At 43.6% G+C, this 57,671-nt stretch carries 54 protein-coding genes and 1 pseudogene (1 of these 55 running past the window's edge); 30 read left to right on the forward strand and 25 right to left on the reverse strand.

The genetic code is table 11. From position 1 onward, the window contains the following. Positions 1 to 81 precede the first annotated feature (81 nt). Together DFP77_RS20015 and DFP77_RS05130 are read left to right on the forward strand one after the other, a co-directional pair. Positions 82 to 558, forward strand: coding sequence for a YebG family protein (locus DFP77_RS20015; RefSeq protein WP_258861072.1), 477 nt, complete (start codon positions 82 to 84; stop codon positions 556 to 558). Positions 559 to 724: 166 nt separating this feature from the next. Continuing rightward, entirely contained in the window at positions 725 to 1,696 is a 972-nt protein-coding gene (locus DFP77_RS05130; RefSeq protein ID WP_114411208.1) for an aspartyl/asparaginyl beta-hydroxylase domain-containing protein, read from the forward strand. A gap of 89 nt (positions 1,697 to 1,785) precedes the next feature. Here DFP77_RS05130 and DFP77_RS05135 read toward each other — a convergent pair whose 3' ends face one another. Continuing rightward, the gene (locus DFP77_RS05135) at positions 1,786 to 2,043 is read right to left on the reverse strand and encodes a TIGR03643 family protein (RefSeq protein ID WP_374058254.1); all 258 of its coding nucleotides are present in this window, start codon (positions 2,041 to 2,043) and stop codon (positions 1,786 to 1,788) included. A 345-nt stretch (positions 2,044 to 2,388) separates the two neighbouring features. On the opposite strand from DFP77_RS05135, the gene DFP77_RS05140 reads away from it, so the two are divergent. Together DFP77_RS05140 and DFP77_RS05145 are read left to right on the forward strand one after the other, a co-directional pair. Further along, on the forward strand, positions 2,389 to 4,224 hold the full coding sequence (locus DFP77_RS05140; RefSeq protein ID WP_114411210.1) for an ABC transporter ATP-binding protein: 1,836 nt from the start codon (positions 2,389 to 2,391) through the stop codon (positions 4,222 to 4,224). Between the two features lie 107 nt (positions 4,225 to 4,331). Then, entirely contained in the window at positions 4,332 to 5,687 is a 1,356-nt protein-coding gene (locus DFP77_RS05145; protein ID WP_258861073.1) for a multicopper oxidase family protein, read from the forward strand. 67 nt (positions 5,688 to 5,754) lie between these two features. Here the strand turns inward: DFP77_RS05145 and DFP77_RS05150 are convergent, their stop codons facing one another. The 3 genes from DFP77_RS05150 to DFP77_RS05160 all read right to left on the reverse strand — a co-directional run bounded on the left by DFP77_RS05150 (position 5,755) and on the right by DFP77_RS05160 (position 8,383). Beyond that, on the reverse strand, positions 5,755 to 6,579 hold the full coding sequence (locus tag DFP77_RS05150) for a DUF2076 domain-containing protein (RefSeq protein ID WP_114411211.1): 825 nt from the start codon (positions 6,577 to 6,579) through the stop codon (positions 5,755 to 5,757). A 270-nt stretch (positions 6,580 to 6,849) separates the two neighbouring features. Continuing rightward, positions 6,850 to 7,191, reverse strand: a complete 342-nt coding sequence (locus DFP77_RS05155) for a DUF6172 family protein (protein WP_114411212.1) — start codon at positions 7,189 to 7,191, stop codon at positions 6,850 to 6,852. A gap of 118 nt (positions 7,192 to 7,309) precedes the next feature. Continuing rightward, positions 7,310 to 8,383, reverse strand: a complete 1,074-nt coding sequence (locus tag DFP77_RS05160; RefSeq protein ID WP_114411213.1) for a zinc-binding metallopeptidase family protein — start codon at positions 8,381 to 8,383, stop codon at positions 7,310 to 7,312. Positions 8,384 to 8,553: 170 nt separating this feature from the next. On the opposite strand from DFP77_RS05160, the gene DFP77_RS05165 reads away from it, so the two are divergent. The 6 genes from DFP77_RS05165 (at position 8,554) to DFP77_RS05190 (ending at position 14,528) form a co-directional block, all read left to right on the forward strand. After that, positions 8,554 to 9,570 (forward strand): LacI family DNA-binding transcriptional regulator, encoded by a 1,017-nt coding sequence (locus DFP77_RS05165; protein ID WP_114411214.1) that lies wholly within the window; start codon positions 8,554 to 8,556, stop codon positions 9,568 to 9,570. Positions 9,571 to 9,728: 158 nt separating this feature from the next. Next, positions 9,729 to 10,727, forward strand: coding sequence for a TRAP transporter substrate-binding protein (locus tag DFP77_RS05170; RefSeq protein ID WP_114411215.1), 999 nt, complete (start codon positions 9,729 to 9,731; stop codon positions 10,725 to 10,727). 55 nt (positions 10,728 to 10,782) lie between these two features. Next, complete coding sequence (locus DFP77_RS05175) at positions 10,783 to 11,280, forward strand: TRAP transporter small permease (protein ID WP_114411216.1); 498 nt, start codon at positions 10,783 to 10,785, stop codon at positions 11,278 to 11,280. Next, entirely contained in the window at positions 11,265 to 12,524 is a 1,260-nt protein-coding gene (locus tag DFP77_RS05180) for a TRAP transporter large permease (RefSeq protein ID WP_114411217.1), read from the forward strand. The genes DFP77_RS05175 and DFP77_RS05180 overlap by 16 nt, the downstream gene beginning before the upstream one ends. 24 nt (positions 12,525 to 12,548) lie before the next feature. Then, complete coding sequence (locus DFP77_RS05185; protein ID WP_114411218.1) at positions 12,549 to 13,502, forward strand: sugar kinase; 954 nt, start codon at positions 12,549 to 12,551, stop codon at positions 13,500 to 13,502. A 48-nt stretch (positions 13,503 to 13,550) separates the two neighbouring features. Continuing rightward, complete coding sequence (locus tag DFP77_RS05190) at positions 13,551 to 14,528, forward strand: 2-hydroxyacid dehydrogenase (RefSeq protein WP_114411219.1); 978 nt, start codon at positions 13,551 to 13,553, stop codon at positions 14,526 to 14,528. An 8-nt stretch (positions 14,529 to 14,536) separates the two neighbouring features. On the opposite strand, the gene lepB is transcribed toward DFP77_RS05190, so the two are convergent. The 3 genes from lepB to DFP77_RS05205 all read right to left on the reverse strand — a co-directional run bounded on the left by lepB (position 14,537) and on the right by DFP77_RS05205 (position 16,651). Further along, on the reverse strand, positions 14,537 to 15,370 hold the full coding sequence (gene lepB / locus DFP77_RS05195) for a signal peptidase I (protein WP_114411220.1): 834 nt from the start codon (positions 15,368 to 15,370) through the stop codon (positions 14,537 to 14,539). A 53-nt stretch (positions 15,371 to 15,423) separates the two neighbouring features. Beyond that, positions 15,424 to 15,666 (reverse strand): hypothetical protein, encoded by a 243-nt coding sequence (locus DFP77_RS05200; protein WP_114411221.1) that lies wholly within the window; start codon positions 15,664 to 15,666, stop codon positions 15,424 to 15,426. 85 nt (positions 15,667 to 15,751) lie between these two features. Next, on the reverse strand, positions 15,752 to 16,651 hold the full coding sequence (locus DFP77_RS05205) for a LysR family transcriptional regulator (protein WP_114411222.1): 900 nt from the start codon (positions 16,649 to 16,651) through the stop codon (positions 15,752 to 15,754). A 114-nt stretch (positions 16,652 to 16,765) separates the two neighbouring features. Between DFP77_RS05205 and DFP77_RS05210 the strand changes: the two genes are divergently transcribed. Next, on the forward strand, positions 16,766 to 17,914 hold the full coding sequence (locus DFP77_RS05210) for an alpha-hydroxy acid oxidase (RefSeq protein ID WP_114411223.1): 1,149 nt from the start codon (positions 16,766 to 16,768) through the stop codon (positions 17,912 to 17,914). Between the two features lie 153 nt (positions 17,915 to 18,067). Here DFP77_RS05210 and DFP77_RS05215 read toward each other — a convergent pair whose 3' ends face one another. Then, positions 18,068 to 19,144 carry an aldo/keto reductase gene (locus DFP77_RS05215; RefSeq protein ID WP_114411224.1) on the reverse strand — a complete coding sequence of 359 codons (1,077 nt, stop codon included), beginning with the start codon at positions 19,142 to 19,144 and terminating at the stop codon, positions 18,068 to 18,070. A gap of 106 nt (positions 19,145 to 19,250) precedes the next feature. Between DFP77_RS05215 and DFP77_RS05220 the strand changes: the two genes are divergently transcribed. The 4 genes and pseudogenes from DFP77_RS05220 to DFP77_RS05235 all read left to right on the forward strand — a co-directional run bounded on the left by DFP77_RS05220 (position 19,251) and on the right by DFP77_RS05235 (position 21,283). Next, entirely contained in the window at positions 19,251 to 19,847 is a 597-nt protein-coding gene (locus DFP77_RS05220; protein ID WP_114411360.1) for a TetR/AcrR family transcriptional regulator, read from the forward strand. 60 nt (positions 19,848 to 19,907) lie between these two features. Beyond that, positions 19,908 to 20,263: pseudogene (locus DFP77_RS05225) on the forward strand (alpha-hydroxy acid oxidase). A gap of 398 nt (positions 20,264 to 20,661) precedes the next feature. Continuing rightward, entirely contained in the window at positions 20,662 to 21,015 is a 354-nt protein-coding gene (locus tag DFP77_RS05230) for a type II toxin-antitoxin system RelE/ParE family toxin (protein WP_114411225.1), read from the forward strand. Continuing rightward, on the forward strand, positions 21,008 to 21,283 hold the full coding sequence (locus DFP77_RS05235; protein ID WP_114411226.1) for a helix-turn-helix domain-containing protein: 276 nt from the start codon (positions 21,008 to 21,010) through the stop codon (positions 21,281 to 21,283). Before DFP77_RS05230 ends, DFP77_RS05235 begins: the two co-directional genes overlap by 8 nt. 107 nt (positions 21,284 to 21,390) lie before the next feature. Here DFP77_RS05235 and DFP77_RS05240 read toward each other — a convergent pair whose 3' ends face one another. From DFP77_RS05240 to DFP77_RS05265, 6 genes are all read right to left on the reverse strand, one after another. Then, positions 21,391 to 23,097, reverse strand: coding sequence for an L-rhamnose mutarotase (locus tag DFP77_RS05240; protein WP_114411227.1), 1,707 nt, complete (start codon positions 23,095 to 23,097; stop codon positions 21,391 to 21,393). Next, a complete protein-coding gene (locus DFP77_RS05245) occupies positions 23,094 to 24,101 on the reverse strand; it encodes an ABC transporter permease (protein ID WP_114411228.1) in 1,008 nt (335 codons plus the stop codon). The genes DFP77_RS05240 and DFP77_RS05245 overlap by 4 nt, the downstream gene beginning before the upstream one ends. Positions 24,102 to 24,109: 8 nt before the next feature. Further along, positions 24,110 to 25,108 (reverse strand): ABC transporter permease, encoded by a 999-nt coding sequence (locus tag DFP77_RS05250; protein ID WP_114411229.1) that lies wholly within the window; start codon positions 25,106 to 25,108, stop codon positions 24,110 to 24,112. After that, complete coding sequence (locus DFP77_RS05255) at positions 25,102 to 26,601, reverse strand: sugar ABC transporter ATP-binding protein (protein ID WP_114411230.1); 1,500 nt, start codon at positions 26,599 to 26,601, stop codon at positions 25,102 to 25,104. Before DFP77_RS05255 ends, DFP77_RS05250 begins: the two co-directional genes overlap by 7 nt. A 238-nt stretch (positions 26,602 to 26,839) precedes the next feature. Next, a complete protein-coding gene (gene rhaS / locus DFP77_RS05260; RefSeq protein WP_114411231.1) occupies positions 26,840 to 27,835 on the reverse strand; it encodes a rhamnose ABC transporter substrate-binding protein in 996 nt (331 codons plus the stop codon). Between the two features lie 62 nt (positions 27,836 to 27,897). Beyond that, a complete protein-coding gene (locus DFP77_RS05265) occupies positions 27,898 to 28,680 on the reverse strand; it encodes a DeoR/GlpR family DNA-binding transcription regulator (protein ID WP_114411232.1) in 783 nt (260 codons plus the stop codon). A 239-nt stretch (positions 28,681 to 28,919) separates the two neighbouring features. On the opposite strand from DFP77_RS05265, the gene DFP77_RS05270 reads away from it, so the two are divergent. From DFP77_RS05270 to DFP77_RS05295, 6 genes are all read left to right on the forward strand, one after another. After that, the gene (locus tag DFP77_RS05270; protein WP_114411233.1) at positions 28,920 to 31,010 is read left to right on the forward strand and encodes a bifunctional rhamnulose-1-phosphate aldolase/short-chain dehydrogenase; all 2,091 of its coding nucleotides are present in this window, start codon (positions 28,920 to 28,922) and stop codon (positions 31,008 to 31,010) included. A 94-nt stretch (positions 31,011 to 31,104) separates the two neighbouring features. After that, positions 31,105 to 32,397, forward strand: a complete 1,293-nt coding sequence (gene rhaI / locus DFP77_RS05275) for an L-rhamnose catabolism isomerase (RefSeq protein ID WP_114411234.1) — start codon at positions 31,105 to 31,107, stop codon at positions 32,395 to 32,397. Positions 32,398 to 32,613: 216 nt separating this feature from the next. Then, on the forward strand, positions 32,614 to 33,732 hold the full coding sequence (bglB, locus tag DFP77_RS05280; RefSeq protein WP_114411235.1) for a beta-galactosidase BglB: 1,119 nt from the start codon (positions 32,614 to 32,616) through the stop codon (positions 33,730 to 33,732). A 66-nt stretch (positions 33,733 to 33,798) separates the two neighbouring features. Continuing rightward, on the forward strand, positions 33,799 to 34,785 hold the full coding sequence (locus DFP77_RS05285) for a TRAP transporter substrate-binding protein (protein ID WP_114411236.1): 987 nt from the start codon (positions 33,799 to 33,801) through the stop codon (positions 34,783 to 34,785). Further along, positions 34,785 to 35,303: a TRAP transporter small permease gene (locus tag DFP77_RS05290; protein WP_114411237.1), complete on the forward strand. Its 519-nt coding sequence runs from the start codon at positions 34,785 to 34,787 to the stop codon at positions 35,301 to 35,303. Before DFP77_RS05285 ends, DFP77_RS05290 begins: the two co-directional genes overlap by 1 nt. 2 nt (positions 35,304 to 35,305) lie before the next feature. Further along, positions 35,306 to 36,604 (forward strand): TRAP transporter large permease, encoded by a 1,299-nt coding sequence (locus DFP77_RS05295; protein WP_114411238.1) that lies wholly within the window; start codon positions 35,306 to 35,308, stop codon positions 36,602 to 36,604. A gap of 116 nt (positions 36,605 to 36,720) precedes the next feature. Here DFP77_RS05295 and DFP77_RS05300 read toward each other — a convergent pair whose 3' ends face one another. After that, positions 36,721 to 37,356: an RpiB/LacA/LacB family sugar-phosphate isomerase gene (locus tag DFP77_RS05300; protein ID WP_114411239.1), complete on the reverse strand. Its 636-nt coding sequence runs from the start codon at positions 37,354 to 37,356 to the stop codon at positions 36,721 to 36,723. 274 nt (positions 37,357 to 37,630) lie between these two features. Here DFP77_RS05300 and kduD point away from each other — a divergent pair, with 274 nt between their 5' ends. Both kduD and kdgR read left to right on the forward strand, forming a co-directional pair. Further along, positions 37,631 to 38,380 carry a 2-dehydro-3-deoxy-D-gluconate 5-dehydrogenase KduD gene (kduD, locus tag DFP77_RS05305; protein WP_114411240.1) on the forward strand — a complete coding sequence of 250 codons (750 nt, stop codon included), beginning with the start codon at positions 37,631 to 37,633 and terminating at the stop codon, positions 38,378 to 38,380. Between the two features lie 88 nt (positions 38,381 to 38,468). Beyond that, a complete protein-coding gene (gene kdgR, locus DFP77_RS05310; protein WP_114411241.1) occupies positions 38,469 to 39,251 on the forward strand; it encodes a DNA-binding transcriptional regulator KdgR in 783 nt (260 codons plus the stop codon). Between the two features lie 75 nt (positions 39,252 to 39,326). Here the strand turns inward: kdgR and DFP77_RS05315 are convergent, their stop codons facing one another. Continuing rightward, positions 39,327 to 40,304, reverse strand: coding sequence for a hypothetical protein (locus tag DFP77_RS05315; RefSeq protein ID WP_114411242.1), 978 nt, complete (start codon positions 40,302 to 40,304; stop codon positions 39,327 to 39,329). Between the two features lie 147 nt (positions 40,305 to 40,451). On the opposite strand from DFP77_RS05315, the gene DFP77_RS05320 reads away from it, so the two are divergent. After that, a complete protein-coding gene (locus DFP77_RS05320) occupies positions 40,452 to 40,916 on the forward strand; it encodes an Lrp/AsnC family transcriptional regulator (protein WP_114411243.1) in 465 nt (154 codons plus the stop codon). A gap of 1 nt (position 40,917) precedes the next feature. Here the strand turns inward: DFP77_RS05320 and DFP77_RS05325 are convergent, their stop codons facing one another. Both DFP77_RS05325 and DFP77_RS05330 read right to left on the reverse strand, forming a co-directional pair. Continuing rightward, positions 40,918 to 41,922 carry an asparaginase gene (locus tag DFP77_RS05325; protein ID WP_114411244.1) on the reverse strand — a complete coding sequence of 335 codons (1,005 nt, stop codon included), beginning with the start codon at positions 41,920 to 41,922 and terminating at the stop codon, positions 40,918 to 40,920. Positions 41,923 to 42,010: 88 nt separating this feature from the next. Continuing rightward, the gene (locus DFP77_RS05330) at positions 42,011 to 42,331 is read right to left on the reverse strand and encodes an antibiotic biosynthesis monooxygenase (RefSeq protein WP_114411245.1); all 321 of its coding nucleotides are present in this window, start codon (positions 42,329 to 42,331) and stop codon (positions 42,011 to 42,013) included. Between the two features lie 157 nt (positions 42,332 to 42,488). Between DFP77_RS05330 and DFP77_RS05335 the strand changes: the two genes are divergently transcribed. Beyond that, entirely contained in the window at positions 42,489 to 43,610 is a 1,122-nt protein-coding gene (locus tag DFP77_RS05335) for a DNA alkylation repair protein (protein WP_114411246.1), read from the forward strand. Here the strand turns inward: DFP77_RS05335 and DFP77_RS05340 are convergent. Then, the gene (locus DFP77_RS05340) at positions 43,607 to 44,962 is read right to left on the reverse strand and encodes a GGDEF domain-containing protein (RefSeq protein WP_114411247.1); all 1,356 of its coding nucleotides are present in this window, start codon (positions 44,960 to 44,962) and stop codon (positions 43,607 to 43,609) included. The genes DFP77_RS05335 and DFP77_RS05340 overlap by 4 nt on opposite strands. Before the next feature lie 9 nt (positions 44,963 to 44,971). Then, a complete protein-coding gene (locus DFP77_RS05345) occupies positions 44,972 to 46,165 on the reverse strand; it encodes a sugar transporter (RefSeq protein WP_114411248.1) in 1,194 nt (397 codons plus the stop codon). Between the two features lie 255 nt (positions 46,166 to 46,420). Between DFP77_RS05345 and DFP77_RS05350 the strand changes: the two genes are divergently transcribed. Both DFP77_RS05350 and DFP77_RS05355 read left to right on the forward strand, forming a co-directional pair. Then, positions 46,421 to 47,644 (forward strand): GGDEF domain-containing protein, encoded by a 1,224-nt coding sequence (locus DFP77_RS05350; RefSeq protein WP_114411249.1) that lies wholly within the window; start codon positions 46,421 to 46,423, stop codon positions 47,642 to 47,644. Between the two features lie 97 nt (positions 47,645 to 47,741). Continuing rightward, a complete protein-coding gene (locus tag DFP77_RS05355; protein WP_114411250.1) occupies positions 47,742 to 48,788 on the forward strand; it encodes a Fe(3+) ABC transporter substrate-binding protein in 1,047 nt (348 codons plus the stop codon). Positions 48,789 to 48,837: 49 nt separating this feature from the next. Here DFP77_RS05355 and ilvY read toward each other — a convergent pair whose 3' ends face one another. Beyond that, a complete protein-coding gene (gene ilvY / locus DFP77_RS05360) occupies positions 48,838 to 49,731 on the reverse strand; it encodes an HTH-type transcriptional activator IlvY (RefSeq protein ID WP_114411251.1) in 894 nt (297 codons plus the stop codon). Positions 49,732 to 49,952: 221 nt separating this feature from the next. On the opposite strand from ilvY, the gene ilvC reads away from it, so the two are divergent. From ilvC to DFP77_RS05375, 3 genes are all read left to right on the forward strand, one after another. Then, on the forward strand, positions 49,953 to 51,425 hold the full coding sequence (gene ilvC, locus DFP77_RS05365; protein WP_114411252.1) for a ketol-acid reductoisomerase: 1,473 nt from the start codon (positions 49,953 to 49,955) through the stop codon (positions 51,423 to 51,425). A 139-nt stretch (positions 51,426 to 51,564) separates the two neighbouring features. Then, positions 51,565 to 53,007 carry a molybdate ABC transporter ATP-binding protein ModF gene (gene modF, locus DFP77_RS05370; RefSeq protein WP_114411253.1) on the forward strand — a complete coding sequence of 481 codons (1,443 nt, stop codon included), beginning with the start codon at positions 51,565 to 51,567 and terminating at the stop codon, positions 53,005 to 53,007. A 163-nt stretch (positions 53,008 to 53,170) separates the two neighbouring features. Further along, positions 53,171 to 55,954: a KAP family P-loop NTPase fold protein gene (locus tag DFP77_RS05375; protein ID WP_114411254.1), complete on the forward strand. Its 2,784-nt coding sequence runs from the start codon at positions 53,171 to 53,173 to the stop codon at positions 55,952 to 55,954. A 19-nt stretch (positions 55,955 to 55,973) separates the two neighbouring features. Here the strand turns inward: DFP77_RS05375 and DFP77_RS05380 are convergent, their stop codons facing one another. The 4 genes in view from DFP77_RS05380 to DFP77_RS05395 are tightly spaced (at most 52 nt apart) and all read right to left on the reverse strand, a layout consistent with a single transcriptional unit that may run on beyond the window. Continuing rightward, positions 55,974 to 56,285, reverse strand: coding sequence for a type II toxin-antitoxin system RelE family toxin (locus tag DFP77_RS05380; RefSeq protein WP_441328190.1), 312 nt, complete (start codon positions 56,283 to 56,285; stop codon positions 55,974 to 55,976). Further along, complete coding sequence (locus tag DFP77_RS05385) at positions 56,248 to 56,496, reverse strand: type II toxin-antitoxin system Phd/YefM family antitoxin (RefSeq protein ID WP_114411255.1); 249 nt, start codon at positions 56,494 to 56,496, stop codon at positions 56,248 to 56,250. The genes DFP77_RS05380 and DFP77_RS05385 overlap by 38 nt, the downstream gene beginning before the upstream one ends. Positions 56,497 to 56,548: 52 nt before the next feature. Then, a complete protein-coding gene (locus DFP77_RS05390; RefSeq protein ID WP_114411256.1) occupies positions 56,549 to 57,067 on the reverse strand; it encodes a hypothetical protein in 519 nt (172 codons plus the stop codon). A 39-nt stretch (positions 57,068 to 57,106) separates the two neighbouring features. Beyond that, positions 57,107 to 57,671, reverse strand: partial view of an AAA family ATPase gene (locus DFP77_RS05395; protein ID WP_114411257.1) — the 3' portion only. It continues 620 nt past the right edge of the window; 565 of the gene's 1,185 nt are visible here — the last part of the coding sequence; its start codon lies off the right edge, out of view; the stop codon is at positions 57,107 to 57,109.

Raw genomic sequence — 57,671 nt, forward strand, 5'->3', positions numbered from 1 at the left:
CAATTTTTAGGGTAATCAATACCCGCTTTGAGTGAAGAAGATTTTTTGTTCATCACTATATATTGACATTGGTTGCTCTAAATGGATAGCCCTTACATTTATACAGTATTATTTTTCATGAGGTGGATCATGCCTGTAATTATCAAATATGTTGTAGAACGCGATGGAATCGAAAAAATGACGTTTACTTCAAAAGCCGAAGCCGATGCATACGACAAACTTCTAGATACCGCTGAAGCGCTTTATGAAGTATTAGATCAAAGCAATTTAGCTGGAGATCATAATCAAAAAGAAGCCTTATCTATGTACCTAGCAGAGAACAAAGACTCTTTATTAGATATATTAGGCAATAAAAAGAAAACTCCCCCGAAAAACAAAAAATCACCAACCAAAGAATCTAATGAGAAAACACAGCTCTCGGCAGCGACCTCTGCAAAAAAGACTCTTGAAGATCTTGTTATAGAAACCGATGAAGAGATGATTTATAGCGAAGACGATAGCTCGCTAACATTTGATCTTGATGAAAACAGCGATTTTCCCGAAAGTAATGCGGCATAAAGCTTCATAAAATTCACCTTTTACACCATAAACGCTCAAATAAATGCATCAATACGAAATTAAGGAGCAGATAAATGCATACCTCATTTGAGGTATTCACATTTCATGACGATTGGTAAATAATTAGCAATTAAAAAGACCAATCGTCAAGAAATAGGAAATAAAAATGCAGGCTGCCGCAATCATACTCGTCATTGCTACTTTTAGTATGTGCTCCATGTACTACATTTATACGTATAGAGGAAACACTCGATACAGCAGTTGGTCTGAGTATTTCCGTAAAGGTTGGCCGATTTTTGCGCCACTAAACTGCCTACTCTATTTGTTCTCCTGCAAAAAAGTCCGTCAACCAATTATTGACACCCTTCAATATAAAGAATTAGACGAACTCAGAAAAAACTGGGAAGTGATCAGAGATGAAGCACTTGCTCTACAGCATGGCGGTGAATTAGAAAATATCAATAAACCCGGCTCTGATGCTTCTTATGATTTAGGGTTTAGAACATTTCATAAATATGGCTGGAGAAAATATTATTTGAAATGGTATGGGTACACCCATACATCAGCCCAGCAACAGTGCCCAAAGACAACCGAAATTCTCAGCAAAATTAAAAACATTAATGGTGCCATGTTCGCTTATATGCCAGGAAACTCAGAACTTACTCGTCATCTAGACCCTGTCGCATGCTCTTTACGCTACCACTTGGGATTAGAAACCCCTAACTCGAAAGACTGCTTTATTAATGTCGACGGTGAAGAATACGCTTGGCAAGATGGCAAAGACCTTCTGTTTGATGAAACATACCTACACTTTGTGAAGAACAACACAGATGAGAGTCGCCTGATTTTAATGTGTGACTTCAATCGACCCGTCAATATTTTCGGTAAAGCTATCAACTTCTGCTACAAAATATTAATGAGAGCATCTGTCGTTCCCAACACAGATGAGGATAAAGGTGGTTTGGCGAATAGGATCTTCAAAAATGTCACACCATTACTACAGCAAAGTAAAGAATTGAAACAGACAAATAGAAAAGCCTATAAACGCCTAAAATATACGGTCAATAGCTTACTGCTTTTAGTGCTAATAGGCGTTTTAGTTGGCTTTATTCAATTCATCTCTTGGTTGGTTTTATAGATGAGAATGAAGTGAAATAGGCTCCCCCCTTCTTACACCAAATCACATATAGCTATAACGGTTGGGAGCGACAAGCCTTCCAGTCGTTATTAGCGACCTTTGTTAGCATGCATTTTATACTGTGTTTTACAGTAGCCGCGAGAAATTTCAGGGTTGCGGAACGCCAAATGCTTACTCGTACGCCCAGAAACCCTAGCACGCCAGTTTCTAAAGGCTTTAGATTTAAGATTACTTCGCATTAATAAAATCACACCAGGTTCAGAAAGCCCATAAAGCAATTGAATAGCTTCAAATGGTGTACGATCTTCCCAAGCCATTTCGATAATTCGTGACGTATCTGGATTCAAAATTATTCCTTAAGTAGCAACCATGACGAGAGTTATACGAAAGGATGAATTCAACGGATCAACTATTTTTAGTAAAATGAGCTTCCCTTAACAGTAATCGAAGAACACCATAGCAGCGCCATACCGAACGTGTTTCACTTCCTGCCTTATCAAAGGTAGGCTTCGCCAATTTATTACTCATTACGCATATTTCACGTTCAACAACTAAACAGCCAAATCAAACTCCTACACGAGAAATCATCTTATCAAGCACTAAGGATCGTTTTTTAAATAGATAAAACATCGGCAGAATCACTTATACTATTCGTTCCTCTGCATGTATTTCCTAACGTTTTAAGGCCTTTAATGAAACCTACGGCTTCACCCAAAAATACTGTCGATAAAAACATGCTTGGCGTCTTTCGTTATAGTCGCCGCGCCATTGATTTGGTGTGGAAAACTTCCCCAACGTTAACTATAGGTTTGGCGTTGGCAACTTTAGTTGCCGGCGTCACGCCAGCCGCCATGGCATATGTGGGACAGTTGATCGTGGATGCGGTTGTTGCCGCCATGGAAAGCTATAAACAAGACCAAGTCCTGCATTATCAAACGGCTCTCAGTTACGTGTTATTGGAAGGCATTTTGGTTTTGGTCATTGCTGCCGCGCAACGCGCATTAACTGCTCAGCAGGCCATTTTACAAGGTTTATTAGGTCAAAAAGTCAACCTGCTAATATTAGAAAAAGCCCAAAGCTTAACCCTCTCGCATTTTGAAGATTCTGAATTTTACGACAAATTAGTTCGCGCTCGCCGCGAAGCATCTAGCCGCCCGCTTGCTCTGGTGAATAAAACCTTTGCACTACTGCAAAATGCCATCACGTTATCCAGCTTTGCAGTCTTGCTGTGGCATTTTTCACCGTGGGCTCTGGCGTTATTAATTTGCGGCGCTTTACCTTCCTTTATCGCCGAGGCTAAATTTTCAGGAGATGCTTTTTTGATGTTTCGCTGGCGCTCCCCCGAAGTGCGCCAGCAAAACTATTTAGAAACCTTGCTGGCTCGAGAAGACAACATCAAAGAAGTTCGTCTGTACCAGCTGGGCGACCGTTTTTTGCAACGCTACACAGAAATATTCATCAAACTATTCAAAGAAAGTAAGCGACTGATTTTACGTCGCGAAAGCTGGGGCTTCGCCCTTGGCGTGATAAGTACTTTGGTATTTTATGGCGCCTATGGTTGGATCGTCAGCGACACCATTATTGGTGCGATTACTTTGGGGCAAATGACCATGTATTTGCTGTTATTCAAACAAGGCCAAAGTTCGGTTTCTGCTTCACTCACTTCTATTAGTGGCATGTACGAAGATAATTTATACCTATCCAACCTATACGAATATTTAGAACAAGAAACGCCGCTTTCTACATCTGGACTCTTGGTTGGACCAACACCCAATGATGGCATTCGTTTCGAAAACGTCTCTTTCCAATATCCAGGCAGCGAACGTCCCGCGCTTGTCAACATCAACTTACACATTCGCCCCGGCCACAGTCTCGCGATTGTTGGTGAAAACGGTTCTGGCAAAACCACGCTCATCAAACTGCTGACTCGTCTTTATAACCCAACACAAGGGCGCATTTTGCTAGACGGCTTGGATTTGCTGGAATGGGAAGAAAGCGCACTACTAAAACGCGTTGGCGTGATATTCCAAGACTTTGTGCGCTATCAATTTATTGTGGGTGAAAACATCGGCGCTGGCGATAACGACAGATTTAACGATCAAACCGGTTGGAAAAAAGCCGCTGAGCTTGGCAAGGCCACCGACTTTATTGATGAGTTGGAACAAGGCTACCAAACCCAACTTGGCCGCTGGTTCCGTGGCGGACAAGAGCTGTCTGGTGGGCAATGGCAAAAAATCGCCTTGGCCCGCGCTTTTATGCGCGAAGACGCCGATATCTTGGTGTTAGACGAGCCGACAGCAGCCATGGACGCCCAAGCCGAAGCCAATATTTTTCAGCATTTCCAAGAACACACTAAGGACAAAATGGCGATTCTGATTTCACATCGTTTCTCCACTGTGCGTCTCGCGCACGAGATCATTGTCATGGAACATGGGCAAATTAAAGAACGCGGCACCCACGATTCATTATTAGCGCAACAAGGTCAATACGCCCATTTATTTACCTTGCAGGCGCAGGGATATCGCTAAAAGTCTGATCAAGGCCAACCTATGAAGTCGGCTTTTTTGTTATGCTTTGCCTCATCAAACTCGCTCTTTGGCGAAGCTTACGAGAATAACTCACAGGAAAAACCGTTTTGAACCGACGTGATTTTATAAAATCTAGCCTTTTAGTCGCCATGACCAGCTCACTGCCGAGAGTCGTTCTTGCCGCTACGCCGACTGCTGGTTTCGACTATGAATTAATCGTCGAAGCGGCCGATGTGAACATTGTATCTGGCGGCAGCACACCAGCACTTTGCTTTAATGGCGGTTACCCTGCACCTGTGATTCACGCCAAACAACATCAGCCCGTTCGTATTCGTGTGATCAACAAGTTAAACGAGCCGACGACCATTCATTGGCATGGCATGAGAATCCCGATTGCCATGGACGGCGTGCCGTTTTTAAGCCAACAGCCCATCATGCCCGGCGAAACCTTCGACTACGAGTTTACGCCACCCGATGCGGGCTCTTTCTGGTATCACCCACACATGAACAGCGTCGAGCAACTTGGCAAAGGCTTGGTTGGCGCACTGATTGTAGAGGAAGCTGAGAAGCCAGACTTTGATGAAGATCTCGTTCTGTGCATGAAGAACTGGCACATCAAAGACGATGGTTCTTTTACCGCTTTGACAACGCCACAGAATGCCTTTCGCATGGGAACACCCGGTCGCGTCATGACCATAAATGGTGAAATCCATCCAACTTATGAAGTCCCTGCTGGCGGTGCGATTCGAGTACGTTTTTTGAATGTGGATAACACAGTGATGTACCAGATAAACGCAACCGATCCAGCCGCTCAGATCCTTGCTATTGATGGCAATCCAATTGCAGAGCCCATAGCGTTAACCAATCACATGGCCGCACCAGGAATGCGCCTTGATCTTGGTGTGATAGCACCGAGTAAGGTCGGAGAAACTGTCACCTTTAAACACAAGGGGAAACCCATGGTGACCATCAAAGCCGTGGCGAGCCAACTTAAAGACCGCGGTTTACCTAAGCTGCCGCTCAATCCCATCCCTGCGCTAGATTTAGAGAACGCGGAAACCATTAAATTTGCGTTTGAATGGAACGCCAACATCACGCCGATAGAAAAAGATGGCAAGGTGAGCTACAACTTCTGGACAATGAATCGCCGCTATTGGAAAGGCATGTCAAAAGGCCACATTCCAGACCCTCTTGCCACATTAGAGCGTGGTAAAACCTATATTTTCGAGCTATCGAATTTGACCCAGTATCACCATCCGATTCATATCCACGGTCATACTTTCACGGTTTTAAAATCGAACAAAAAAACCATTACACCATTCCATTCGGATACCGTCTTGCTGGGACAGAATGAAACCGTACTTGCTGCCCTAGTAGCCGATAATCCAGGGCGTTGGATGTATCACTGCCATATCATCGAACACATGAAAACAGGCTTTATGAGCTTTGTTGAAGTGACGTAAAAAAGACAATAAAAACCAAATCAATTAAACAAAAATTGATCTGGTTTTTATTAATTAGCCGTCATAACTAAATAAAATCATCGTCGCCAAAGTCATCAAAACCGCCCATGTCGTCAAAGCCGCCTTGATCAACACCCCCAGAATCAATATCGCTTTGATCCATATTGGCTTGGTCGAACCCGGCCTGTCCAAAGCCTCGGTTAGGATCTAAACCATCATCTGATTGATCAAAACCTGCCTGACCGAATCCACTTTGGTCAGCGCTACCGCTATCGGCAAAGCTGTCCTGCCCAGAATCTGATGCAGGTCCAATATCAGAAGCCGCAGGGGTTTCGTTAATAACATTGGCCATGTCTGCTTCGGAGTGATGGCTAAACATGTTCATCAACATATTCCCAACAACCATACCACCAGCCACACCAGCGGCGGTTTGCAAGGCACCACCTAAAAAGCTACCAGCACCAGAACGACCTCGACCAACACCTTGCGATTGATTGTCAGTTTGATTCCTTGACTGCTGACCTCTTGCCTGTTGGTTGCTTGATTGACCAAAGCCTTGCTGAGAACCATTGCCTCTCCCCCAACCTGAACCTTGCTGAACGGACTCTTGGGAAGAAGTCTGCTCGCCACCAAATAACCCAGACAAGAAACCGCCAGAACTAGGCTTTGTAGATACGTTACGCTCTAGTTCTTCAACACGAGCATTTAACTGCTTTAACGCAGCTTCTTGCATGATAATCGTTTGTGCCATGTAGTAAGGTGCAGCAGGATTCGCCACGAGATGTTTATTAATCTGTACTTCTGCTTCTTTATCCCGCTCGCCAGTGTTTTTCTCTGCCGTATTAATACGCTCAAACAAACTATCAATTAAACCGCTCGCGTCGTTACTCATCACTTTATCTCCAACCTAAATATTACCTTTGCACAAAGATCTCTAAAAATAGTCAGCAGGCAAATGAAAAAAAAGGGCCTGCGATCCCTTAATGATAAGGCTAGGGAATGCGCGAACAAGTGATTAAAGAGTCAGGAAAAAGGAAACAAGGCTTGGAGGAAGGTTGAGATTTTTACTTAATTGGATTATCTAAAGAACAACAAACAAAAACGCCAGATCAAGCGAGCTTGATCTGGCGTTTTTTTAATACCTGTAACCTAGTTGCTGAGCTTAGAGCTCTTCGTCGGTTTCTAGATCTTCTAGATCTTCATCTTGCTCATCAGTCGCATCACGTTTTGTGCGTTGGGCTGGTGCGGCTAGAATTTCAAGATAGAACTCAGTCCATTCTTGGCTTTCAGCAAAGCTAATTTTTTCATTAATTTGAGCGACATGAATCTCTTCAGCAAGCGCTTCTGTTTGACCAAAGCGACAATCAAATCCCCAAAAGTCAGCGTATTCTGGCAATTTTTTATTGCGCTCTCTTTTTAGATACTTCTTAACTTCGTTTTTTGTCGCTTCAATTAAACGTGGGTATTTGATGGTTGGATGAGATAGTTTAAATGTCTTTTTCATTGGTATCCTAAAGGATTAAAAGTCAGGAGACGTTGTTGCATGCTCCAATTGCCAAGCATGATAACGGATCGACTTATTTGTCGCCATGGATAAGTCGATAAAATCTCTGTCACGCAAATTATTCTGCCGTATAAGATCGCAACAAACGATGAATAAAAGCCAACTTCTCCCGCACCGCTGGCACCAAGACAAAAGGATACAAATCCGGTTGCCCCATGCCACGGTTCAAGTTGTTCACAGCAAACGTTAGCGGCACATATTGAGCAAGAATATCGTCGAAATTATCGTGTCGATATGGGTCGATATTCACCATCACAGCGAGGTTCTGGCGATTCGCCCCTGCAGGCTGAAGACTCAAACCAAAATCGCTTGCCATCTCTAAAGTATCGACAATATGCAGATAATGCGCCCATGTTTCTGCCCAATCTTCCCAAGGATGAGAAGAAGCGTACACACTCACAAAAGACTGCTGCCAATCTGAATTGGGCGCTTTGTAATGTGCTTCTAATGCATCTGCATAACTAACCGTTTCATCGCCAAAAACAGATCGAAAGTCAGCCAAAACCTGCTCATCATCAAACACCAACCAATCCCAATAATAATGGCCAATTTCATGACGAAAATGACCAATTACGGTCCGATAAGATTCTTGCATGTCTTCGCGCATTTGCTCACGGTCAACCGAGTTGCCTTCTGCGGCGTTAATGGTTACCTGCCCAGAAGCGTGGCCTGTCATTGCGCTCACATCTTCTGGCACCACGTTATTTTCAGAAATGAAATCAAACGATAAACCGTCTTCTGGCTCTGTTTTTTTACTCACTAAAGGCAAGCCAAGACGCAGCAGAGAATACACCAAACGATGCTTAGCAAACTCCAGTTGTTGCCATGCCTGACGTTCTTCAATTTTCTCTAAGTTCGGAATATGGCGGTTTAATTCACAAGCCATACAAAACGTACTGCCGCCCTCTTCTACCAACCAGTTACAGACTTGGTGCTGATGATTTTCGCAGTAATACCAACGCTTAGCGGGAATGGATTTGTCCGCCATAGCATACCAAGCATTATCAACTGACTTTAGCGCACTAATCACCAATTGATCGGGTAAAAACCCCAACGACGACGAACATTGCTCGCAGTGAGTGTTCTCAAATAACACCGTTTGTCCGCATTGCTGGCAGCTGAAAATTTTCATAAAACTCCTGCTATCAAAAAGATAAGCAATTACATGTGAGAAGAAAAAAAGCGGAAACGAATCGAGCATGTGATTCGCTCGACATAATTGCACCTTACTAGGATCATAGTTTACAGTACGGCAAATCACCTACTCCTATACGCACTAAAAACAACTATTGAGACGACACCTTGCTGAAGAAAAATAACAAGAGCTTCACAACGATTTCAGACGTTGCGAAACACGCCAAAGTGGGTAAAACCAGTGTTTCACGTTACCTTAATGGGGAACAAGACAAATTATCAGATGAGCTACGAGAAAAAATTGCGCAAGCCATCACTCACCTAGATTTTCGCCCTAATCATTCCGCTCGCATGCTTCGAGCAGGCCACTCAAAGCTGATTGGACTCATGCTCGCCGATGTCACCAACCCATATTCCATAGACGTTTTACAAGGTGTGGAGCATATTTGTCGTCGTGAAGGCTACATGTTAATGGTCTGTAACACGGACAATGAAAAAGAACTGCAAGATCGCTATTTAGCATTGCTAGAAGCACACCGAGTCGATGGAATAATAGTAAACACATCAGGTATGGCACAGAAACAAATTAGCAGTTTGGAACAAATCTCATGCCCTATTGTTCTGGTGGACAGAATCAACACCTCACTTGGCTTTGATACCATTGGCTTAGATAATGAAGCAGCCGCAAAAGAGGCTTGCCAACATTTACAAACCAAGGCCTATGAAGCCATTCTCGTCATTACCAAATCCCTCGAAATTGACCCTCGCCAATCCAGAGTTGATGCAATAAAGGCCTTTACCCAAGAACATGAAAGTATGTCTTGTGACATCATAGAAATAGAAAGCATGACAGTCAGCCAGCTTTCCAAAGCCATTCAAGCTTTCATAGACGCAAACCCAAAACGTAAAAAAGCCATATTCACCACCAATGGTGTCGCTATGATGAGTACCGCGAAAGCCTTGAAACAGTTAGACATTCGTATCGGCTCGCAAATAGGCTTAATCAGCATAGACGACCCAGAATGGGCTCAATTGTTCGAAGGCGGTATTACCGTCATGCGCCAGCCAACGCAACTCATCGGCCAAACCGCTTGCGAGCGATTACTGACGAGAGTCCAAGGCAACGAAGAACCAGCACAACACATCAAGCTCAAAGCCGAACTCGTTATTCGGCATTCCACCTAAGCCTTTACAACCCCGCGTATGAACTGGTTAAAAAACAATCATGCATTTTTTTCAAAAGCGATTGACAAAGCCTATTCATGGAATCGATTCCATGATATCGTCATCTGCCTAAAGTGCGATCACCATAATCATAAAAATCGATCCATAATGGAGTCACCATGAAAAAATTATTTACTTTACTAACGGCTACTGCCGCCCTTTCTCTTGCCGGATGTGGCGACGACTCAACCAAATCAGATACGATTAAGTTAGTAGCCGCTCACAACCAAACCAATCTCTCTAGTCCCTACCAAACAGGTATGCTTAAACTAAAAGAAGTCGCTGATAATTCAGGATTTTTTGATGTCGAAGTACATGCAGGAACTATCGGTACCAATGAAAATGAACTAGTGGAAAAGTTGGTTCTCGGTGGCGCTGATATGGTTCTGGTTTCTCCAGGGTTTATGACGTCATCAGGCATTGAAGAAGTGGATCTATTCTCTTTACTCTACTTGTTCAACGATTACAGCCATTGGGAAAAAGTGGTTGATGGCAAAGTAGGTAAAGATATTGCTGACATTATCTACACAAAGTCTGGTGAAAAATACCGAGTAGCCGCTTATTGGACTGCTGGCGTACGTCATTGGTATGGCAAGCAACCAGTTAATTCTTTTGCAGATGTAAAAGGTATGAAGATTCGTACTCAAACATCCGGTGTCGTTTCTCAATACTGGAAAGAAATCGGTGCTGTTCCAACCTCTGTAGCTTGGGCTGAGCTTTACCAAGCACTATCAAGCAATGTGGTTGACGCCGCTGAAAACGCTTACCCTTACTTCATTCCAATGGAACACCACAAAACATCCAACGGTAAGTACATTTCTGAAACGGGTCACGACTACACTACTCGTCTATTGCTAGTGCGTAATTCGGTATGGGAAAGCTTCAATGACGAGCAACGTACGGCCTTCAATCAAGCTGTAAAAGAAGCGACTCAAGCGGAACGCCAAGCTTTGTATAGTGAAGAGTCAACTTACAAACAAAAAGCCATTGATGATGGTGCTATCGTCAATACGCTGGACCGCACACCTTTCATTGAAAAAGCCCTTTCTATCCAAGATCAGTGGGCGGAAAAAAATGGTATGACAGAAGTTCTTGAAACCATACGTCAGACCAAATAACACTATCTGCTCGCTTTAGCTCCGAGGGTACCTCGGAGCTTCAAGGATATATGGTATGAAGATACTCACTACATTTATCGCTCGACTCCAAATCAGCTTGGGCGTTTTGCTATTGGTGGTGTTCCTCACCGCAACCTTGATCCAAGTTGTTACCCGCTATCTCGGTATTTCAGTGTTATGGACAGAAGAAATCGCAGTGAATTCGTTTATCTGGGCCATGTTCCTTGGCACAGCCGTAATGGTAAAAGAAAACAAACACTTTGGATTCGATGTTCTCACTCACTATTTCCAAGGTCATAAACGCTCGGTTTTAGTGATTACTCAGAATCTTATCATGTTGGTTTTCTGTGTATTCTGCTCGCTATACAGCGTCGAAATCACTCAAGCATTTTGGAACTCTCGTTGGATCAGTATCCCAGAATTTCGACAAGGCTATGTGTGGCTGATCATGCCAATCACCTTTATTAGCTCCAGCGTTTATCTGGTGGATAACATCTATAACGAAGCGAAAACACTATCTTGCTTCAAGGGGGCTAAATGGAACTCGCGCTAATTACTTTATTATTTATTGGCCTTATCATTCTTGGTATCCCGATTGCCTTCTCTATCGGCATTGCTTCTTTAGTGGGTATCGGCACCATGACTGGTGCACCAACAACTATGATCCCAATGAAGATGTTCTACGGCCTTAACTCTTATGTGTTGCTCGCTGTACCACTTTTTGTGCTGACAGCCAACATAATGAATAGCGGCCAGATATCTCATCGACTTATTAATTTTTCTATCGCCTTAGTCGGTCGCAAACCAGGCGGGCTTGGTCACGCAAACGTATTGGTCTCCATGTTGTTTGCAGGTGTCAGTGGGTCTTCCACAGCTGATACCGCGGGCGTAGGTAAAATTCTTATCCCTAACATGATCAACAAAGGCTACAGCCGAGAAATGGCGGTTGGCGTTACAGCAGCCTCGTCTACTATCGGTGGCATTATTCCACCTAGTATCACCATGGTGATTTATGGTGGATTAACCAATACATCGGTTGGGCAACTCTTTATTGGTGGCATGATTCCTGGCGTTTTAATTGGTCTTGGAATGATGTTTGTTATTAGCATCATAGCGAAACGTGACAACTTACCAAAAGCAGAGACAATAAGTCGTGTCGAGTTTATTTCATTAACGAAAGACGCCGTTCCAGCAATGATCACGCCTCTTATCATTATTGGCGGTATTGTTTTTGGTGTATTCACACCGACAGAAGCAGCCGCATTCTCCGCTGTTTATGCCTATTTCGTTAGTGCTTTTTACTATAAATCCATTAGCCTCAAAGATTTGCCAAAGATTTTTACCGAAACATTAAAGTTAAGTTGTTTATCACTTTTTGCTTTGGCAGCCGCTTCGGCTCTTGGTGAATTCCTTGGCTATTACCAAATTAACGCGATTGTATCCGGCTTTTTTGATGGAATGGGTGGCAATGAATATTTATTCCTATTCATTATTGTGGCGTTCTTCCTATTTGTTGGCACCTTTATGGATGCGATCCCAGCCATGGTGCTATTTGTTCCAGTTGTTTATCCTGTCGCCCTCACATTAGGCATAGACCCAGTTCAACTTGGTATCGTCGTCATTATTACTTTATCCATCGGCTTAATCACTCCCCCTTATGGTTTGTGCTTATTAATCGCAAGTTCCATTGGGGAACTGTCCATTGATCGATCATTTAAAGCAGTTATGCCATATATTTCTGTCATAGTGTTGGTATTGATTGCCGTTATTTTTATGCCATTTATCTTATTGATCTAAGAGAGAAAGAAGGAATCATCCATAATGGAAACAAAGCAATCACACTCTTTTGTCACGCTTGGTGAAGCCATGGCTATGTTTGTGGCCAAAACGCCAGGCCAACTTGCTGACATTGAAGAATTCCACCGCTCTTTAGCTGGAGCGGAAGTCAACGTCGCTATTGGTATGGCACGTTTAGGCTTTGAAGCCAGCTACATTAGCAAAGTCGGCAAAGACAGCTTTGGTCAATTTATCCGCCAAGCAATTAGCAATGAGAATATTCACACAAACTGGATTTCTGAAAGCGCTAATCACGCTACTGGTTTTATGCTGAAATCCAACGTAACCGACGGCAGCGACCCTAAGGTAGAATACTTCCGCAAAAACTCTGCCGCTTCTACATTAAATTCTACAGACATAGACGAAAATTTATTCAAAGCGGGTTCCCATTTACATCTAACTGGCATCTCGATAGCAGTATCTAGCTCAATGCGTGAGGCGACAAAACACGCCTTAAACCTAGCAAAAGAGCGAGGCTGCAGTGTGTCTTTTGACACCAACTTGCGACCAACTTTATGGCCAGATGAAGCCACTATGATTGCGAATATTAATGAGTTTGCCTTTGCCAGTGACATTGTTTTACCGGGTATAGAAGAAGGCAAAATTCTCGCGGGTAGTGATCAACCAGAAGTAATAGCCGACTTTTATCTCCAAAATGGTGTCAAAACAGTTATCGTAAAACTCGGTAGCAAAGGCGCATACTTCAAAACCAGTACTGGTGAGTCAGGAACGGTTGCAGGCTTCCCAGTGGAAAAAGTCGTCGATACAGTGGGGGCTGGCGATAGCTTTGCCGTTGGTGTTATTTCGGCATTACTTGATGGTAAAACCATGGAACAAGCTGCTCGTCGCGGGAACCTGCTAGGTTCTTTAACGGTGCAAGTTCGTGGCGACAGTGAAGGTTTACCAACTCGCGCGTACCTCAATAGTTTAGAAAAATAATTAAGAGAAAAGCAACCTATACGAAGACAGCCAAAAAGGAGTAACGAGATGAAGAAAAAAGTCATTTTATACCGAGACATTCCAGCAGAAGAACGCCAACGACTTGAAGCTGAATTTGACGTTACTTTCTTTGATGGTGTCAGTAAGGACAATAAGGGGGCATTTACAGCCGCCCTTGCCGATGCAGAAGGGCTGATTGGCTCCAGCATCGGCATGAGCCCAGAATTATTAGATCTTGCCCCCAAACTAAAGGCGGCATCAACGATTTCCGTTGGTACAGACCAGTACGATTTAGCGTACCTTGCAAAGCGAGACATTCCATTGATGCACACACCTGGTGTGCTCAACGAAACCACCGCCGATACCATGTTCACGCTGATCATGTGTACTGCTAGACGCGCTGTTGAGTTATCCAACATGGTACGAGAAGGTCGTTGGACCAGCAACATAGGTGAAGACTTATACGGCACCGACATACATGGAAAAACCCTTGGTATTATTGGCATGGGTCGCATTGGTTATGCCATTGCCAAACGCGGGTATTTTGGTTTTGATATGAAGATTCAGTACAGCAACCGCAGTCGCAAACCAGACGCCGAGCAAGATCTAAACGCAACTTACATGGACTTGGAAGAACTGCTCAAAACATCCGATTTTGTTTGTGTTATGACGCCGTTAACACCAGAAACCGAACGTTTGATTGGTGCGAAAGAATTCGCCATGATGAAGAAAAGCGCTATTTTCATCAATGGGTCTCGTGGCAAAGTTATTGATGAAACAGCGCTTGTCGAGGCTCTCAGCAATGGCACTATTCGCGCAGCGGGTTTAGATGTCTTTGAAGTCGAACCGCTAACAGGCGACTCACCGCTTTGTAAACTAGATAACGCTGTACTGTTTCCCCATATTGGCTCGGCAACAGCAGAAACACGCCTTGCTATGATTACTTGCGCTGTGGACAATTTGATCAATGCACTGAATGGTGATATCTCGCAGAACTGCGCCAATCAACATTTGTTAAGTAGATAGCCTCTTGGCTATCTACTTAACAAATTTTCTATAGAAAACGGTTGTGTAACCTTGCTCCCCAGACGACTAAACTCTTTAGAAAGCCAAATATAAGTCACTTTACCAATAATATCAGACTCAGAAAAAGCCCCCCAATAACGACTGTCATTACTGTTATCTCGCCAATCACCCAAGACAAATACTTGCCCTTCTGGCACAACTCGCTCAGCCATAGAAATAGAGATTTCGTTGCGTCTAAAACGCTCATCCACTGAAGCGATAAGCTCGGACTTACCGTTTAATATCACTTGGCCATTTTCAATGGCTACTCTATCATTCCCTAGGGCTACCACTCGTTGAGTAAACAAGGTTTGTCTGTTATTGGGATAACGAAACACCACAACATCGCCCACGTTTAAAGACAAATCTTTTGTATCGACAGCAATGTAATCGCCAGGCTGAAGCGTTGGCATCATAGAACGAGAAGGAACCTGATACAGCTCAAAACCCAACAAGGCACCACGAGACGAGATAAGTGTTTGACCAAGAAACAAGATCAAAGCCAGTATAGCCAGATAGCAATACCAACGATTATAAGGCTTCAATTCATAGGTTTTATTCGACAAGGCAAGTCGCACAGCACTGAGCATGGCATACAAATAGAGGCACAGTAAAAAGGCTATGAAAAACCAAATGCCATAAGCTGTCGAAAGCCAGCCAAGCTTACCAAATACAAATAGCCCACCAGCTTGTAGAAAAAACAGCCATAAACCTTTTTTAAAATCCCCTGCGTAGATATGGCCAAAGCCCGGCGACAGGATCGATAATAGTAATGCAGCAATAGGCTTTCTTTTCTTAATCACGTATTGAATCCCTTCAATTATTACTCTTTATCTGTCAATAACTTAACTATCTATCATAAAACCGAACGAAATCGAGAAAAACGCGCGGCATCAATAATTGACCAGAGATGTAATATTCCGCCAACTAACCACATAAAGAACAAAATCACCGTTGCCCCTAATGCATAGCTCACAAAAACGGTTACAAAAAAGAACAACGCCATAAAAATACGTCCCTGCACCAATTGACCTAATCCAGGAATAAAAACATTACAAAGTGCAGCAATCACATTGCCACCTGAACCTTGACCAGACATAAGCGCTCCCATCATAAAACCGCTAAAAAATTAAGAATAAGGACAAAACAGATAAATGAAAAGCAACTTCCATCACCTGCCATTACTAAAAATACGCTTTCTTATCCTGATAGGCTTGTTTGATGTGCTCTATCAATAGCCTCAACTTTTCCGGTAGGTATTTAGTAAAAGGGTAAATGGCGTAAACCCCCAGTCGGCGCGGTTGGTAATCCGGTAAAATGGTGACTAACTTGCCTTGCTGCAAATCTTCATACACACAGCAACGCGGCACATAGACGATCCCAAAACCAGCCAAGGCAGCCTTGCGTAATGCTTGGGCGTTATTCGTGGCGAAACTACCGCTGATGCGCACACTTTCTTCAATGTTACTTCGAGTAAAGCGCCAATCAAAAGAGCCTTGTGCTTGGTAGGTATAAGCCAAGCAATTATGGTCTCTCAGGGCCTCCAGATCACCGACTTCTCCATATCGCTCGATATAACTTGGCGAGCAACACACCACCCAATTAGATTGAATCAAAGGCTTGGCAATTAGGCTTGAATCTTCCAACTTGCCGGTCCGAATCGCCAGATCCAATCCTTCGCCAACCAGATCCACAAAGTCATTTTCAAGGCGCATATCCACGGTGATATTCGGGTATTTTTGACAAAACTCCGCCACCGCTTCAGCCAATAACAATTCCCCAGAAATCGTCGGCACGGACATCTTTATCGTGCCTGTGAGACCTTGACTAAACGCCGACACAGAAGCAATTGCATCGCTCACTTGGCCTTCTATATTCTTGGCGTGAACATATAAGCTTTCCCCTGCTTCGGTGAGACTGAGCCGTCTTGTCGTACGATGGATCAACTGCGCACCGAGATCTTGTTCAAGCTTGCTAATACGTTTGCTCAAGGCAGGCGTCGATAGTCCTGCTTGCTGCGCCGCTTTATTAAATGAGCCGGCATCGGCTACATTCACAAAAAGCGTTAAATCGGCTGCGTTCAATATCCAACCCCTTTTTTATTAAGACGTTTTAAGAAAGAGTTTATTAGTTTGTGTCGTATTTATCATAAATAGAACACAGTCTATAGTTAATAAAAAATAAAAGGAGCTGAATCCATGCGTCTCAAAGACTGCCATAACTTCCAAGACTTTCGCACCCTAGCCAAAAAACGCCTGCCAAGCCCGATTTTCAATTACATTGATGGTGGTGCCGACGACGAGACAACTTACCGCCGCAACACAGCTGCATTTGAAACCTGTGACCTAGTGCCCAGCGTCCTGACTGGCGTAAAAGACGTAGATCTATCTGTTACCGTTATGGGGCAAAAACTCGCCCTGCCAATTTATTGTTCGCCAACTGCACTACAACGCTTATTCCATCATGACGGTGAAAGAGCCGTCGCGGGTGCCGCCGAAAAATACGGCACCATGTTTGGCGTGTCGTCCCTTGGCACGGTGAGCATGGAAGAAATCGCCAAGCAAACCACCACGCCTCAGGTCTATCAATTTTACTTTCATAAAGACCGTGAACTGAACCGTGCCATGATGCAACGAGCAAAAGACGCTGGCGTACAAGTGATGATGCTGACAGTCGATTCCATTACTGGCGGCAATCGAGAGCGCGACCTTCGCACCGGCTTCGCCATTCCTTTTAAATTAAACCTAAAAGGTATGCTGCAATTTGTCCTCAAACCCATGTGGGGCATTAACTACGTGACCCACGAGAAATTCCGTTTACCTCAGCTCGACGAACACGTGGACATGGGTTCTGGCGCGACCTCGATTGGCGACTACTTTACCAACATGCTCGATCCATCGATGAACTGGGATGACGTGGCGGAAATGGTGAAATTCTGGGATGGAGAGTTCTGCTTAAAAGGCATCATGAGCCGAGAAGACGCTCGCAAAGCAGTGGAAATCGGCTGCACTGGCGTAATTATTTCCAACCATGGCGGACGCCAACTTGACGGCTCCCGCAGCTCTTTCGATCAGCTAGCGGAAATAGTCGATGAAGTGGGCGACGAAATCGACGTCATCTTCGACAGCGGCGTACAGCGGGGCACCCACGTACTCAAAGCTTTATCTCTTGGCGCCAAAGCCGTTGGCATAGGCCGCATGTACTTGTATCCACTCGCCGCCGCAGGACAACCCGGTGTAGAGCGCGCACTCGGATTAATGAAAGCCGAACTCGAACGAGACATGAAACTCATGGGCAAAACATCGATTGATCAGCTGACGAGAGAAAATTTACGGTTTCGATCTTAGCGCTTTCGGTCTTAGAAAGAACAGTAATCCTCCCCTTACCTTCAAGGGTAGGATTACCGATCTGTTTATATAGATCAAATTCGTGGTGATAATTCAAACCCTGATCTCCTCTTAATTAGGCTGAGACAAGAGGACTTGTTCCAACCTTCAATATTATTCGACACCTAACACATCAAATCCTCCATAGACTATTTTTCGAATAGCTGAGCCGGATAAGTTCTCTGAAAACTCAGGTGTCAATTGGCTTGCTTGATTGAGTTTTTCAAGTTGTGCTGCTGTTAACTCAATATCCAGTGCGGCAATGTTGGATTGCAATTGAGCCAGAGACGATGCGCCTATAATCGTTGAAGTAACTTCTGGTTTAGACAATGTCCAAGCAAGGGCTACTTGAGCAAGTGGTTTTTCTAGTTCACTTGCCACTTCGTGCAAAGCATCAAGTATGAGCCAGTTTCTGTCGCTAAATTTCGAATCACCAAAGGGATTGGGTTTCGTTAATCGCCCTTCGCCACGCAGACCTTCTTTACTATATTTACCGGTTAAAAAGCCCCCTGCTAATGGACTCCAAGGCATAACAGCCATAGATGTATCGCGGGCAACGGGGAAATGCTCTCTTTCCACTTCACGAGCAACCAGTGAGTATTCTAATTGCATGGCAATAGGAGCAGGAATTCGGCGTTCACTCGCTAAAACTGCCGCTTTCATGGCGATATAAGCAGGCATGTCTGAAAAGGCAAAATAACGAATTTTACCCGCCCTAACTAAATCACCAAGTGTCTGTAATATCTCTTCAATAGGCGTGACACCATCCCAAATATGCATCCAATAAAGATCGATATAATCCGTACGAAGTCGCTTAAGCGAATTCTCTAATGCCCTATGTATGTTTTTTGCGCCGCTACCACCTGCATTTGGGTTGGCAATCCTGGCACTTTTATTTTCCGCCAATGGACTTGCTGAAAAATTGAATCCAAATTTTGTGGCTAACACAATGTCATCTCGGCTACCGGACTCTGCTATAAATTTACCAAGCAACTCCTCGCTTGCTCCTTGGCCGTAGATATCAGCAGTGTCAATAAAGTTACCTCCCTTTTCACGATAAGCATCAAATATTGTCTGTGCATCATGCTCAGTGGAGCCCCAATTCGAGCCGCCAAATGTCATAGTGCCTAGGGCTAAAGGACTAACAATAAGACCTGAATGACCCAATGGTCGATAAGAGGTTAATTTCATTTTTAATTCCATAGTGACTGATATGAAACTAAGACATTACGCCGTTGATTTTTATTGTCAACAATTACATAATAAACACTATGAATTTTTTTTGGATAAATTGGATATGAAAAAAGTGGGTAGACCCCTCTCATTTGATAGAGATAAAGCGCTTAAAAAGGCGATGCTGACATTTTGGCAAAGTGGCTATGAGACAACGTCTATTACAGATTTAACCACTGCCATGGGGATTACTGCACCAAGTCTATATACGGCTTTTGGTGACAAAAAACAGCTCTTTTTGGAGGCGATTCGTCTTTACGTCTATGCAGATCCTGATGTGATAAACCAAATGGACAATGCGCCAACAGCAAAAGATGCTGCATGGTTATTAATGCAGCATTCGGCTGACTTGTTTACCAATGAAAATACGCCACCAGGTTGTTTAATGGCGAGCTCGACCGCTAGCGGATCAGCTAATTCTGAAGACGTGCGTAGTTACGTTGCAGACATCCGCAATGACATGCGCCTTAATTTGAAATTGCGGATTGATCAAGATATTGAAAAAGTGTTATTGCCAAGCGATACATCCGCAGATGCTCTTGCTGATTTAGTTTTTGCTATTATCCAAGGTATGTCTGTTCTTGCCCGCGATGGAGTCAAACAAAACAGTTTGATTTTACTATGTAAGCAAGCTTTGAAGGCATGGCCTGAAAATCACTGATAGCAAAAATACGGCGAGCAAATAGTTTGAGGTCAGATGAAGTAGTATCCACCAGAAGTTTTGCTTAAAGCCCTAGAAATTGGCTTCACTAGCGTGGTCATTTCCAATCATGGCGGACGCCAACTTGATAGTTCCCGCAGCTCCTTTGATCAGCTCGCAGAAATTGTGGTTGAGGTGGGCGATGAAATAGACGTCATCTTCGACAGCGGGGAACTCACGTGCTCAAAGCTTTATCTCTTGGCGCCAAAGCCGTCGGCATCGGCCGCATGCACTTGTATCCACTCGCCACCGCTGGACAACCCGGTGTCGAACGCGCACTAGGGCTCATAAAAGCCGAACTCGAACGGGATATGAAACTCATGGGCAAAACATCAATTGATCAACTGACGAGAGAAAACTTACGGTTTAGGTCTTAAAATGCTGACTACACTTCCGAAGTATAAAGACTAAGCATTGCGGCTGCCGCTAAACGAATTCTGTCGGTCTTGCAGGTCGTGTTTTAGCGCGTCAAGAGTTTTGGTTTGGTGTTATCGGGCTTTTGACGGCCTAAAGGCCGACCTAGAAAAACTATTATAAATCAACAAATTGCAGGCTAAATAACATTACACGCCTGATTACGGTCGTACCTCCCTCATCAGGCCCACAAAACTCACCTAATCTTCGCTGACAGCCTTTAGCGATAACCTCCAGTGTCTTAATGAGGCGTTGTTCGTGGTTTTAATGTCAAAGTTACCACTTTCTCAATCACCATAAAGTTAACACTAAAGTGAACACTTACCCTTGAAAAAGTTCACTTTAGTGTTAACATTCAAGCATGAGGAATATAAATTTTTACATCATGGAAGATGGCAAGTCCCCAATAGCAGAATTTCTAGATTCGCTTTCTAGCAAACAAGCACAGAAAGTTGCTTGGGTACTCCAATTAGTTGAAGAACTTGATGCAGTGCCGTCCACTTACCTTAAAAAGTTGGTTAATACCGATAACATCTGGGAAGTACGCGTACAAGTCGGCAGCAATATATTTCGTTTATTAGGTTTCTTTGACGGCGACAGTTTGGTTGTTTTAAATCACGGCTTTCAGAAGAAGACCCAAAAAACACCACCAAGAGACATCAAGATTGCAGAGAGTCGTCGTCACGACTATTTAGCGAGGAAGAAACATGAGTGATTTAAAACAGTATTTAACAGACCGCAAAGCCGCCGATAAGGATTTTTCTGAAGGTTACGACGAGGGTTATCAGGCCTTTAAATTTGGTGTATTGCTCAAAGAAGCGCGCAAGAACGCAGGGTTAACACAAGATGAATTAGCATTGAAACTGCATACTCAAAAAAGCGCCATATCTCGCATTGAGAACCATTCGGATGATGTAAAGCTATCGACTCTTGAGCGTTTTGCTACCGCTCTGGGTAAAAAACTCGAAATCCGTTTGGTGTAACTTTTCCATCTACAAAACGATAGAAAACCACTAACAACACCTAATAAATTGTTCTTGTCAGTATCAGAATAAGGCTTTGTTAGTGGTTTTTTAATTTGAATATAAGCCTACAACTCCCCCACCAAGTCCCGCCATTGCTGACGATACAGGTTCAGCAGTGGTTTTATTTGTGCATCACACAGGGCGAGGCTGAGGCGGCCTTTTAGTTTTAGGCTTTTGTTAGACAGCAAGGCTGCGCCGCCGGACGTACCGGTAACATCCCGAGAGGCGTAGATTTCATTTTGGCTGCGCATGCAGGCCAATAAGGTAAGGAAGTTGATGTTATTGCTGAACGCGCCTTCGACAATCACGGTATCGCTGCTGTCCATCAGATCTAGACAATAATCCGTCATCAAGGTCACGTACACATCCGCCAAAGCAGACTGCTGAGCAGGCGTTAATTCAATGCCTCGGTCAATAATTCGCCCTTCGCAGTGGGAAAATGGCCCGCCGCCTTTGGCAAAGGCAGGAATAGCCAAAATACCGTTTTCTAAAATGAAGTTCACATCGCTCAAGGTGGCTTTGCTGTCGCTGCGCAGTTTCTCCCATTCACGTCCACCCATAAAGCGAATCGTCGGTGTAGCACGGCCAAGGGCGTCCACATTGGCGAGCATGTCTTTGTCTTCTTGTAGCGCATCCAGCTTACCGTTAATAGTGGCGATGACCGTCCAAGTACCGCTAGACACTACGGTGAGTTTTTCCATCGGCTGACCGATATAAGGCACTAACGAGGCGTTGGAGTCATGGATACCATTGAAGATAGCGCAACTCGGCGGCAAGCCAGTTTCTTTGGCTAAGTCTGGCAAAATGGTGCCCAATTTTGCGCCCGTTTCCATGACTTCTGGAAAGCGCTCTGCCCACTGTTGTTCGCATAAAGTAGAAAACTGACAGCTGGTCGGATTCCATAGATCGGTGTGGCAACCTAATGAGGTCACTTCTGCTGCCTTGTTGCCACTGAGCTTATAACCCCAAAATTGCGGATACAAAAGTAGTGAATCGACTGTTGCAAACTCATCTGCAAAGCGTTTTTGCTGCCAGAACAATTGCGCACCTAAGTTCAAGCCTTGGGGCAATCTCGGACTAAAAGATTCACTAAAATCTGGGCGTGCAGCGTCGTATTCTTCTTTTAACTCAGACACACCATCGTATTCATAATCCAGAATCGGCAAGGCAAGTTGGTCGCCCTTCATGCAAGCAATGGTTGCCCCATGTGTCGTAATCGCAATGCTGGTAATAAAGTAGCGCTGGGCCAAATCGGCCAACGCATCTTTGATCCATTGCCAAATTGAATCCACATCCACATGTGGATATGGCGGCGTATCAACCACGCCATTAACACGCTTTTCAATATGCAATAACGAGCCAGTTTGCCCGTCCATTAGGCAGATCTTAATGTTGGTTTTACCAATATCTAAAACCGCCACCACGCGCGTTTTATCAGGCTGCAACACATTAAAGCGAAACACTTCTTGCAGCGCATCAGCGACAGGTTCAAACGATGGTTTTTTGGTTTCCATGATGTCCGCCATGTATTCCCACCAACGCTGCATAACGGGATGATCGGCTAAGGCTTGTGAATCCAGATCATCCGCATCAAAGGTGGCATACAATCGGTTTGAGTTTTGGTTACTCTCATTAGCATCCAAATGAATATAATAATTGCGGATACCATGTTGCTTAAGGTGCTCAGCAAGCTCTGGCCAGAGTTCATCATGACGTTTCTTGTATTCTTCTTCACAGCCTTTGTGTAAATACATTACTGAGGCATATCTCATAACGCTTTTGCCTTTTTGTTTTTATATAGAGTAATCAGTACGGGTAAGCTCACAACAGTGATTAACATCACGCCAACGATAATCGTCATGACGATGCCTGGAATATTTAACAGCCCCATACCAAAGGTGACCAAGCCCATTAGGATCACCGCCAACACCACGCCAGCAATGGTTCCGCTGCCACCAAGGATGCTCACGCCCCCTAGAACCACCATGGTAATAATGCTGAGTTCCCAACCCATGGCGATACTTGGGCGCGTGCTGCCCAAACGTGAAGTAAGCAGAATAGAGGCAACACCAGACATCACACCAACCAAGGTAAACAGGATCAAACGATGCTTATCCACCTTGATCCCCGAATAATAAGACGCCGTCGGATTATTACCAATCGCATAGGTGTAACGGCCAAACGTAGTGCGATGCAGCAACCAATAAAACACCAAAGCAAAGAAGGCAAACAACACCAGCTCAAACGAGAATACCCAATAAACATACCCCTGCCCAAAGAACTCAAAGCCATCTGGATAGTCACGTACAACTTGGTCGCCCAACAAGATATAACTGATACCACGAAATAAACTCATGGTACCGATTGTCACCACAATGGAGGGAATCTTGAAACGCGTCACCAAGACGCCATTAAACAGACCACAAGCCGCCCCCGCCAAAATACCAACAAATGCGACCGCATAAACGGGTGCGCCCATTTGTGCGACTAACCCCATCAAGGTACTGGAAAGCGAAATAATAGCTGCCACAGAAATATCAATTTCTTTGGCGATAATCAGCATCGCCATCGGCAAAGCGATTAAGGCTTTTTCGGTAAAGTTAAAGGTCGCATCCGATAGATTCCAAGGGTCTAAAAAGTAAGGGGATAAATAAGAATTCATCACGCAGACTAAAAAGACGATTAAGACCAAAAAACTTTCCCAGCGTAGCAAGCCCTGTAGTTTGCTGGTAAACATTGAATCTGGCGTTGCTGATTTTTTTATTGTTGTATCCATATGCGCCTCTAATTAGCTCGTATTTCGTCATTTGCATTGGGGTTACGTAAGATAATCCGCGCTTTATCTTTGCCTGATGTTGCATTGGCAATAACGGCGATAATAATGACTAAACCTGAAATCGCCATTTGCCAAAACGGTGAGACACCAATAATTGGCAAGGCGTTATTCACCACGCCGATAAACAAGGCGCCAATCACACAACCCACCACGGTACCCAAACCGCCCACTATACTGACGCCGCCGATTACGCAGGCTGCAATTACTTGCAGTTCAAAGCCATTGGCTACATCAACATAGGCCACTGCAAAACGCGATACCCACAAATAACCACATAATCCAGACAAGGTACCCGACACTAAAAAAGCATAAAATTGCACCTTACCCACGTTTACACCTGAGTAAAATGCGGCCATTGGATTGCCACCAGCCGAATAAAAATTACGCCCCCATACACTGAACTTCATTGCCCAGAAAAATAAGATAATGGCGACAATGGCCATCCAGCCAAGCACGGGCATGGATAAAATTTCATAGCGGGGTAAGCCTATAAAAGACTCGCTCATTTGATGAGAATTCACCCAGGCGCCGTCCGATAACAAAAAAGTCGCGCCACGATAAATGCTCATGGTGCCAAGGGTAATCACAATAGAAGGCACTTTTAATAGCCAAACAAATAAGCCATTAATCGCCCCTAACAAGGCACCAATAAACAGCGATAAAAATATCAGTAATGCCATAGGAAGTTCTGGAAAATATTGATTCACCATGGCGACAAACATGCCAGTAAATGCCACGTTGGCCGCCACAGACAAATCAATGCAACGGGTTAGAATCACCAACATCTGCCCCAGAGCTAGCATAATCAGAATTGAAGTGTCATTAAAAATACTGACACTGTTCGATAGACTAATAAAATCAGGACTGATCACTCCAACACCAAAAAACATCGCCAGTACAATGATACTGAGCACGCCTTCACGGGAGTAAATTAAACGTTTTAACATGTCACACTGCCTCCCGTCGCAAGCGAAACCACCTTCTCAGGAGTCGCGTCAGCACGTGATAATTCACCGACAATTAGACCTTCGTTCATCACCAAAATACGATCTGACATACCAAGAATTTCCGGTAACTCCGACGACACCATGATCACAGACAAGCCTGAATCCACCAGCTCAGACATAAATTCATGTACCGCCGCTTTCGACCCTATGTCGATGCCTTTGGTTGGCTCATCTAAAATGATGACTTTCGGATTAGTGGCGAGCCATTTAGCGATAACGACTTTTTGCTGATTGCCTCCTGAGAGGTTCATCACCTTCTCATCCCAACAAGACGCTTTCACTTGCAAGCGCTCACAATATTGGCGAGCCAGTGCCATTTCGCCTTCTTGGTCAATTTGCCCGTGCTTCGCTAAACGTTCCATCTGCGGCAAACTAACGTTTTGATAAATAGGCAATTCCAACACGATACCTTGTTTTTGACGTTCTTCTGGCACATACACAATGCCGTTATCGATAGCCTCTTTGGGTGAGTGAATAATTACTTCTTTACCATTCATTTTGACAGAGCCAGTCACATGATCCGTAGTACCAAACAAAGCTTGCATCACTTCCGTTCTGCCAGACCCTACCAGACCATAAACACCAAGGATCTCACCTTTTTTCAAACTAAAACTAATATCGGCAAATTCCGTTGTGTGGCATAAGTTACTAACTTCTAAAAGAGTTTCGCCAATTTCCACGTCTTTTTTGGGGTACGTTGCTTCGATGCTACGCGCCACCATCATTTCCACCAACTGCGCTTCGTTGGTGTCTTTGATAAAACCTTCGCCCACAAAAGAACCATCACGAAACACGGTATAGCGATCCGCCAAGGTAAAAATTTCATCAAACTTGTGAGTTATAAAAAGAATCGCTTTGCCTTGATCTCTTAAAGTATTTACCAATTCATAAAGCTCATGAATTTCATGATGAGATAAAGCCGCTGTTGGCTCATCTAAAATCACTACTTTGGCATCAACAGACAAAGCGCGAGCGATACCGACCATGTGTTTTTGGCCAATACTTAATTCGCGTAAGATTTGATTAGGGTTCATGTGAGCATTGATTGATGACAGAATTTCTTGTGACCTCGCCTCCATCGCAGGCCAATCAATGGAGAAATGTTTGGTCATCGGGTAGTTGCCCAAAAAAATATTTTCCGCCACCGCCAAATCATCAAACAACACGGTTTCCTGATGAATCGCAGTGATGCCTAAAGCATGAGAATCGTGAGGGGAATGAAACTGCACAGACTTGCCGTTAAAAATAATTTCCCCACCATCCGGCTGATAAATGCCAGTCATGGTTTTTACTAGAGTCGATTTACCTGCGCCGTTTTCACCGATCAAAGCGGTCACTTGGCCAGGATAAAGATGAAGGTCGACACCATCCAGTGCTTTCACACCAGGGAAAACCTTACTCACCTTTTTTAGACTGAAAATTGCATTGTTCATAACGGCTGCTCTTATTGTTATTCATTATGAAATTATTGAACGAGTAAAACCCCACCCTAACCCTCCCCTTCATAAGGGGAGGGAACAAAAACTCTTAGTGCCTCCTCATGCTAAGGGGGAGGTGGGGAAAGCTCTGTTCTACCCCCCCCAACCTAGCCCTCCCTTCATAAGTAGAAAGAACAAAAGCTCTTAGCGCCTCCTCATGCTAAGGGGGAGGTTGGGAGCGGGTTAGTAGCGACTAGAAAATAGAAGAGAACTCATCAACGTTTGAAGCATCGTAGATAAAGGGCTTCGCCATTGCGCCGTCACCATTTTTATCTACTTCAAGCGTGCCCATGCGCCCCATTGGAATCTCGGTTTTCGTACCTTTGCCTTTCACAAGGTTGTACGCCAGCATGGTTGCTGAATAACCAAGATCAATTGGGTTCCAGATAGCAAAGCTATGAATGGCACCGCTGTGCACATGACCTGCCAATTCAGAAGGAAGACCTAAACCAGTCACATACACTTTGCCTGTTAATCCCAAATCGCTAACAGCTTGCGCTGCGGCCAAAATACCGACAGTCGTTGGTGCCACGATAACATCTAGATCAGGGTGGTTTTTGATCAAGGCGGTGGCTTCACGGAAACTCTTATCCGCTAAGTCATCACCGTAAACGGTATCGACAAGTTTTAGGTTAGGAAATTTGCTAAGGGATTTTTTCATCTCACCAATCCAAATATTTTGGTTGGTCGAGGTTGGCGTTGCGCTCAGGATGGCAAAAGTACCAGATTTTTTGCCTTTGGCTTTAATAGCATCAGCAGCAAGCTGTACGTTCATTTCGCCAATCAGACTATTACTAGAAGGGTTTAAATGAACTTGGCGACCTTCTTTGCCAACACCAGAGTCCCAAGAAATGACTTTAATGCCACGCTGTTGGGCTTTTTTCAAGGAAGGAACCAAGGCATCCGCATCGTTTGCAGATACCGCAATCGCATCAACACGCTGCGCGATCAGCGAGTTGATGATTTCAATTTGGCCTTCAGCGGTAGTAGACGTTGGCCCAGTGTAGATAATCTCCACATCGCCTAACTCTTTTTTAGCTTCTTCTGCACCGCGGTACGCCGCTTCGAAAAAGCCAATACCTAATGCTTTCACTAACAACGCCACTCGAACCTGATCCGCTGCATACGTACCAGAAGCAAATAAAGTTGCAGAAGCCAACACACATGCCGTGATGAGTTTGTTTTTCATAATTATCTCCAAGAGCGCGCTCATCGTCACACAACAAGAAGTTGTCGTATCCGAGACGCGGTTTATTGTTTTTGTTTTTCTACTATGATCAATCGACACCCTGCCGCTTTGATCACTTCTTTACTCTTGTTATCTATTCCATCGTCCGTGATGACGATATCTATCTGTGAGAGAGGACAAATGATCATACTTGATCGGTTTTGAAATTTTGTACTATCAACCAAAAGCACCCGCTGATCTGCTCGATTTATCAATTTCATTACCGCTTGTACGATTTGTGGATCTGTCTCCATCACACCGTGAGAATTAATGCCATATGCACCAATAAAAAGAACATCAGCGTACGTGTGATTGGAAATATCATCTGGAAACGGACTCAAAATAATGTTCTGTTCCCGATGGATTTTTCCGCTCGGCACGGTCACGCTGCACTTACTCTTTTTAATCAACTGATCAGCAATGGAAAACGAATTGGTCAGCACTTGCAGCTTTAAGCCACGCATAAACTCAGACATAGCCGCTGTCGTTGTGCCGCCGCTGATCATTATTGACATATTGTCCGATAATAAATCCACCGCCGCTTTCGCAATACAACGCTTTATGTCCATGTTAATCGTTTGACTAACCGAGTAAGGCCTTCCCAATAAACTCACATCAGATGGAGGATTAATGGCTTCCGCCCCACCTCGCACCCGACGCAGTCTCTTTTGCTTGTCTAAAAAGCTGATATCTCTTCGAACTGTTGCTTCTGAAGCGCCTAACACGTCGGCTAGGTGCGCTACCGTCACAATCGGTCGAGCTTCAACTTCAGACAAGATCACTCTATGCCTTTCAATTTCGTGCATCGATTAAATCCTCGATAATCAATATAATTAATTTTCAATCATTATCAAGCACTATCGATCACAAAAACACATAAAAAGATAAAAAATGCTTGAAAATGATTATTTTTGTTTTAACATGAAATCTATCAATCATTCTAACCCGCTGATTGTTCATAACAAAAATAAAATTTAAGTCTTTGATAAATGGCCATAAAACAGAGCTTTAGGCTGTTAAATAAGACAAAACTTGAGGTTAAACGATGTCTACTAACTTACTCCCCAACCTTTGGAACGATGCTGAAGCGGCTCTTCTAAGCGAACCAGAATTATTGCAATATCGATCAAACTTGCTTGGTTCTGACATGCGCGTGACCAACTACGGTGGCGGCAATACCTCAGCAAAAATCGAAATGAACGACACGCTTACCGGAGAAAAAACCACTGTATTGTGGGTAAAAGGTTCTGGCGGCGACATTGGCTCTATGGGGTTAGATGGCTTTTCAACACTTTATATGGATAAGCTAAACCAGCTTTTACCTCTTTATCGCGGGCTTGAGTTTGAAGATGAGATGGTCGCTTACCTTCCGCATTGTACTTACAACCTAAACTCCCGCGCCGCCAGTATAGATACACCGCTTCACGCCTATTTGCCTTACCTCCATGTGGATCACCTTCACCCAGATGCCGTGATTGCTATTGCGGCAAGCAAAAACAGCAAACAACTGACAGAAGACATTTTCAACGGTGAGATTGGCTGGCTTCCTTGGCGCCGTCCAGGTTTTCAGCTGGGCATGGATTTACACAAAATCGCCACTGAAAATCCACACCTAAAAGGTGTCGTACTAGAAAGCCACGGCCTGTTTACGTGGTCGAATGGCAACAAAGATTGTTACCTAAACTCGCTGAATATTATTAACAAAGCGCAAACGTGGCTAGAACAAAAAAGTGCTGGCAAAGCCGCCTTTGGTGGCGAGCTATTCAAGACTCTGCCTAATGACAAACGCCAACAAGTCGTTTCGAGCTTAATGCCACTCATTCGAGGCAAAACCAGCGAAAAACAACGTCAAATTGGTCACTTCAATGCATCCGAAGAAGTGTTGCAGTTCGTCAATTCGAAAGACTTAGACCGTCTTGCTAAACTTGGCACCTCTTGTCCTGACCACTTCTTACGCACGAAAATTCGTCCATTTGTTGTGGCTTATGATCCGCAAAAAGACAACCTAGACGAAGTCATCGAATCGCTGGATAAAAGCCTTGCTGATTACCGTGAAGATTACGCGGGCTATTATAACCGTTGTAAACGCGATAACAGCCCAGCTATGCGCGATCCAAACCCAGTCATTTATCTAATTCCAGGCGTTGGCATGTTGTCGTTCGCAAAAGACAAAGCCACGGCACGAATTGCTGGCGAGTTCTATGTTAATGCGATTAATGTAATGCGTGGCGCAGACAGCGTGAGCGAATACGTTGGCTTGCCAGAACAAGAAGCCTTCGACATTGAATACTGGTTATTGGAAGAAGCCAAACTGCAGCGTATGCCAAAACCAAAATCCTTAGCAGGCCATATCGCTTTGGTGACGGGTGCGGCTGGAGGTATTGGTCTTGCTACGGCAAAACGTCTAGCCAAAGAAGGTGCCAATATAGTATTGATGGACATAGACGAAGACGCTCTGACGACGGCACAAGCAGACATCATCGGCGAGTTTGGTAAAGATTCCGCGTCTAGCATCAAGATGGATGTGACCAACGAAGACGATGTGATCCGTGCAGTGAAACATTGTGCTGTCGCCTTTGGTGGTTTGGATATTGTTGTCTCCAATGCAGGCATCGCCTCTTCAGCACCATTAGAAGAAACGTCTCTTGCCCTATGGAATAAAAACCAAAGCATCTTATCTACAGGGTATTTCTTGGTTGCTCGCGAAGCCTTTAGTCTGTTAAAACAACAGGATATGGGCGGCAATATGGTATTTATTGCCAGTAAAAACGGTTTGGTTGCCAGTGCAAACGCCAGCGCCTATTGCGTAGCAAAAGCTTCTGAGATTCAGCTTGCGCGCTGCGTTGCATTAGAAGGTGCACCACTTGGTATTCGTTCAAATGTGGTTAACCCAGACGCAGTGTTGCGTGGCTCAAAAATTTGGACTGGTAAATGGAAAGAAGAAAGAGCCAGCGCTTACAAACTATCGACCGATGATTTAGAAGAACATTATCGCCAACGCAGCATGCTGAAGCTTAATGTTTTCCCTGAAGACATCGCCGAGGCCATTTACTTCTTTGCGTCTGACGCGTCGTCTAAATCGACAGGTAATATTCTGAATGTTGATGCGGGGCATGCGCCATCTTTTACTCGCTAGTTCAGTGAAAAGAACCTTGTCTCCAAAGAGCAACGAGGACTTTGCGCACATAGAGACTTCGCGCAAAGTCCCTAAAAATAAAAAAGGATTCATCATGAAACAGCTCATTGATCAAAACTTGCTGCAAGAACACAACACCAAGCAGGAAGCCGCCGTCACAAGTGATTACAACGCGCTGGCGGAAAAACTGGATCGCTCCGGCATCAAAATCGACACTATTTTAGAGCAAGCTAAGCAATTTGCCGTCGCTGTTCCATCTTGGGGAGTAGGCACAGGTGGCACGCGCTTCGCTCGCTTCCCAGGCTTAGGCGAACCACGCAATATTTTCGAAAAACTGGATGATTGTTCTGTTATTCAATTGCTATCACAAGCTACACCGGCGGTGTCTCTACATATTCCTTGGGATCGTCCAAAAGATCCAAACGAACTTCGCCAGTATGCCGAACAATACGGCCTGCATTTTGACGCGATGAATTCCAATACTTTCCAAGATCAAATTGGTCAGGAAGAGTCGTACAAATTCGGCAGTTTGACCCATACGGATAAAGCCGTACGTGAGCAAGCCATTGCTCACAATATCGATGTCGTTGAACTTGGCCAAAAGCTAGGTTCAAAAGCTCTAACTGTGTGGGTGGGTGATGGCTCAAACTTCCCAGGCCAACAGCACTTTAAAAACAGCTTCACTCACTACCTAGAAAGCATTAAAGAAGTTTACAAGAGCCTACCAGACGACTGGAACATGCTGTTGGAACACAAAATCTTTGAGCCGGCGTTTTACTCTACCGTGATTCAAGATTGGGGCAGTAACTACCTTGCAGCAAAAGAAACGGGCGAGCGTTGTATGTCATTGGTGGATTTGGGACACCACGCACCGAACGTCAATATTGAAATGATCGTTAGCCGCCTTGCGCAATTCGGTAAGCTTGGTGGGTTCCACTTTAACGACAGTAAATACGGTGATGACGATTTAGACAGCGGCTCTATCAATCCTTACCAGCTGTTCTTGATCTTCAACGAGCTAACAGACATTCGAGCGCAAAATCCTGCCTACAGCCCATTCTACATGCTGGATCAATCACACAATGTGACAGATCCTGTAGAAAGCTTAATGTACAGCGCTGCGGAAGTGCAACGCGCTTTCGTGAAAAGCTTATTAGTAGATCGCAAAGCCTTAACTCAATACCAGGAAGCAAACGACCCAATGATGGCGCAGGCCAGCTTAAAGCAAGCCTATAACTTGGACGTTGAGCCAATCTTACAAATGGCCCGTTTACAAGCAGGTGGTGCCATCGACCCTGTTAGCTGCTATCGAGCAAGTGGCTATCGCGCAGCCGTTGCCAAATCTCGACCTGCAGATCCGAATAAAACAGGCTCAGGGATTGTGTAACTAACGGACAAAAGCGCACACGAAATAGAGTAGCTATCAGAAAATATAGTCTTTCGTAGAGGCTATATTTTTTTAACTATTTTAATTTTAGAAACAATGTTTCATTAAAAATATTTATTTGAAAATATAAATTTAGATATTCATTTCAAATAGAAATATTGTGATTTATATTAAACAAGACATGAAGCCAATCCAAAAATAACAAAGGGATTAAAAATGCATGAATTACTAAGAGAAAAGAAGCATGTTGTTTCACGCGATCAAGTCGTCGAAGCAATCGATCTTTTAACTCAAAATCTCATTAATATTGAAGACACTACCGGTGACTTTCTGCTACGCCTTGAAGACGGTCGAGTGATCGACACCAAAGGTTGGGCAGGCTGGGAATGGACTCATGGCATTGGCTTATATGGTTTATTCAAATATTGGCAAATCACCAACAACCCAGACACGCTAAAAATTATTCACGATTGGTTTGAACAACGCCTGAGTGAAGGCACGCCAACTAAAAACATCAACACGGTTGCACCTTTTTTAACACTGGCTTGTTTGCATGAACGTACGCCAAAAGAGTCTTGGCAGCCGTATTTGGAAGAATGGGCAGAATGGGTCATGTACGAAATGCCCCGCGTGCAAGAAGGCGGTCTTCAGCACATCGTTTATAACAGCGTAAACCACAACCAAATGTGGGACGACACCTTAATGATGAGCGTCCTGCCGCTCGCCAAAATAGGCAAATTACTTAATAAACCCGACTATGTAGAAGAAGCAAAATACCAATTTTTGACTCATATCCAATACCTAATGGATTCAAAAAGCGGCCTGTGGTTTCACGGCTGGACGTTCGAAGGCAACCACAACTTTGCCGACGCTTTGTGGGCTCGAGGTAATAGCTGGGTCACCATTGTGATTCCTGAATTTATTGAATTATTGGATTTGGCTGAAAACGATCCGATTCGCCGCTTCTTGTTATCTACTTTAGAACGCCAAGTCAAAGCCCTAAGCGAACTACAACACAGCGATGGTCTCTGGCACACCTTGTTAGACGATAGCAGTACTTACCTAGAAGCGTCAGCCTCCGCGGGATTTGCCTATGGCATTTTAAAAGCCGTACGTAAACGTTATCTCTCCAGCGACTATTTGCCTATTGCGGAAAAGGCCATCAAAGCGGTCTATAGCAACATAGACGCGCAAGGCGAACTGCAAAACACCTCTTTTGGTACCGCCATGGGTGACGATTTAGAGTATTACAAAAACATCAAAATCACCTCTATGCCTTATGGACAAGCCATGGCGATTTTATGTCTTAGCGAATATTTGCGTCGCTATATCTAGCTGAGGTTAAAGGAAACTCAGCTATCAATTTCTTAGATCAACAATAAACATAAAAAGGATAAGAAAATGAAAACCAAATTATTTACCACAGCACTTACCCTAATTAGCTTAGGGCTAGCGTCGGCATCCGCTTACGCAGAGAACTTACGTTTTGGCTACGCGAGCAACGCGACACCAACCGTAGAAGCGATGAAGAAATTTGCCGAATTAGTGGATCAGAAAACAAAAGGCGATGTCACTGTCACCTTTTTCCCTGACAGCCAATTAGGTGGCGAACGTGAAATGGTCGAGCTACTACAAGCTGGCCTACTGGACATGACCAAAGTCAGTGGTGGGCTTATGGAAAGTTTTGCTCCTGTGTATGGTGTCTTTTCGATGCCGTATTTATTTAATAGCCAAGAGCATTTCTATAATGTGATGGATAACTCCAAAATCACCACACCGATTTATGAGTCATCGAAAGGCGAAGGTATTTTGGGCCTAACCTATTACGACAGTGGAGCTCGTAGCTTCTATACCTCAGAAAAAATCATTCGTAATGTGGATGATCTGAAAGGTCTCAAAATCCGTGTAATGCAAAGCCCAACGTCTATCAAGATGGTAAAAATGCTGGGTGGCTCGCCTATCGCGATGGGCCAAGCTGACGTCTATTCGTCAATTCAGCAAGGCGTATTAGATGGCGCGGAGAACAATGAGTTTGCCCTAACGATTGCTCGTCATGCCGAAGTCGCGAAACACTATTCTTATGACGTACATTCTCGTGTGCCAGATATTGTGTTGATCTCGAAAGCAACCATGGATCGCTTAACACCAGACCAGCGTACAGCAGTTGAAGAAGCGGCAAAAGAGTCTACTGAGTTCCAAAAGAAAGCCTGGACAAAAGCCGTTAACGACGCAAAAACCATGAGCGAAGAAAAATTCGGTGTGACCTTTTATTACCCAGATGTTAGCGAGTTTCAAGCGGCCGTTCAGCCAATGTATGAAGAGCTAAAATCAGATCCAGAAAAATATAAGGTTTATCAGGCAATCCGCCAGCAAGCGGAGTCAAAATAATGCCCAAAATAAGACGTTTCCTAGACATCTGTCTAGGGACAATGTGTTCTTTCTTACTCCTTAGCATGGTCGTGATACTTAGCTGGCAGGTAATCAGCCGTTATGTATTCAACGACCCTTCGACTTACACCGAAGAGTTACTAAGGTTAGGATTGGTCTGGTTGTCTCTATTAGGAGCTGCTTATTCTGCTGGCCGCGGTTCTCATATGGCCATTGATCTACTGCGCGATATTTCGCGCGGTAGATTTCAAAAACTCCTTAAGATGTTAGTCCCTATCAGCTTTATTATTTTCAGCATTTACGTACTGATTCTGGGCGGTTTACACAGCATGCAAATCGCTTCGAAACAACTCACCGCTGTACTGCAAATGCCGATGTCGAGTTTTTACGCGGCTTTACCCGTCTGCGGAGTATTGCTGATTTTGTACGCTATTTTGAATTTGATTGATGTATTAAAAGAGCCAATGAACAGCAAGACTGGCTCTGATATCGATCAACCACTAAGCATGGGAGAATAAACATGGCGGGTGAAGCGAGCCTTGTGCTCATTATTACGTTTTCTATCCTGTCTCTTTTAGGGTTACCACTGGCTATCTCCTTGGTTGCCTCGTCATTGGCAGCAGTCACCATGATGGTGCCAGTGGATATGGCGCTCTTTACTTCTGCCCAAAAAATGGTGGCGAGTTTAGACAGTTTTTCTCTATTAGCCGTACCATTTTTTATTCTCTCTGGCGTCATCATGAACTCCGGCGGCATTGCCATTCGCTTGGTTAACTTCGCAAAACTCATGGCTGGACGTATTCCAGGCTCTTTAGCGCAAACCAACATCGCGGGTAACGTATTATTTGGCTGTATTTCAGGCTCGGCCATTGCGGCGTCTACGTCAATTGGTAGCGTTATGGTGCCGATTCAAGCCAAAGAAGGCTATGACAGATCCTTTGCTGCGGCAGTGAATATCGCCTCGGCCCCAACAGGCATGCTGGTGCCGCCAACCACGGCTTTTATCATTTACTCGTTAATTTCTGGTGGCACTTCTGTCGCTGCGTTGTTCTTGGGTGGCGCTGTAGCGGGCGTTATTTGGGCGCTGGGCTTGGTGCTAGTCACCGTTATTATTGCCAAAAAACGCAAATACCCATTGTCAGATCGAGTGCCTTTTAAAGAAGCCGTTAAGATCACTCTTGATGCGATTCCTAGCTTATTCCTCATCGTGTTTATTATTGGTGGGATTGTTATGGGCGTGGTGACGCCAGTAGAAGCCTCTGGTATTGCGGTCATTTACACCATGATTTTGGCATTCTTCATCCATAAAACCACACCGCTTCGCGCTTTGCCTAAGTTCCTAATCGAAACATCGCACATTACTGGCACCATCATGTTGCTTTTAGCAGCATCTGCCACCTTGTCATTTGCCATGGCATTCACTGGTATTCCGGCAGCGATATCGGCTTTGATCCTCGGGATTTCTAACGATCCGATCATGGTTATGCTGATCATCAATATCTTATTACTGGTGATAGGCTGCTTTATGGACATTGGACCAGCAATCTTGATCTTCACGCCGATCTTGCTACCGATTGCCATGAAAGTAGGCTACGACCCTGTGCATTTCGGCGTTGTCATGGTGTTCAACCTTGCCATCGGCACTATCACACCGCCTGTTGGTACTGGCTTATTCGTCGGGGCTACGGTTGCCAAGGTGAAAGTCGAAAAGGTCATTGTCGCACTCGCGCCTTTCTATCTTGTTCTGTTCAGCTTACTCGCGCTGATCTCTTACGTGCCTGTCATCACGCTATTCTTACCGAAGTTCTTCGGTCTATGAGGATATAAAACTAACAACTCGATTAAGAATCGTTTGAAACAAAAGAATGGGAAACAATAAAGGCGCTTCATTACTGAAGCGCCTTTATTTTTGGAAGCTGGTGAATACTGCTTGGGTTAAATCAGTGAGCGTACGTAAGCTTCGATCTCTGGATTTTGGTTATTGTCAAAGAAGCATTGCTGGAAGCGACTTCCTGCCACGGCAGTGCGAACCAATTCTTGATCCATCGCTTTTAACCCATCCAAATAGCTGTCTTTCATTGTCGCCGCTTTCACTTGATTAAGGATACCTGCATTCTTCACTTGCGGCTCTCTTCTCTCTACTGGATAGCCCTGCCCACGAGGACCTGAGAATGCTTTTTCGAAAATGTAGCGAGCATTCAATTCTGCCGCCCAACCAAATCCTTTAGCGAACGCCATAGCAATAGCATTGCCATTGTTGATTTGATTAAACAGAAACGCGTCAGATGGTTCTAAGCAATAGCCACATACCACGCCTGGATGAGCATTTAACGACATCATAGCGCCCTGTCCTGTGCCACAACCAGAAACCACAAAGTCCACTGAGTTTGAATTCAACAAAAGGCTAGCCATGATACCTAAGTGGATATAAGTCAGGTGATGATCGTTCTCGCCATCCATTCCGACATTGAATACATCATGATTAAATGGCTCTACAGCTGTATTGAGCTGCTCCAAGATAGTCGCATTCTTGCCTGCTTGGCTATTCTCCATCATTAATGCAATTTTCATCATTGTCTCCTAATTTTGTCTGAATGATTCTCAGCAATTATTGTTGTAGAGGCTACGGTGTCGCAGTCCTGAATTAATAAGTCATACCACTCAACTATACCAATAGAAAAACAATATTCAATATTTTTCACAATACAACAAAATAAAAATGAAATGATGTTTCAATAAAATAAAATTAACATTGTCATTTGAAAATTGTTCTTCTAGTATAGCTCTACAATATGAAAAACAGCCGCGATGCATGCTGCTATCACTATAATAAAGAGGAAGTACTATGTTCGATCTGACGGGTAAAGTAGCCATTGTCACTGGATGCAATACAGGTCTGGGACAAGGCATGGCGTTAGCACTAGCCAATGCAGGCGCAGACATCGTTGGTGTTAATAGAAGCGACCCTGCAGAAACAATCGATTTGATCCAAAAAGCAGGTCGCAAATTTCACAACGTAAATGCAGACATGAGCAAGATGGACAGTGTTGATCATGTTATAAAAGAGGCCGTTGCAGCCTTTGGAAAAGTCGATATCCTTGTCAATAATGCTGGCATCATTCGTCGTAATGACGCATTAGATTTTACCGAAAAAGACTGGGATGAGGTCATGGATCTCAATATCAAATCACTCTTCTTCATGTGCCAAGGCTTTGCTAAACAAATTATTGCTCAGGGAACACCTGGTAATATTATTAACATCGCTTCTATGTTGTCCTACCAAGGTGGTATTCGAGTACCTTCATACACCGCATCGAAAAGTGGCGTTATGGGCGTAACAAAATCACTCGCTAATGAATGGGCAAAACATGGCATCAATGTAAATGCCATTGCACCAGGCTACATGGCGACCAACAACACTGAAGCATTAAGAGCCAACGAGAGCAGGTCCGAAGAAATTTTAGGCAGAATCCCTGCTGCCCGCTGGGGAACACCAGAAGATATGGCCGGCCCTATCGTCTTTTTAGCATCTGAAGCCTCTCGTTATGTCCACGGCTATACCATTGCCGTTGATGGTGGTTGGCTTGCACGTTAACGTGCATTTATATGGGATGGGGTGTTGTTGAATAAAAAAATGTCATATAGTAAATAGACAAAATCCCATTTCAAAAAAAATGAAACTTATGAAGAACGAAGAAAACGCCCTGCAAATTGAACCTGTTTCATCTGTGATGAAGATGTTCGCCATTATCACGGCTTTAGCTGAACACAAGTCGCTTGGTATTACAGAATTATCTCAAATAGTCATGAGCTCAAAGAGCACTGTCTATCGTTTCCTACAAACAATGAAAATGCTAGGATTTGTTTCCCAAGAAGGCGACGATGACCGTTATTGGCTAACGCTAAAGTTATTTGAAGTCAGTTCAAAAGCATTAGAATACGTTGATCTAGTGTCCCTGACCGAGCCTTACATGGCTAGCATTGGCGAAAAGACAAAAGAAGCACTGCATTTAGGCGTACGTGATGGCGATAGTATTATCTATATCTACAAAGTCGATGCGCAATATAACTTACGAATGCAGTCACGTATCGGCGGGCGTAACCCGTTGTATTCAACCGCAATTGGTAAGGTGCTTTTGGCAGAACGCTCAGAGAGTGATATTAGACAAATCTTTGAAAAAGTAGACTTTATTCCATCCACTGCAAAGACTCATGTCTCTGTTGATTCACTGCTGGAAGAGCTAAACGACGTGAAAAGCCAAGGCTATGGTGTCGATAATGAGGAACAAGAGGAAGGGCTACGTTGCATTGCTGCACCAATATACGACCGTCTTGGCAATGTTATAGCTGGGCTCAGCGTATCCTTTCCGACATTGCGCCACTCTAGCGAAAAGTTTGATCAATATGTTAGCTTGCTGCAAGATGCAGCAAGCAGTATTTCTGAGAAGCTAGGCTACAAAAAATAGCTTGTGAACATAACTAGAAAACGGATTAGGCGGATTTTATCCGCCTAATCCGCTAAACCTTATTACCCAGCTACTCTAACGACTAATTTTCTTATACAAATACTTACGGCATGTTCTTTCATCCATTCTCTTAAGCACAAAAACCAACACACTAATCACGGCCACTGAAAAAACAATTCGCCCCCAAAAGATCGTCATAAAGTCAGCGCCTATTAAAAGAACCAGCAAAGTATCTTCAATCAAGCTGTGCAATAAATTCAACAACATCATGGCGACGAAAATATCTCTGGGAGAAATATGACCTCGTTTTGCTTCGTTAATAAGCAAACCGCCACCAAATGACACCCCTAGCGTAATGCCAACAACCGTTAAGTTTGTTGCCTCTCGGCTGATGCCCAGGACAGACAAGATCGGCTTAAGTAACACCCCCATGAGTTTTTCAATGCCCAGTAATTTCAGCAAACGTAACAGTGTCATTAACGCGGCGATTACCACAAAAATCATCGCAAGGCTTTGTAGTTGATCAAGCGCCCAGGCCATATAGCTAGGGTCACTGGTTGGTGTATGCTTCCAAACAGTCTGCGCAGTTGTGTTTAATAGATCTCCGCTTTGATAAATATGGTGAAGTATCCAACCCATTAATAAACCACCACCCAGACGAATCACTAGTGTCGCAACAATGCCTACTCCGGCTTTTTTAGCCACCGCCACCTCTACTGGCAATGAATGTGCGAGCAGCAATAACGTTCCTAAAATAGAGACTTGAGCGACGGTTAAGTCGGCATCCATACTCATAAAGACCACAAGCCCTGCGTACATATTGGTAACCAGTGTTGTTGCCCATACCAACCCCATTTCACTGGGCAAGCCAACCAAAGACATAACAGGACTCAGCCAGTGACTTAGCAGTTCTATACCACCAAACTCTTCAATAACCTTGATCACGATAATCATCGGAATCATGATTTTATAAAGCGTCCAAGTAACATCAATGATCTCTTTCCAGAGACCATTCCACAAAAGTCCAATCCAACGGGATATACGTTTATTCACTTCTCTTGCTCCAAACAATGTATGGATGAAGTCTATTGAGATAAGAAGAAATATGTTGATCAATTTAATAATTGATAACGTCTAATATTTTTAATATAAAAGCTATTAAGAAATTTCTAGTCGTATAACTATTGTTTTGAGAAATTTATGGAATTAGACAAAATAGACCGAAAAATCCTAGTCATCTTGCAACGAAATAATCGCATCGCAAATGTTGAACTGGCCGAAGAAGTAGGATTATCGCCACCAGCTTGCCATAAAAGGGTAAAACGCTTGAGAGATGACAACATCATCGTCGGTGACGTTGCTATTGTGAATCCCGAACTGAGCGGTAATAAATTGACTCTTCTAGTATCAGTAGAAATGGAGCGGGATCGAAAAGATGTGTACGACGCTTTTAAACGCGTCGTTAGCAAAGCGCCAGAAGTGAGACACTGCTACCAAATCACAGGTAGCTATGATTTTATGATGGTCGTCACTGTGCCAGATATCCAAGCTTTTGAAAGCTTTGTCGATAGAGTGCTTCACACCGAAGCCAACATCCGAAAATTCCAAACCTCGGTGTCGCTGCGAACGGTGAAATCCTCTACCGAGATTCATTTGAGCGAATAAATTACGCAGAGGTTGAGCAAACAACCTCACCTGTTTTGCGCTTTTCCCAATTTTTTAACGTAACAGAGCGGTATTTCTGCATGATGTTATTCGCAACAAAAGATGTAATACCCACATGGTCCAATAATGCGGTCATGACGGACTCTGCAGCTCGAACAGCGCCATCATCACACTTTAGCGCTATAGCAAGCTTCAATTCTGGAATAGCTGCAATATAAACACCTTCAGCTCCTACTTTTAGAAAGACGCGCTTTTGTAAGATTCTCATCATATCGGTACAATAACGCGCCGTCCCAGCCACCATAAAAGGATACTCGACTACTGCGTCATATAAGGTTTTACAGGCTTTTTGGCGCTCTGTTGATAAGCTATCAGGGCTAGCAAACTTAGCAAATGCCAAAGCAAGGTTCGTTAGGGGCATCGCCCATGTAGGTGCGGAGCAACCATCGGGGGACCAAGGTGCTGTGCTGTAATCGTAGTCACACATATCCGCCATGGTATCGGCAATCTTCTGCTGCACAGGGTGATCAATGCCAATGTAACCTTCTGATGAAACACCAAGTAATTTCGCTAAGCCCAGCATACCCGCATGCTTGCCCGAGCAGTTATTATGCAGTTGATTTGGCTCTTTTCCTTCGCCTGCTAACACATAACCCGCTTCAACGCGCATTGGCCAATGACAACCACACTCAAAATCTGCTTCAGTCGATGCCAATTTATCCAGCATACTTTGCACAGTTGCCACATGTTCCGGTTCACCATTATGAGACGCACAACAAATGGAAATTTCATCGTCACTGAACCCAAAACGTTCCGCCCCTCCCATCTCGATAAAAGCCAACGCCTGCATTGCTTTAATTGCACTGCGAGGGTAAACCAAGGCCTCTACATCGCCCCAAGATTCAATGACTTCACCCATGCTTGAAACAATAACGGCTTTAATATTGTGCTCACTTTCAACAATACCACCACGTGTTACTTGTACAGAAAGAGGTGAATGCTGCATCAAATTGCTCCTTTATCTAAAAATGGACTATTTATCCCAGAATAAATTGAAGGTGAAAAGATAACAACTTACCAAAATACCCTTTATATCACTCCGATGCGATAGTGGTTTGCAGATAGTCATCACAGACTTCAAGTTCATAAATCGTTTTTGACTGAACTAGGCAGCTGCGCATTTCATTACGTGCGCTTTGGTAAGCCCCATCGACAAGATCATTGATCTTGTCCCATTGATCTCGGCTTGGCCATTGAGCATAACCCACCAAAATATTGGCTTTATCTGACGTGTGCAGTCTTGAGCCATAGCTACCACAGTTTTTATAAATCGCTTTTGTGACGTCAAACCATGCAGCACGAAAAGACGTTTCCGTCCCTTCTTTGATTTCAAACTCATAAACAGCAATAAACATCCCTCTCTCCTTGATCGACTAAGCTTTCATACAAAAGTAAACACAGCATAATCAATTTCTTCATTCTGTATTCAAATATATTTGAATACGCTGACAACAACTGACAACACGAAACGATAAGGTTACTCTTTAAGCTATCACCCAAGAAGATAAACGTATGTCAGAACCCTTTAAAAACCTCTTCAATAACCATGTTATCAACCATATGGCGGAACACTTTCAACGCCATTGGCAAGACTTCGATAAACAAGGATTTATTGATGCCGCCTCTCATCAACTTGAAGCATTGGAACTCAAAGCACGCTCTCAACAAATTACCGCTGCGATGAGCCAATATTTGCCAAAGGATTTCGAACACGCAGGTCAAATTTTACTAGCCGCCTTAGCGCCAGAATCCAACGAGGAACAAATAATCGAAAGTGACGGTATTACAGGCTGGGCAGTGATGCCAATGGGCGATTATGTAGGTCTTCATGGTCTTGCTCATCATGATTTTTCCATGACTTTGTTGAACGCTATGACCCGTCGATTTACGTCCGAATTCAGCATTCGATTTTTCTTATTGACGTCCCAAGAAAAAACTCTCGAAGTACTCAGAAGCTGGCTGAAAGACGACAACAAACACGTACGACGCCTCATCTCCGAAGGCACGCGACCACGCTTACCTTGGGCTATGCAGTTGCCGAGTTTTATTCTGAATCCAGCACCCGTTATTGAGTTGCTTGAAGAACTGAAAGACGATCCAGAAGAATACGTGCGCCGCTCGGTGGCCAATAACCTTAATGACATTGCTAAAGATCACCCTGACCTTGTAGCAGACATTGCCGAAAAATGGATGCAAGGTGCCAATATAAACCGCCAAAAGCTGATACGCCATGCATGTCGAACCTTATTAAAACAAGGTAATGATAAAGCTCTCGAAGTATTCGGCTACGGCAGACCAAAGTTAGATAGTATTAAGTTGGAAGTTCATGAAGAACAAGTGAAGCTAAATGGCAACTTAGAATTTTCACTGTTACTAGAATCCACCAGTGAAAGTGATCAAAGCTTGATGATCGATTACGTTATTCACCATCAAAAGAAAAATGGCAAAACATCAGCTAAGGTTTTTAAGTGGAAAAAAACGATATTGGAAGCTGGTAAGCAAGTCTCTATGAGCAAGAAACACCCTTTCAAAGCCATCACCACTCGAGTTTATTATGACGGCCTGCATGAGGTGGAAATCCTCGTGAATGGTCAACCGATTGCAAAAAATCGCTTCTTTTTATCAACCAGCTAACCAACCATAATGCGATTACGCCCTGCCCCTTTGGCTTCATACAGCAATATGTCGGTGCGTTTTATCATTCGGCTTTGGTCGTCAAGGTGCTGGTACTCAGTAACACCCAGACTAATTGTAAAACTTGGAATATCGGGGTCGTTAAGTGACTCGATAGATTTACGCAATTGGTCTGCCAAAAACTCAGCCTCTTCAAGATTGGTATCTTTAAGCAATATGGCAAATTCTTCCCCACCCACTCGAAACAGTGCATCGGTTTGACGTAGACGGCGGTGGAGTGTTTTAACCAATACCCTAAGCACATTATCACCGACATCATGACCGTATGAGTCATTGATTTTCTTAAAGTAATCAACATCTAATAAAATTAAACTAAAATGATGCCCACTTTGAGCGAGTACTAATTCATACTTAATTTGCTCATCCCATTTGTGGCGATTAAAGGCGCCAGTCAACTTATCTCGTGTGGCAAGCTCGATTAATTTACTTTCGACTTCATCACGACTCTCTCGCTCCTGAGAAAATCGTCCAATCAAAATTCTGAGGTCTTTCTCCAACTCATCTAGCTCATCGGTACCTTTATAGCGTGGGGTATTTGCATCCGCATCATGTGGCATTGATCTATGTAAAGAGTCAATCTGCCCACGCAATACATCCACCTTACGACGAAAAGACAAAATAGTATGAAGCGTTAAATAAATACCAATTACAAATGCGACAAAGCCCAATGTAGCACTCATAACCAAGAAGTCTCGCTCTTGCTTTTCTACAGATGAGGCAACTTGAATAGCCAATTGATCGATACTCATTAGTAATTCATTTGCTTCGTCATCCAAAGCGTTGTCTTGCTTCTCTACATTATTCCAGTCAATATCAGAGTGTTGATCTTTGTTTATAAACTGCACAAAGGCATGTTCAAAACTGACTCTGTGACTATGTAGATCTTTGATTTTTTTCAGTAAAACTTGGTGGTCTGCAACATTAATGCGCACACTGTCCAGAGCTAAAGCAGAATGGAGAATGCTAATCGCTCTCTCAAGCTGTGTGGCAAGACGCTGATTAAACTGATCAAAACCTTGCATACCTTTTTTCCGAAGATTTTCGTCCTCAAAAAAAACATCCCCCTGTAGACGAATACCTTCCATCCAAAGATGCTGTTTAAGTTGGAGAATTTCGATATCAGCAATCACTTCCAATAAAGGAATGTCGATTTTGGAAACTTCTTGAATATCTTTATAGATTTTCTGGGATTTATAAGCCGTGTAGAGAATCACAATAAAAAGAAAGGCCAACAGCACAAATGAAAGGCCGCTGATTTTTCTGGTCATAGACGCATTTAACCAAGTAAACATATTAGCCTGTTATCCATCCGCTTTTTTCGTGTTTTTGAGTATCATAATGACAACACCAAACGCACATACTCCTAATACAGCGCCAGATAATCCAACACTTTCCAAACCAACTCTCTGAATAACTTGGCTACCGATCAACGCTCCTGCACCAATACCTAAATTAATGATACCGGAGTACAAAGACATAATAATATCCGCTGCACTGCCATCAACATTCAGTACTCGGATCTGCATACTCAAGCCAATAATCATCAGAGCTGCGCCCCACAACAACACGCAACTAATAAGCCAGTAGTTATTCGGGGTCACAAAATACAGCATGCCCATACAAAATGTAATGATTACAACGCTAGAAACTAACATTTGCGCGTTGGCTTTATCACCAAAATAGCTAAACAACACACTCCCAATTATCCCTGCCATTCCAAATAACAGCAGAATTGTGGTTGTGAATTGCCCACTGGCACCACCAACTTCATGCAAGAAAGGCTCAATATAACTATAGGCCGTATAATGGGCAGAAAATATCACGAAGATAAACAAGTACATTCCTAATAACGCACGATTACGCAAAACCTCAGGAACTTTACTCATAGAGCCAGAAAACAAGCTAGGTAAGTTCGGTAACAAACGATACATGACCAGCATAATAATAAGTGCAATCACGGCAATAAAAGCAAAGGTAGTACGCCACCCCATAAGCTGACCAATAATACGTCCAGCCGGAACACCTAAAACCATAGCCAGTCCAGTACCTGTGGCTAAGACACTTAAAGCAAAAGTATGTTTACCTTGTGGAGCAACACGAATCGCAATAGAGGCAGTAATAGACCAGAAAACGGCGTGCGCAAATGCGATACCAATACGACTAATCAGTAAGGTCGTGAAATCCCACGCAATCACAGACAAAATATGACTAACAATGAAAAGCGCGAATAATCCCATCAACAGAGATTTTCGCTCTAACTTACGAGTGAGGAGCATCATTGGGAGTGACATCAGCGCCACTATCCACGCATAAACCGTCAGCATCCAGCCTACTTGAGCAGGGGAAGTCGAGAAACTCTGCGCTATGTCAGACAATAACCCAACCGGTACAAACTCTGTCGTATTAAATATAAAAGCGCTGAATCCCAAAATAAACACGCGCAAGTATTGGACACGGCGAGAAACCGTTTCCTCAGGAGAGAAAGTTGACGTCATGATTACCTGCTGAAATGTAAGGTGTTTGAAAGGTCATTATTGTCCACTTTTTCAACTTCAACGAAACACTCAAATATGAATGTTTATTGATATTTTACTCCAGTTTTCGAACACAACCCCCCATCAATGTATTTTAAGGTCCAAAAATCGCAGGGATAAAAACGCCACTCATAAAAAAACTACATTTTCTTACACAATTCAAACGGCTCTTATGAGAATATCACGACTGTTGCAAATCGATAAGAATGAGTAATAATGATCCCTTCTATACTGTATTTTTCACCACAATTAGCATCATGGAAGACGCAATTAAATACAAAGTTACAAGCACATGGACACACTGTTGAATGGCTCCCCATTCAACAGATTAAGCAGTCCCCCGCACTTTCACTGGTACTCATTGCAGAAAATGATATCAGTGCAGAAGACATCCTCTTAATCCCGTCCAGAAAAACCATTGTCATTGTTGATGAATGGAGCTTAGAAGTCAGCGCTAAATGGATAAATCGAGGGGCAGATAACTGCTTTGCCCACCATGATGAGCACCTGATCAGCTGGCTTCTATCTGAGTTCTCAAAATTTGCCCTGACAAGAACACGCAAGACAGACGACGATGTTTTACAGGTCATTATCGACGCTATTCCTGCCCCCATTTTTTTTAAAGACCAACACCATATTTATCGCGGATGTAACACCGCATTTTGTGAATTTATTGGACGCCCCCGGGACGAAGTCGTCGGCCATTCTGTTTATGATATTGCCCCTAAACACCTCGCTGATATTTACTATGAAGCTGATTGTGAATTATTGGCAAAAGGTGGCACTCAACGCTATGAAGCAGAAGTAAGATTTTGCAATGGCTCTCTCCATGAAATGGAATTTAATAAAGCCGTTTTCACAAATGCAGGAGGGCAAGCAATCGGCCAAGTTGGTGTCATGCTAGAAGTAACAGAACGTAACGAATTAATTCGTAAGTTAGACAAAGCAACTCGTACTGATCCATTAACCGGAATGTCTAATCGAAGAGAATTTAATCTTACCATCCAAGAAGCACTTAACGAACAGAAGAGTTCAGAGCAAAAGCTCAGTTTAATGACATTGGATATCGATTTCTTTAAGCAAATAAACGATAGGTTTGGTCATGGCGGAGGAGATCGGACACTGCAGTTAATTGCTAGCTGGCTACAAAGCCAGCTACACGAAACAGACCACGCATTCCGTGTTGGGGGCGAAGAGTTTTATATTTTAATGCGCGGAAAAAGCATAAAAAGCGCGTTGGGCATGGCGGAAAGCTTGTGCAAACACATGGCAACAACCCCATTTATGATCAATCATAAATCAATCTACATAACTTTTTCCGCAGGAGTCATTGAATTAACTCCAAACCTTCCATTAGACGACGCTCTCGAGATGGTAGATAAAGCATTATACGAAGCAAAATCAAACGGTCGAAATTGTGTTTGTCATGTATTCCAATAACCTAAAAAAAAATAAATGTTAACAGGAACGATTTGCATTACTATCTGTCACATACAAAACAATTTATAAATCCCACTCTGATAGATAGGAACTTGTAATGAAACGTCCAACAATAAAAACATCGCTTTTAACCCTAGCTGGTGCAACAACTATGCTTGCTTTGAGCAGTACTTCTGCCCACGCCAGTGGTGAGGTCAATGTCTATTCAGCGCGCAGCGAAGCACTGATTGCTCCTTTGCTAGACATTTATGCAAAAGAAAATAACGTCAAAGTAAACCTAATTACCGGCAGTGCAGACGCTTTGCTAAGCCGTCTGCAATCAGAAGGTGACGCCAGCCCTGCCGACGTATTCATCACGGTTGATGCAGGACGTTTATATCGCGCAAAAGAAGCAGGTGTGCTCCAGGCGTTTGAAACAAGCAACTTAAATAAAGTTGTACCTGAGCATCTAAAGGATCGTGACGGTTACTGGTATGGCTTGTCTCAGCGTGCTCGCGTTATATTCTATAACCCTGAAACTGTCTCCGCTGCTGATTTATCGACATATGAAGACCTAGCTGATCCAAAATGGAAAGGCAAAATTTGCATTCGATCTTCTAGCAACATCTACAACCAATCCTTGGTTGCTTCCATGATCGATGCCAATGGAGAAAGACAAACGTTAGAATGGATCAAAGGTCTAGTTGCTAACTTTGCACGTCCACCAGCTGGCGGTGACACAGATCAAATTAAAGCGGCCGCTGCAGGCGTTTGTGATATCGCGGTCGCAAACACCTATTACTTTGGCCGTTTAGGTTTAAGCAACAAAAAAGAAGACCGTGCAGTTTTTGATAAACTAAAAATGTTCTGGCCTAACCAAGCGGCTAACGAGCGTGGTGCTCACGTCAATGTCAGCGGTATTGGCATCACGGCATCCTCTAAAAACACCGACAACGCCAAACAATTAATCGATTTCTTGACCAATAAGCAAAGCCAAGAATGGTACGCCAACGTGAACAACGAATACGCCGTGATTGAAGGCGTGGCGCCACCAAAAAGCCTAGCGACGTTTGGTGAATTCAAAGCTGATAAAGTGTCTTTGAGTGTATTAGGTGAAAACAACCGCCAAGCGGTTAAACTAATGGACCAAGGTGGTTGGAAGTAATACTCCAGCTATATCCAAATAGTTACACTGTAATACTTAAAAGAGGAGGCTATTTAGCCTCCTCTTCCATTAAACTCCAAAATGCTTCTACCAATGGGTTCTTCAAACTTTTCTTGAGTGTAAACAGGCCAATATCATAAGGCTCCAACTCTGGCTGCACATCCAGCACCTTAATTCGATCCACCAATGGGCTGTTATCCAAGACGATTTTTGGCACAACTCCGATACCAAAACCCAAACTCACCATGCTCACAATCGCCTCATTACCGGTGACTTGAGCATAAATCCTTGGCGCGATGTCGAGTTGACGAAACCATTCGTCAATACGTGTTCGAGATACACCACCTTCAGAAAGAATCATTGGGATATTAGCCCACTCCTCTGGCGACGTTGGCGTGTTGGTTGGAACATTCGGCACTTGCTGTTCAAGTGGCGCAATAAACAACAAAGGCGAAATAGCGATTGGCTTAAAGGCTAAGCCACGAGGCAAGTTAGCTGGGCGGGCAGCAATGGTAATGTCCTCTTTACCATCCAGAATATGCGCAATCGCATGCTCTGGATCGCCAGTACGTAGCTTTATCTCAATCGCTGGATAAGCAATACGAAAACGACGCAGTAATTCATACAAAAAACTATAACTCGCTGTGACTGATCCATAAAGACTGATTTCACCACTAAGCTGGTCGGAATTATCTGTCAATTCATGACGAATCAAGTTCCATTGTCGGCTGGTATCGCGAGCGTACTTGAGAAATTTCTGTCCTTCTTGGGTTAATACTACAGTGCGATTATCACGGTTAAACAAAGCCACGCCGAGCTCGTCTTCTAAGTGTCGGATGTTTCGTGACATGGCAGAAATACTGATGTGACATTCGTCACTGGCGCGTCCGAAATTCAACGTTTCCGCTAAGGCGAGAAACTGCTTAAGCGTTTTTATATTCATAATGAAGCCTGCACCCTATTGCTGTTTACTCATCATAAATCATGATTGCAATAAATGGGATACTATATTGCGAATATATCAATTTACGAAAAGGTTCTACTAGGATAGATTAACCCTACTCGCAGAATGTCAGGAAAATCATTGCTTGGCGACTGTGTCATCCATTTTTAATATCCGCGTGTTTTTATCGCTGATACATTAATTTAAAAGGTGTGTTTATCATGGCTAATTACTTCAATACTTTGCCGCTACGCGAGCAACTAGCTCAACTAGCAAAATGTCGCTTCATGGACAGCTCTGAATTTGCAGACGGCGTAGAAGCGCTTAAAGGCAAAAAAATGGTTGTTATCGGTTGTGGTGCACAAGGTCTTAACCAAGGCTTGAACCTACGTGATTCTGGACTAGATGTTTCTTACGCATTGCGCCCTGAAGCGATTGCACAAAAACGTCAGTCTTGGAAAAATGCGACTGAAAACGGTTTTGTTGTAGGTACTTACGAAGATTTGATCCCAACAGCTGATGTTGTATTGAACCTAACACCTGATAAGCAACACACTCCAGTTGTTACAGCCGTTATGCCTCTTATGAAAGAAGGCGCTTGCCTATCTTACTCTCACGGTTTCAACATCGTAGAAGAAGGCATGCAAGTACGTGACGACCTTACAGTAATCATGGTTGCACCTAAGTGCCCAGGCTCTGAAGTTCGCGCTGAATACGTTCGTGGTTTCGGTGTTCCAACACTTATCGCGGTTCACGAAGACAACGATCCTAAAGGCGAAGGTCTTGCACTAGCGAAAGCTTACGCTGTTGGTACTGGCGGTCACAAAGCAGGCGTTCTAATGTCTTCTTTCATCGCAGAAGTTAAATCTGACCTAATGGGTGAGCAAACTATCCTTTGTGGTATGTTACAAACTGGTTCTATCCTTTGCTTCGACAAAATGATTGAAGAAGGCATCGACGCTGGCTATGCATCTCGCTTGATCCAATTCGGTTGGGAAACCATCACTGAAGCATTGAAATACGGCGGCGTGACTAACATGCTAGATCGTCTTTCTAACCCAGCTAAGATCAAAGCATTCGATCTTTCTGAAGAGCTAAAAATGATCATGCGTCCTTTGTACAACAAACACCAAGATGACATCATCAACGGCACTTTCTCTCGCGTAATGATGGAAGACTGGGCGAACGATGATAAAAACCTTCTTCAATGGCGTGCAGACACAGCGGAAACTAACTTCGAGAAAACACCAGCTGGCGATGTAGAAATTTCTGAACAAGAATTCTTCGACAACGGTATCTTGATGGTTGCTATGGTTAAAGCGGGCGTTGAGCTTGCTTTCGAAACCATGACTGCTGCAGGCATCATCGCAGAATCGGCTTACTACGAGTCTCTACACGAAACGCCACTAATCGCGAACACCATCGCTCGTAAGAAATTGTACGAAATGAACGCGACAATCTCTGATACAGCGGAATACGGTTGCTACCTATACAACCACGCTTGTGTTCCATTATTGGCTGGCTTCATGAAAGACATCAAAACCGACGTTATCGGTAAAGGTCTTTCTTTAGAAGATACTGGCGTTGATAACAAGCGCTTGATCGAAGTAAACACAGCACTTCGCTCTCACCCAGTAGAAGCGGTTGGTTCGGTTCTTCGTGGCCACATGGCGGATATGAAAAAGATCGTTTAATACGATTGTTGCGCTCGCCAATACTTTGTTAAACCAAGTATTGGCGGACTCATAACATCGTAATTTACCCATAAAAGCCGAGCTTCAAAACTCGGCTTTTTTGTCTCTACTTGTTATCAACAAAACATTAGGAAATACCATGGACAGCATCCGCTTAGACAACATCCTCCTCAACAAAGTAACAGTGAACTTTGATGATCGCTTTACCCTAAGCGAGATCGACTGGACCATTGAATCAAACCAACATTGGGTGATCACTGGCACAAATGGTGCGGGCAAATCGGCCTTGGCTGCTGTGCTAGCAGGCGTGGGGGAAATTGAAAATGGCACAATCACCGGTCTGCCAAAAAATGTGGGATTGGTGTCTTTTGAGGCCCAAGCGGAGCTGATTGCCAAAGAGCTGAAAAAAGACGATGCCGACATTATGGACGTAATTTCCCTCGGCACGCCTGTACATGAAATGATTTTTGAGAACTGCCAAGACCCAGAGCTTGCTCACGCCTTGGTAGAAAAATTCGGTTTAAGCACACTACTCGACCGCGCCTTTCGTAAACTCTCCACCGGCGAAACACGCAAAGTCATGCTGATTCGCGCCCTATCGAGTAAACCGGATTTATTAATTTTAGATGAACCTTTTGATGGCTTAGACGTAGATACGCTTGCCATGTTGCAAGCGCATCTGGTTTCCATCATAGACACCACGCCTATGATCTTAGTGCTCAACCGCTTCGATGAAATGCCTGAGTTTATTACTCATGTCGCCTATGTGGACAAGGGTGAACTGGCGCTAACAGTAGACAAAAAAGACGAAAGTGCCTTTAACGAGCTGTATCAGCTACTGCATTTGAAAACCACCGACCTACAAGTACCTGAAGCTGATCCAGCCAACACCTTGCCAGTACTCGACCCAAGTCAGCCATTGGTCAGACTCAAGCAAGCCACGATTAAATACGGCGATACGATCATTGTTGATAAGCTGGACTGGACCATTGAACGAGGCCAACATTGGCAACTTAGCGGCCCCAACGGCAGCGGCAAAACCGGCGTATTGTCATTGATCACCGGCGATCACCCGCAATGCTACACCAACGACATTTTCGTCTTCGGATTCCAACGGGGTAACGGCGAAAGCATCTGGCAGATCAAACAGTTTATCGGCTATGTTTCGACATCTTTGCAATGGGAATACCGAGTCAGCACCAGCTGCAAAAACGTGATTATTTCCGGCTTCTACGACAGCATCGGCATGTACACAAAATCCTCCGATAACCAGAAGAAAATCGCCGATCAATGGCTTGCACTGCTCGGCATGAAAGACCGTGCCGACCAACCCTTTAACAAACTCTCCTACGGCGACCAGCGTTTATTACTTATCGCCCGCGCTATGGTGAAACACCCACCATTATTGATCCTAGACGAGCCCTGCCTCGGACTAGACGACATGAACCGCCAGCTCGTCCTCGCTCTTATCGAGAAAATTTGTGAAGGCAAAGAAGAAACCACGGTGCTCTACGTCAACCACCACGCGGAAGACCAGATCAAAGGAATAGAAAGCTACTTGGGGTTGAAGAAGAATAACTAAGCTTTTGCAGGCTCTTTGCCTCAGACAGAAAACCGTGTGACGCTTCATACTCGAAACTGCCGCCTACCTCACATGAAGCGTCACACTTGTTTTCAAAAGCTGATATATTTAACGCATTCAGGGTTAACTCACCTACAAAAAACTGTCGCAAAAGGACATTGCTGTGCCAACAAATCAACCATTTACTACTTATGAAGAAGTACAGCTAATAAACAAATTTGAAAAACTAAATAAAAAAGCTATATCTATTCTTACAGCCCGTTGCGCATTACGATGTCTTCCATTATTAGCAGTAAAAAAAGACCCAAATGACTATTTCCCATATTGGCCAGATGAATACCAAGCTCGATATCTATTGTCAATTTGGTGGGTATCACTAACTACTACCAACAACTATAATAAAGCAGTAAATAAAGAAGACAGTGCATCAGTCAGTTTTGACAAAGAATCGTTATATAAAGCCGCAGATGCAGTCAATAAATTTTCCAGCGAAAACTTTGGCAATACAAACCTATCCTTCTCAGCTTATGCTGCTGCAGAAACTGATGCTGCAGCCTTCGCCGCCAACACCTTTCTAAATATAACAAGCTCTGCTACTTTTGATTACACCTTTACAAATGCCGCTAATGCGGCAGATGCTGCCTTAGACGCTAATATCCCTTTTCCAAACATTAAGGTGGAGTTCGAGTCAGATTTAATATTATTAGAAAAAAGTGAAATTTATCCATTCCGAAATACACCGCTATGGCATAAACCAAATATAGATTATAAAAATTGGATGACAAAACATCTTAAGGAAGCATTGTACCGACTATCAATAAGGCAAAGCCATTCAAAAACTCAAACCCTCATTAATGATATTTGGCCTATCTATAAAGGGATTTTCGATGGCAAGCCAGACCAGAAAGCCATAGATAACGCACTCGATCAATTGGAAAATTTTTTTTCCAATAAGGGCATTGACGAAACAGAAAGCAATAAGCTCTTCGATGGTAAAGATGATGAGCCTGCTTATGGGAAAAGCGACGAGCTGTTTAATAAAAGAAAAAATGAACCGAATTCTGAAACTAAACTCGAAGAAACAGAATATGACATTGAAAGCATTGCGGGTAATCGCCACAACAGCCATCAATATGCAGTTGAAGATAAGCTCAATCGTCAACATCTAGTGAATACCTTGGCGATTTTACTACAAGACAAAAATAATCATCACCATCAGACCATTGGTTTGTTAGGTCATTGGGGCGTTGGCAAAACCTCCGTTGTTGAGCTACTTAAAACTGCCCTGCAAAAGAAAGAAGATAAAACATCTATAGCTAAACGGCTAAAAGACATCCTACTACACTGTCAAACTATTGGTTTACTGAAATATTGTAGAGCTATCAAATCTTCCATTGCCAAACGGCTTAAAACTACCTTCCAAACAAAAAAACATAGAGATAAGCCAAAATTTCTATTTGCCGAATTTAATGCCTGGGAATATGAACACACAGATAACCTACAAGCAGGTATCGCTCAAGAAATGATCAAGGCGCTGTCTAGTCCAGAACCCAAACCTAATCGTTGGGAAAAGTCATTTTGGCCTTTCCGAAAAATCTTGCTGACATTACGGTTTGCATGGAGCTTACATAGCTGGAAGATATTAGCGCCTTTATTTCCTCTTGTTTTCGCTCTTGCACCTATTTGGTTTTTATACTTTTTCAAAGAACAATTTGATCAAATAAATGATGCGGTTATTTACATTTTCTCTACCACTTGGTTCATCGGATTTTTATACCCAACGTGGAAAGAAATTAAAAAGGTATTAGCTGGACCTCTAGCAAAAGAGTTTTTAACTTATTTGAAATTACCTGATTATGGCGAACACTTAGGCATGATTCCGGTGATGCGTGAGCACATTAAAAAACTCACCAAGGTGCGTTTGGGCAATGAAAAACGCTTGTTGTATGTAGTGGACGATTTGGACCGTTGCGGACACAAGGGCATTGTTAAAGTGCTCGAAGCAGTGCGAATGGTGCTGGATTTAGACAACGTCATTGTGGTAATCGCCGTAGACCAACGAATTGCCTTAGCGGCACTGGCGCTGAATTACAAAGAACTCGCCACGCAACATCACATTGAAGATCCTAGGCTGATCGCTCGCGATTACTTAGCGAAAATTATCCACCTTCCTATTGTGCTCACTGAGCCAGATGAAGCATCTGTATCCAGTTACCTGGAACACCTTTGGAATGAAACCAGTTCACCGGAAAGTAAAGCGCTAGCCGAAAAGACAGACACCTTACCCCAACAGGATGAAAACTCTATTAAAGACAACACCAACAACACAGATGAAGCAAACCAGACAGATACTATTGAGCAAAGAGTAAAGACTGAGCAAGAAGGAAACGTCATTAGACGGAATACCGAAAGAACCAACACAGAAACGTCGGAAACAGACTTTCCAGTAGAGCAAGAAACAGCAGAAACACCCAAAGATGTTAAACAAGTGGAACAACTCGCCGAGCCACAAAAACTCGCCTTTACCTATTGGCTAAAGCATTTCGAGTTATCCAACCCTCGTCAGATAAAACGTTTGAATAACAGCTTTAATCTACTTCGTAATTTTTACCCCGGAGAGGATAAAGAGCCAGTAGAAGTAACAAGCGAAGAAGCAGGAAGTGAACATGCCTTCCCCATGATGGTGACACTATTTGCTTTTGAATATCTAAATAATCTTGATGACATGCAAAAGCGACAAAAATTAAAACAACTGATTAATAAAGAAAGTGATGATTTAACTGAGAAGGAAGAGGCATATCTAACAGACTACAAAATAACGCCATTGGTAATTGAACTGGCAAACCTTAGCTTAAAAAACACCACCATGATCCTAGGTATTGAGCCCTTTGTCCTTCCAGGGATTGATATGATCGATAAAACAGCAGAAAAAACAGAAAGTCGCTAATCACACACGACTACGATATCTAAACCCGTTTAATAGCATTTTTATAAACCTCATTACGCTCCCGCTTTCCTACTGCCAACACAGTGACAATAACGACATCGTCTTGTACTTCGTAAACAAGGCGATAACCTGATTGACGTAATTTTATCTTGTAGAGGTTGTCAGCGCCTGAAAGCTTTGAAGCAGGAACATGTGGATGGTCTAAACGCTCGATCAGCTTCTTTTTAAATTGCTGCTGTAGCGTGGCTCCAAGTTTTTGCCACTCTTTCAGAGCGCTCTTTTTGAATTCGAGTTTATAAGTCAGCGATGCTGACTGAGATACTTTCTTCATTGGCGCGTTCCTTCGCGAGTACTATCAATTCCATATCTTCCAATTTATCCATTAAGGCTTCATACGCTTCGGCAGGAACACAGTAAAACGCAGGTTCATTGCGATTTAATACAGCAACCGCCTTACCGTGTGCGCTGGCGGCAACTTTCATTGGGTTAGCTTTAAACTCTGTAATGCTGGCAGCCACGTCGGAAAGGATTCTAGAAGTCATTTTAAAGCACCTTTAATCGACCTAATAAAAGGTCATTTTAATTTTCGACTGATCATTTATCAAGCAACACTTTTTTAACAGATCCTACAGATTGATTCTTCGTGGTCGCTAAGATGTCTTCTGGAAAAAGGGTTTGGTAAGAATTCATGTCGGTATGCTTACCATCAAGTCGTGGATGTAGTCGCCTTTTAAGGTCTTGACTGGTTTCATGGTCGTTCACCCGCTCTCCAAGTACATCTAATAATGCACCTTCTAAGCATTGTGGTGACCAAAGTATTATCTTGTAGCCATTCTGATGTGCTTTTTTCATTTCAGCATTAGTGGGAGGAAGATCCGAGTCTAGAACAAGGTAACGTTTGTCGTAATCAACAGCTTTAAAACTACGAATGGCATTTTGAATAATATTTCCTGCTGAGCCGCCATCACCCGCTTCCACTTTGGCAGTTCGACCACAAGATCTCGGACAAAAGAATCGCTTCATGTGATCAATAAAGGCTTTATCATCAGCTCCTTCGCCTACAACCAGAAGCGATGTGCTGACTGTTTTTCTAATCTGTTTACGTTTGGCCATTATGTCATTCCTTTGCTAGCCATCTTTTAATTGCAGAGTTTACAGTTCTGGTACTGCGCCAAGTGCTCCAGCCATATATTTGGCATAGAGATTATCATCAGCTCGTACGCCAACCATCTCATCTAAACGCCATGCATCTGAGATTTGTTGCTGTTTTTCACAAAGATAAATCTGGTGTTTTTGCAAGCGGTTAAGGACTTCTGGTGTGTGACACGTGAAGATGAGTTGAGCTTGATGGGGATTAGTATGTTCAAAGCGAAACCATTCTATGATTTTAGGAATCAAGTATGGATGTAGGTCATTATCGATTTCATCAATCACAGCACAACCGCCCTTTTCAAGCACGGTCAACAAACGCTCTAACATAACAAAGGCGGATTGCGTACCACTCGACTCTTCCAAAAACGGTAAGGAAAACGCTTTTCCATCAGCAGATTGATGTATGCCAATAGGCATATAAAGTTGTTCAGATGAGCCATCCTTGTCCGTCGCTTTAAACGCTTTAATCTCCACGTTAGACAGCCCTAAATCAAACATTCCCATTACTTCGATCATGCGATCTTTAAGCGTTGGTGACTTTTCATACGATTCTGCGGCATGAAAC

Source organism: Marinomonas foliarum (assembly GCF_003337275.1).
GTDB lineage: Bacteria > Pseudomonadota > Gammaproteobacteria > Pseudomonadales > Marinomonadaceae > Marinomonas > Marinomonas foliarum.

Coding starts and splice junctions, on each gene's coding strand:
- DFP77_RS05255 (WP_114411230.1), bottom strand. CDS start 26,601: ATGAACAATGCAATTTTCAGTCTAAAAAAGGTGAGTAAGGTTTTCCCT.
- DFP77_RS05175 (WP_114411216.1), top strand. CDS start 10,783: ATGAAGATACTCACTACATTTATCGCTCGACTCCAAATCAGCTTGGGC.
- kdgR (WP_114411241.1), top strand. CDS start 38,469: ATGAAGAACGAAGAAAACGCCCTGCAAATTGAACCTGTTTCATCTGTG.
- DFP77_RS05140 (WP_114411210.1), top strand. CDS start 2,389: ATGAAACCTACGGCTTCACCCAAAAATACTGTCGATAAAAACATGCTT.
- DFP77_RS05230 (WP_114411225.1), top strand. CDS start 20,662: ATGAGGAATATAAATTTTTACATCATGGAAGATGGCAAGTCCCCAATA.
- DFP77_RS05240 (WP_114411227.1), bottom strand. CDS start 23,097: ATGAGATATGCCTCAGTAATGTATTTACACAAAGGCTGTGAAGAAGAA.
- DFP77_RS05335 (WP_114411246.1), top strand. CDS start 42,489: ATGTCAGAACCCTTTAAAAACCTCTTCAATAACCATGTTATCAACCAT.
- rhaI (WP_114411234.1), top strand. CDS start 31,105: ATGAAACAGCTCATTGATCAAAACTTGCTGCAAGAACACAACACCAAG.
- DFP77_RS05235 (WP_114411226.1), top strand. CDS start 21,008: ATGAGTGATTTAAAACAGTATTTAACAGACCGCAAAGCCGCCGATAAG.
- ilvY (WP_114411251.1), bottom strand. CDS start 49,731: ATGAATATAAAAACGCTTAAGCAGTTTCTCGCCTTAGCGGAAACGTTG.
- DFP77_RS05285 (WP_114411236.1), top strand. CDS start 33,799: ATGAAAACCAAATTATTTACCACAGCACTTACCCTAATTAGCTTAGGG.
- DFP77_RS05130 (WP_114411208.1), top strand. CDS start 725: ATGCAGGCTGCCGCAATCATACTCGTCATTGCTACTTTTAGTATGTGC.
- DFP77_RS05160 (WP_114411213.1), bottom strand. CDS start 8,383: ATGAAAATTTTCAGCTGCCAGCAATGCGGACAAACGGTGTTATTTGAG.
- rhaS (WP_114411231.1), bottom strand. CDS start 27,835: ATGAAAAACAAACTCATCACGGCATGTGTGTTGGCTTCTGCAACTTTA.
- DFP77_RS20015 (WP_258861072.1), top strand. CDS start 82: ATGGATAGCCCTTACATTTATACAGTATTATTTTTCATGAGGTGGATC.
- DFP77_RS05250 (WP_114411229.1), bottom strand. CDS start 25,108: ATGTTAAAACGTTTAATTTACTCCCGTGAAGGCGTGCTCAGTATCATT.
- bglB (WP_114411235.1), top strand. CDS start 32,614: ATGCATGAATTACTAAGAGAAAAGAAGCATGTTGTTTCACGCGATCAA.
- DFP77_RS05390 (WP_114411256.1), bottom strand. CDS start 57,067: ATGGCCAAACGTAAACAGATTAGAAAAACAGTCAGCACATCGCTTCTG.
- DFP77_RS05245 (WP_114411228.1), bottom strand. CDS start 24,101: ATGGATACAACAATAAAAAAATCAGCAACGCCAGATTCAATGTTTACC.
- DFP77_RS05330 (WP_114411245.1), bottom strand. CDS start 42,331: ATGTTTATTGCTGTTTATGAGTTTGAAATCAAAGAAGGGACGGAAACG.
- DFP77_RS05300 (WP_114411239.1), bottom strand. CDS start 37,356: ATGAAAATTGCATTAATGATGGAGAATAGCCAAGCAGGCAAGAATGCG.
- DFP77_RS05320 (WP_114411243.1), top strand. CDS start 40,452: ATGGAATTAGACAAAATAGACCGAAAAATCCTAGTCATCTTGCAACGA.
- DFP77_RS05385 (WP_114411255.1), bottom strand. CDS start 56,496: ATGACTTCTAGAATCCTTTCCGACGTGGCTGCCAGCATTACAGAGTTT.
- DFP77_RS05155 (WP_114411212.1), bottom strand. CDS start 7,191: ATGAAAAAGACATTTAAACTATCTCATCCAACCATCAAATACCCACGT.
- DFP77_RS05150 (WP_114411211.1), bottom strand. CDS start 6,579: ATGAGTAACGACGCGAGCGGTTTAATTGATAGTTTGTTTGAGCGTATT.
- DFP77_RS05185 (WP_114411218.1), top strand. CDS start 12,549: ATGGAAACAAAGCAATCACACTCTTTTGTCACGCTTGGTGAAGCCATG.
- DFP77_RS05215 (WP_114411224.1), bottom strand. CDS start 19,144: ATGAAATTAACCTCTTATCGACCATTGGGTCATTCAGGTCTTATTGTT.
- DFP77_RS05345 (WP_114411248.1), bottom strand. CDS start 46,165: ATGACGTCAACTTTCTCTCCTGAGGAAACGGTTTCTCGCCGTGTCCAA.
- DFP77_RS05220 (WP_114411360.1), top strand. CDS start 19,251: ATGAAAAAAGTGGGTAGACCCCTCTCATTTGATAGAGATAAAGCGCTT.
- kduD (WP_114411240.1), top strand. CDS start 37,631: ATGTTCGATCTGACGGGTAAAGTAGCCATTGTCACTGGATGCAATACA.
- DFP77_RS05290 (WP_114411237.1), top strand. CDS start 34,785: ATGCCCAAAATAAGACGTTTCCTAGACATCTGTCTAGGGACAATGTGT.
- DFP77_RS05265 (WP_114411232.1), bottom strand. CDS start 28,680: ATGCACGAAATTGAAAGGCATAGAGTGATCTTGTCTGAAGTTGAAGCT.
- modF (WP_114411253.1), top strand. CDS start 51,565: ATGGACAGCATCCGCTTAGACAACATCCTCCTCAACAAAGTAACAGTG.
- DFP77_RS05325 (WP_114411244.1), bottom strand. CDS start 41,922: ATGCAGCATTCACCTCTTTCTGTACAAGTAACACGTGGTGGTATTGTT.
- DFP77_RS05170 (WP_114411215.1), top strand. CDS start 9,729: ATGAAAAAATTATTTACTTTACTAACGGCTACTGCCGCCCTTTCTCTT.
- DFP77_RS05210 (WP_114411223.1), top strand. CDS start 16,766: ATGCGTCTCAAAGACTGCCATAACTTCCAAGACTTTCGCACCCTAGCC.
- ilvC (WP_114411252.1), top strand. CDS start 49,953: ATGGCTAATTACTTCAATACTTTGCCGCTACGCGAGCAACTAGCTCAA.
- DFP77_RS05180 (WP_114411217.1), top strand. CDS start 11,265: ATGGAACTCGCGCTAATTACTTTATTATTTATTGGCCTTATCATTCTT.
- DFP77_RS05380 (WP_441328190.1), bottom strand. CDS start 56,285: ATGAAGAAAGTATCTCAGTCAGCATCGCTGACTTATAAACTCGAATTC.
- DFP77_RS05200 (WP_114411221.1), bottom strand. CDS start 15,666: ATGTCTGGTCAAGGTTCAGGTGGCAATGTGATTGCTGCACTTTGTAAT.
- DFP77_RS05270 (WP_114411233.1), top strand. CDS start 28,920: ATGTCTACTAACTTACTCCCCAACCTTTGGAACGATGCTGAAGCGGCT.
- DFP77_RS05190 (WP_114411219.1), top strand. CDS start 13,551: ATGAAGAAAAAAGTCATTTTATACCGAGACATTCCAGCAGAAGAACGC.
- DFP77_RS05350 (WP_114411249.1), top strand. CDS start 46,421: ATGATCCCTTCTATACTGTATTTTTCACCACAATTAGCATCATGGAAG.
- DFP77_RS05340 (WP_114411247.1), bottom strand. CDS start 44,962: ATGTTTACTTGGTTAAATGCGTCTATGACCAGAAAAATCAGCGGCCTT.
- DFP77_RS05355 (WP_114411250.1), top strand. CDS start 47,742: ATGAAACGTCCAACAATAAAAACATCGCTTTTAACCCTAGCTGGTGCA.
- DFP77_RS05295 (WP_114411238.1), top strand. CDS start 35,306: ATGGCGGGTGAAGCGAGCCTTGTGCTCATTATTACGTTTTCTATCCTG.